Source organism: Ralstonia mannitolilytica (genome assembly GCF_905397375.1).
GTDB lineage: Bacteria > Pseudomonadota > Gammaproteobacteria > Burkholderiales > Burkholderiaceae > Ralstonia > Ralstonia mannitolilytica.
Window position 1 is genome coordinate 1 of record NZ_CAJPVG010000013.1, and the last position, 57,138, is coordinate 57,138.

Here is a 57,138-nt window from a genome sequence, read left to right on the forward strand (position 1 = left end):
CGTCCTCACGCGACTGCCGACCCACAAGGCGGCCGACATCGCCGAACTGCTCCCGCATCGCTGGACGCCCAGCGCCACCTAGCTGGCAAGACGGGTTCACCGGGTGCTTACGCATGACGCCGCAAAATCCGATCTTGATCGGAAATTCCCTTTTGAATCATCGCCTTAGGATCATTCTGGCGAGAAATACACGAATCCCGGCCAACCCTCTTGATGGAAAGCGTCTGTGCGTGCTCAGCCAGATAGCGTGCAACGCTGTCGGCGCTGGCCGGCAGGAAGCCACCCCACTCTTGCTCGAAATGACGGATGGCGGACTGATAGCTGCGCCGTGTGTGATCGCGGGTCGCTGCCTGCAGATACCTGTCGATATCCGCCATTGAACTCTCAAATCAAGGTAGCGACTACGCTTTGCTCGATGCCTTCTGCGATCGGAGGTTATACGCGAAGCTGAGCACAATGATCAGCAAGATCGCCACCTGTGCGATCACCGTCTGCATGGACGGGTAAATCCCCAGCACGTCAATACGCGGCATCGAAATCGGCGTGATGTGCAGAAAACCAACCTTCTGCAACGCCGCAACGCCCTTGCCGATCAGCACCACTGCCAGGACCGCGACCAGAGCCGAGCTGAAGGCAAAGAACTGGCGGATCGGCAGGCGCGCCGAGGAGCGCAGCAGCACGACGGCGATGATCGCCAGGATCGCAATCCCGGAGCCCAAGCCGGCCAGCAGGTAGATGCCGTTCCCTTCGCTCCACAGCGCGGCGTAGAACAGCACGGTCTCGAACACCTCGCGGTACACCGTCACGAATGACAGCACGAACAGCATGATCGCCGAGCGCTTGTTCAGCGCGGAGGACAGCTTCTGCTTCACATAGGCCTGCCAGCGACCGGCCAGGCTCTTCTGGTGCATCCACATGCCCACGCCGAGCAGGACCACGGCCGCAAAGATTGCCGAGAAGCCTTCGGTCATCTCGCGGCTGGCACCGCTCAAATCCACCAGGTAGGTAGCGACGGCCCACGTCAGTCCACCGGCGGCCAGCGCAACAATCCAGCCGGCATGGACGTATGGCAGCACGTCGGTGCGTTCGGCCTTCTTCAGGAAGGCCATCATGGCGACCACGACAAGCAGTGCCTCCAGGCCCTCGCGCAGCAGGATCGTCAAGGCGCCCAGGAACGTCGACAGCGGGTCGTTGGTGCCACCCAGTGCATCCTGGGCTTCAGTCAGCATCGTCTGCAGATGCTGCGCGATGTCCCGTACCTGCTCGGCCTGACCGGTAGTGATCGCGTTGCGATACAGGCCCATCATTTTTTCGATGTCCTGGAACAGCGACTGGTTCTTGGCGGCCAGGGCCGGTTCGACCGGCTCGAAGCCGTCGAGGTAGGCGGAGAGCGCCAGGCGCGAGGCAGTCGCTTTGTCGCCCTGGTCGAAGGCGGCTACGCTCTCTTTGAGCTTGTCCTTGGCGATTGCGAGACTGTCTGCGTTGGAGGCGTTCAGCACATCCGGCGCGCTTCTCAAATAGGCGGTCAATTGCCGCGCGGCATCCGGGCTGATCGTCTTGGCCAGCAACGCTTCTGGCGTCTGGCTGAGCTTGGCGAGCGTCGGCACCGCGCTATGCAGCTCCGGGCGGGATGCCCACAATTTGGCGCCGGCTTGCCGGTCCGCATCGGAATAGGACAAGGTCGACGCAAAATAGGCCAGTGCCCAGCGATCATCGTCAGTGAGCTGCGCGAAGCTCGGCATCGAGGTGCCCTCGACACCGCGCGTGATGATCTGCTGGAGGGCGAAGACGCTGCGCTCCTGGGCGCGCTGATGATCGGCCAGGGCTATGGGGGGCGGGCTCAGCTTGGCGGCCAGCGGACCATCGGCGTGTCCGGTGTTGCCATGGCAGGACGCGCACTGGCTTTGATACAGCGTAGCTCCATGCTTCAGGTCGGGCACCTTGCTGGGCGCCATCGGCACCGGGTAGGCGGCCAGCAAGCTGTCCGCGAGCTTATGCGCCTGTTCACCGACGACGGTGGGTGCGGCCTTGTCGGCGATGAGCGTGCGCAACGCGCCAGCATCCTTGAGCAAGGCTTGCGTCTGTGGCCCCGCCGGCAACTCGGCAATCTGGCGCTGCGCCGCATGCGCAAACTCCTGCATTTCGGCGTACTCATCGGCATTGGCCACCTGGCCGTCCTTGACGGAGCGACCGTAATCGACCGCCAGATAGTCGAGTAATTGCCAGACCTGCTTGGTCTTGTCTTGAGTGGACAGCGTGTCGGCGTACGCGCTTGAAACCGATGTCAGCAGGTAGAACAGGATGAGGGTGACGACGCGCTGCAGTTGCATGAAGAGCCTACCGGCGAAGCGGGAGAAATGGCTTTAAATGAGAATGATTGTAATTCATGTTTCGTGACGCAGATGTCGCGCTGGTCAAAAAACATGCGGCCGAAGGGGTCACATAGCGAACCCGTTCGGCCATTCCCCTTCGTGTCAGCGGTGCGTGCCGTCTCCAGTGCACGTGCCGCTACCTTCGGACAACCCCTGCAGGATTCCGCAAGCTTCTGCAGCTCGCCCGTCGGAACAGGTCTCGCGCAGCGCGCACAAATGGTGCTTTAACACCCCCAGTGCCTCGATACGCCGCTCGACTTCCTCGATGTGCTTGTCCAGGAGGGTGTTCACCGCGCCGCAATCCTCGTCCGGTCGCTCGCGGTAGCGCAGGAGTGTCCGCACGTCGTTCAGCGGCATGTCCAATGACCGGCAGTGGAGGATGAACTGCAGCCGCTCAATGTGCCGCTCGCTGTACAGCCGGAAGTTGCCCGAGCTGCGGTCCGGCGGCGGCAACAGGCCTTCGCGCTCGTAGTACCGGATGGTTTGAATCGGGCAGGCCGTGCGCTTGGCGAATTCACCGATCTGAATGTTCATGATGTCGGGCCGAAGTCCCTTGACTCTATAGTAGCTATAGAGTGTGTACTTGAGTCCAATCCATTTCAAGCGACAAAGGGAGGTGCTGTGAGTGATTGCGGCTCCAAGGGGTGCGGTTGTGCTGCCACCAACGTGGTGACGCCGGCGGACGGCGATGCGGCGGCTGTTGACCTGAAACGATCCCGCTACCGGATCGACAACATGGACTGCCCGACGGAAGAAACGCTCATTCGCAATAAGCTGGCGGCGCTGCCCGGCGTGGTCAACCTTGAGTTCAACCTGATGCAGCGTTCGCTGGCCGTCCAGCACCGGCTGCCATCCCCGGCGCCGATCGAGCAAGCCTTGGCAGCCGTTGGCATGCGAGCGGTTCGCGCCGATGAAAGCCCCGCCGGGCAGAGCACAGTCCTGACCATTCGTCAGATGGACTGCCCGACCGAAGAAACGCTGATTCGCGGCAAGCTGGCGGGCATGGCGGGCGTGTCAGACATGCAGTTCAATCTCGTCCAACGCACACTCGCCGTTCAACACGCTGCCGATGCGCTACCGCAAGTGCTGGCTGCCATTCAGTCGCTTGGCTTCGATGCCGAGGTGCGCGACCGCTCTGCCGCAGCACCGCTTCCCGAACAAGATGCCGCGCCCACCAAATGGTGGCCGCTTGCCATTGCCGGCGCGAACGCCGTCTTGGCGGAAGTGGTGTATTGGCTCAACGGTGGCAACCATTGGGTGGTGGTGATCCTGGCGCTGGCCGCGATCCTGACCGGCGGGCTGTCCACCTACAAGAAAGGCTGGATCGCGCTCAAGAACCGCAACCTGAACATGAACGCCCTCATGTCGATCGCAGTCACTGGGGCGATGGTGATCGGCCATTGGCCGGAAGCGGCGATGGTGATGGTCCTCTTCGCCTTGGCGGAGGTCATCGAAGCCCGTTCGCTGGACCGCGCCCGAGATGCGATCCGGGGGCTGATGGATCTCGCCCCGGAGACAGCCACGGTACAGCGCAGCGACGGCAGTTGGTCCGACGTCGATGCCAAGACCGTGGCCGTTGGCAGCCGTGTGCGGGTCAAGCCGGGCGAGCGCATCGCGCTCGATGGCACGATTCTGCAGGGGCGGTCATCCGTCAATCAGGCGCCGATCACGGGCGAGAGCCTGCCGGTCGAGAAGGCAGCGGGCGACTCCGTGTTCGCCGGCACCATCAACGAATCCGGGTCGTTCGAATATCGCGTCACCGCAGCGGCAAGCGACTCCACACTGGCACGGATCATTCACGCCGTCGAGGCCGCGCAAGGCAGTCGAGCGCCCACGCAGCGCTTCGTTGACCAGTTCGCCCGGCTGTACACGCCCATTGTGTTCGCGGTTGCGCTTGCGGTGGCCATCGTCCCTCCGCTGGTCTTCGGTGCGACTTGGCTGGACTGGATCTACAAGGCCCTAGTTCTTCTCGTGATTGCTTGCCCCTGCGCGCTCGTGATCTCGACGCCGGTGAGCATTGTGAGCGGCCTGGCGGCCGCCGCGAAGCGCGGCATCCTCATCAAGGGCGGCGTCTATCTGGAAGAGGGACGCAAGCTGAAATGGTTGGCGCTCGACAAGACCGGCACGATCACGCACGGCAAGCCAGCGCAGACGGACGTCGTGGCCTGGAACGGTGCGGACGCGTCCGCCGCCCAGATCCTGGCAGCTAGCCTGGCTGCCCGCTCCGACCATCCCGTCTCCCTGGCCGTGGCCCGCGCGGCGCAGGACCAAGGCCTAGCCCTGCGCGACGTCACCGATTTTGCGGCCTTGCCCGGACGCGGCGTCCGGGGCCATGTCAACGGTGCGCTCTATCACCTGGGCAATCATCGTCTGGTCGAGGAACTGGGCGTGTGTTCGCCGGCATTGGAAGCACAGCTTGCCGTGCTGGAAACCCAGGGCAAAACGGTCGTGATGCTGATCGGCCAGGACGGCGTACGCGCGTTGTTCGGTGTGGCGGACACCATCAAGGACAGCAGTCGCCAAGCGATCAAGGAATTGCACGCACTGGGCATCAAGACTTTGATGCTGAGCGGCGACAATCCGCACACCGCAGAGGCGATTGCGCAGCAGGTCGGTATCGACGAGGCTCGCGGTAATCTGCTGCCGGAAGACAAGCAGCGCGAAATCGAGCGCCGATCCGCACAAGGAACCATCGGCATGGTCGGCGATGGCATCAACGATGCGCCGGCGCTGGCACGGGCCGATATTGGATTCGCAATGGGCGCGGCCGGGACGGACACGGCGATCGAAACGGCCGACGTTGCGCTGATGGACGACGATCTGCGCAAGCTCCCGGCGTTTGTACGACTATCCCGGTCCACGGCCGGGGTGCTGAAGCAGAACATTGCGCTGGCGCTCGGCATCAAGGTCGTGTTCCTGGCACTGACCTTTACAGGCCAGGCCACCATGTGGATGGCGGTGTTTGCCGACATGGGCGCCAGCCTGCTGGTGGTCGGCAACGGGCTGAGGTTGCTGCGCAAATGAATTGGAAGTTCCTCGTGTACGACTGGGGCGGCTGGAACGTCGCGCTATTCCACGCCATCAACTCGGGGATGCCAAGCGCCCTGGACCCGGTGGCGTGGTGCTTTAGCCTGATTGGCAACTACTGGACTGCGCCGCTCTTGCTGCTGGGGCTCTGGCGGTGGTCGATATCAGCGTCGAATCCAGCGCGCGCGTGCGCTGTCAGGCAACGCCTCGTCACGTTTGGGTTGGCCTTCGCGCTTGCCCTGCTGGCCGCTTCCGCCTTGAAGTGGTGGCTGGATTTCCCACGGCCACCGGCGGTACTCGGCCACCTCGTGCACGTCATTGGTGAGCCGGAACTGCACTACAGCCTGCCGAGCGGGCACTCGACGTTCGCAGCGCTTGTGGTCGGGGCACTCTGGCCCTTGGTGGGTTTTCGGGGGCGTCTCGCGTTGGTGTTCTACGCCGCGTTGGTCGGGTGGTCGCGTGTTGCCGCCGGGATGCATTTCCCGGCGGATGTGGTCGCCGGCTGGATGCTCGGGGCTAGCAGCGTCGCTATAGCAGGGTTGTTGCGCTCAGCATTGATGTCACGACAAGGCGCCCTCGTGAAGGGACTTTCTGGCTGATTCCGCAGCATGCAGCGGCGCACGACCGATGGGCCGTGCGCCGCCGAGGGTTTACTTGCTCCGCAAATCGACGACGGTCGGCTGACCGTCGACCATATCAAAGACGGCCCACACCGCTTGGCCCTCCTTGAAGTGCTGCAGTGATGCCTTGTCCTTGACGGCAAACGTCATCGTCATGGCGCCCATGCCGAGATTGTCGATGGCGCCGTGCTTAAGCGTGACCTTGCCGGTGTCGAGGTAGATCTTGCGGACCTCTGCTGCCACGGGCTTGGGCGCCTGCTTGGTTTGACCAGCAGGCTTCATGTCCATACCTTCCATCGGCGTGGCCGCAAAGGCGGCTGGAGTCGACGCCAGCGTCAGGGCGAATACAACAGCGGAAACGTAGTTCATCGTGAGACCTTGTCATGAGAGGGTGGTTGGGGAATGGATTGCCCGCTGCCACGCCTGCGCAGCAGCAGGTAGACAGCAGGAACGACAAACAGGGACAGCAACGGCGCGGTGATCATGCCGCCGACCATCGGCGCGGCAATGCGCTGCATGACTTCGGAGCCTGTGCCGTCCGACCACATGATCGGGAGCAGGCCAGCCAGGATGACGGCCACCGTCATGGCCTTGGGGCGTACACGCAGCACGGCGCCTTCCTGAATCGCTTCCAGTAGCGCTTGGGTAGAAGTTTGACCGTTTTCCTGCCGCTCGGTCCAAGCGTGTTTGAGATAGAGCAGCATGATCACGCCGAATTCGGCCGCCACCCCGGCGAGCGCAATGAAGCCGACGACTCCGGCCACCGACAGGTTATAGCCGAGCAGATACAGCAGCCAGAACCCGCCGATCAGTGCGAGCGGCAGCGTGCCCATGATGAGCAGCGCCTCGTCGATACGGCCGAACACGAGGTACAGCAGCACGAAGATGATCAGCAAGGTGAATGGTACGACCACCTGCAGCTTGGCACTCGCACGCTCCAGGTACTCGAACTGCCCTGACCAGCTCAGCGCGTAGCCCGCCGGCATCGGCACCGCCTTGGTCACTGCTGCCTGCATGTCCTTCACCGCCGAGCGCAGGTCGCGCCCCCGGATATCGACATAGATCCAACCCGAGAGCCGGGCATTCTCGCTGCGCAGCATCGGCGGGCCCTGCACGACGCGGATGTCCGCGACGTCGGACAACACAATCTGCTGGCCCCGGTCAGTGACAATCGGCAAACGCCGCAACTGCTCCACGGAATCCCGATAATCGCGCGGATAGCGGAGGTTGATCGGGAAGCGGGCCAGGCCGTCAACCACCTCACCGACATTATCGCCACCGATGGCGGATGACACGATGCTTTGCACGTCGTCGATGTTCAGGCCGTATCGGCCGGCGGCCTGTCGGTTGATGTCCACGTCGATGTATCGTCCGCCGGACAACCGCTCCGCTAGCGCAGAGGTGACACCCGGCACGGTTTTGACGGTCTCCTCGATCCGAGTGGTCAGTCGATCGATCTCCTTCAAGTCCGTGCCCGCCACCTTGATGCCGACCGGGCTCTTGATGCCGGTGGCGAGCATGTCGATGCGGTTGCGGATCGGTGGCACCCAGATGTTGGACAGCCCCGGCACCTTGACCACGCGGTCGAGTTCTTCCACCAGTTTGTCGGTCGTCATACCGGGGCGCCACTGGTCGTGCGGCTTGAACTGGATGGTGGTCTCGAACATCTCGATCGGCGCCGGGTCCGTTGCGCTGTCCGCGCGCCCAGCCTTGCCGTACACGCTGGCCACTTCGGGAACCGTCTTGATGAGGCGGTCGGTCTGCTGCAGGAGCTGAGCCGCCTTGCCGGCCGACAACCCAGGCAATGCTGACGGCATATACAGCAGATCGCCCTCATCCAGCGGCGGCATGAATTCGCCGCCTGTGCGCAGGATCGGCCAGGCCGTTGCCCCCAGCAGCACAATGGCGATAGCGACCGTCGCCTTGGGATACGCCAGCACCTTGGACAGCATTGGCTGGTAGAGGCGGATCAGCCAGCGGCTGAGCGGGTTCGATTGCTCGCTCGGGATACGCCCGCGGATCAGGTAGCCCATCAGCACAGGCACCAGCGTGACCGACAACCCAGCCGCTGCCGCCATCGAATACGTCTTGGTGAACGCCAGCGGCGAGAACAGGCGGCCCTCCTGCGCCTCCAGCGTGAACACGGGGATGAACGACAGCGTGATGATCAGCAGCGAGAAGAACAGCGCCGGCCCCACTTCTGCCGCCGATTCCCCGATCACGTTCCAGCGCTCGTGGCCTGTGAGTTCGCGGCCGGGGTTGTCCTCGAGCCAATGCTCCAGATGTTTGTGCGCGTTCTCGATCATCACCACGGCCGCGTCGACCATGGCGCCGACGGCGATGGCGATGCCACCCAGCGACATGATGTTGGCGTTGACGCCCTGGTATCGCATCACCAGGAAGGCCGCCAGGACGCCCAGCGGCAGCGAGACGATTGCCACCAGTGCCGAGCGCAGATGGAACAGGAACACCAGGCACACGACAGCGACGACGATGAATTCCTCGATCAGCTTGTGCGTCAGGTTGTCCACCGCGCGCTTGATCAAACCGGACCGGTCGTAGACAGGAACGATCTCCACGCCTTCGGGCAGACTGGTGCGCAGCGTGGCGAGCTTGGCCTTGACGGCTTCGATCGTCTCCAGGGCATTCTTGCCTGAACGCAGGATGACGACGCCACCTGCCACCTCGCCCTGACCGTTCAGTTCCGCGATGCCACGGCGCATCTCGGGCCCGAGTTGGACGGTGGCGACATCGCCCAAATGCACGGCGATGCCCGCATCGTTCGTCATCAGGGGAATCTGCCGGAAGTCGTCGAGCGTCTTCAGGTAGCCGCTGGCGCGGACCATGTACTCGGCTTCGCCCAGTTCCAGCACGGAGCCACCGGTCTCCTGGTTGGCACCCTTGAGCGCTGCCAGCACCTTGGCCTGTGTCAGGTTGAACGCACGCAGCCGGTCCGGCTGCAACACCACCTGGAACTGCTTGACCATGCCGCCGACGGAAGCGACCTCCGCGACGTTCGGCAGGGCCTTCAACTCGAAGCGCAGGAACCAGTCCTGCAACGCCCGCAGTTGGGCCAAGTCGTGCCGGCCGGTCTTATCGACCAGCGCGTATTCGTAGATCCAGCCCACGCCGGTGGCATCCGGGCCCAGCGCCGGTTTGGCCGCCGCAGGCAGGCGGGACTGCACCTGGTTCAAGTACTCCAGCACGCGCGAGCGTGCCCAATACAGGTCAGTCCCGTCCTCGAACAGCACATAGACGAACGAATCGCCGAAGAACGAGTAGCCGCGCACCGTCTTGGCGCCCGGCACCGACAGCATGGTGGTGGTCAGCGGATACGTGACCTGGTTTTCCACGATCTGCGGCGCTTGGCCAGGGAACGGCGTGCGGATGATGACCTGTACGTCCGACAGGTCGGGCAGCGCATCGAGCGGCGTGCTGCGCGCGGCCCACAGACCCCAGGCCGTCAGCATGACGGTCGCTAGCAGCACCAGGAAGCGGTTGCGGATGGACGCGAGAATCAGCCGTGCGATCATGGCTTGCCCCCCTGATCCGCGCCGGCCGGCTCGACCGAGGACAGGACTGCCATGCCATCGTCATGCAGTTGGAACCGGAAGCGCACACGGTCCCCAGGCTTGAAGCGCTTTGGCAGGCCGGAGGGCGGTGCGGCAAAATCCATTGTCATCGCGCTCCAGTGCGCGGACGGAATCGCGCCATGTGAGATCGTCAGGCCTTCGCTGGTGACAGCCTCAATGCGGCCGACGCCTTCATGCTCGATGGCGGCCGCTGCGGGCGCGGAGGCCGCAGGTGGCGATGCCATGCGTTGGGCGGTGCCGCGCAGGCTAGCTTCCGAATCAATCAGGAACTGCCCGGAAACCACCACCTTCTGTCCCGCGCTCAAACCGTCGGTCACTTCGGTCTGCCCATTGGCTTCGGCTCCGGTCTTGACTTCGATGGGGTTGAAGCCGCCATTGCCGGCGTCCACCATGACGATCGTGCGCGTACCGGTGCGAATCAACGCCTCCGTGGGGACCAGCAGCTTGTCCGGGCCGGCTTGCGCGCCAAACCGCACGTTGGCGAACATGCCGGGCAAGAGGCGGCGGTCCCGGTTCTGGAGTTCGACGCGCACCTTGACGGTTCGCGTATTGGCATTGACGTCGGGCAGGATGGCATCCACCTTGCCGGTCAGCGCGTGTCCAGCGATTGCCGTCGCCGTGGCCGTCACCGCCTGGCCCGGGCGGATGGCCGATGCTTGGCTCTCGGGAATCTCCGCCAAGACCCACACGGTGGACAAGTCGGCAATCTTGAAGAGCGTCATGCCGGGTGCGACAGCCATGCCGTCCCGGACCCCGACCTCGGTGATGACGCCATCGATGTCGCTGGAAATCGCCAGCCGTGGCTGTGGCTTGCCGGTGGATTCGACCAGCCGGATCTGCGCCTCCGTCATGCCGGCCTGGCGCATGCGCAGCAACGCTGCGCTGCGCAGGTCCCCCTGCAGGGCGTTGGCCGTACGCGAAACGGCCAGGTACTCCTCTTGTGCGGCGACCCATTCCGGCGCGTAGACGACGATCAGCGGTTGCCCGCGCTTGACCGGGTCTAACGTGGTTTTCGCGTACGCCCGTTCGACAAAGCCGGCGGCGCGCGCTTGAATGATCTCGATGCCGCGCTCGTTGATGGCGATATTGCCGGGCACTTCCAGCATGGCGTCCAGCCGGCCGGTCTTGACCTCAGCCGTGCGCACAGCAAGATTCTGTGCCACACGGCCATCAACCGTGACGGCGGCGCTCCCGCCGGCGCCATTCTCGTAGACGGGGGCAAGCGGCATGTCCATGAAAGGTGATTTGCCTGGTTTGTCGAAACGCTGGCCAGGTGCCATGGGGTCTTGCCAATAGAGAATCCGCTTGCCCGTCTTGGGATCGATGTCGCCCGCTTTGAGCGGGGCATCGGCGGCTTGGGCAGATGCTGCCGCCTGCGTGGGCGCGCTCCGCTGTCCCTGCCTCACGCCAAGGTAGTAGGTGGCGCCCATGCCAAGGCTCGCCAACACCAGACTGGCTGCAATGCGCGCAAAGATGGTTCGGTTCATGGTTGAACTCCAACGTTGGAGGTCGGCTGGTTTGCCGTGGGGAGCGGTTTGAGGAAGGCGAGCTCGGCCCAGAGTTGGGCCGTCGACGCTTCGAGCTTGAGACGTTCCAGCGCAAGGTCGAGTGCCTTGCGGCTTGCCTCGGCGACCGCGGCGAGCGAACCGCTTCCAGTCCGGTAGGACGTTAGCGCTGCCTCGGTTTGCGCGCGCGCTAGCGGGACGGTCGTGGTTTGATAGCGATCCAGGCGGCGTTGGTTCAGTCGCAACGTCTCGCGCTTGCCCAGAATCTGGCCCACCATGTTGCGCCGCAAGACTTCTGCTTGAGCGCGCGCGGCATTGGCTTGCGCCAGCTTGGCCGAGACCTCGCGGTCCTGGCGGTTCTTCTGATCCCAGGGAATCGGCAGGGAGACGTTCAACGACACCATGTTGGCGTAAGCCGGTCCGCGCTGGCTATACATCAGCTCCACCGTCACGTCGGGTGTCTTGGCCGCACGAGAGACACGTCCTTCAGCGTCCGCCATGGCGGCTTGCGCGCTGGCAGCGGCCACATCGGGCAGGGTATCGATGGCCGCGTCGTCCAGCGCGTCGAGCCACTGCGGGACGTCGAACCTGGGGGGCGCGGCGGGCGGGCGGCTGGATGCGTCGCCTACCCAGCGCCGCAGCATGGCCTTGGCAGACGCTTCCGTCGCCCGGGCCTCGTCGGTCCGGTCTTGCAACTGCTGCCGTTCAAGGCGTGCAGCTACGATGTCGGCGCGTGAGCCGCGATTGCCGCGATAGGCCGCCTCGGCTGCCTCGACCTGCAAGGCGACAGAGGCTGTTTGTTCCGCCAGCAGTTGAACGGTACGTGCGGCATACCAGCGGTCAAGCCAGGCTTGCGCTGTGCTGCGCTGGACGGCTGCCAGCGCGGCGACACGCTGTGTTTCGGCCGCGGAGGCCTCGGCGTTGAAACGTTCCGCACGGGCACGGCGCTTCTCGGTCCGCGTGAGCTCTTGCATCACGCTGACCGAGCGCATGGTCATGAAATCGGTGCCGATGGAGAACCGGTCGCTGCCATCGGCGGGAACATTGTTCACGCCGAATTTGAGGACAGGGTCGGGCAGTTGGGCTGCCGCCACGGCCATGTCGAGCGCCGACTGTACACCGGCGCGGGAGGTTTCCGCGTCGGCGGAGCGGGACGATGCCAAGCCGATCGCTTCCTGCAAGGAGAGCGCATCGGTCTGGCTATACGCCAGATGACTGCTTAAAAGCAGCAGGACGGCGAGCGCGAGCAAGCGCCCACCGCGTGGGGGAAAACGCAAAAGCATAAAGCCTCCGGAAAGCAACGACCACCTTGCCGGTTAGGCGGCAAGGCGTGAGAGATACGTCGCTTCGGAGGCTACGTGCGGAAACAGCAGTTCAGGATGGGAATCGGGGGTGGTGGTGCACGGGGCGCCACATCGGCGAGCAAGACCGATTGGCCGTCCGCCATGATGACTGGCTCGGCCGTGATCATCCGGATCAGGACGGGCAGGAAGATGGGAATCTGCGGCGATACGTGATTGGCCGACTTGGTGCCGCTCTGGCAGTGCTCAAGACAGAGGCCGTCATGCTGGTGCACATCCTGCTGCGCCTGCATGGCCATCTCGGGGCACGACTGCACCATGGCACCGGCGTCGGTCGCATCGGCCATGGTGGGCATGACCTCCGCTGAGCCGCGGCTTGCCGCACAGGCGTATGCTGCCGCTGCCAGTTGAACTGTCAGGAAAGCGATGACTAGGAATCCGGCGAACCACGGCCGGCGAAGCGATGCGCGCACGTTCTGCAGATGATGTGATTGGATCGAATGGTAACAGCGGCTACGCGCGATGTGCACGCGGACGCGGCTTATGATCGAACGGGTTGATCTGCCGCAAACGTGCCATCGCGCGATGGGCGTCCTGCCGATAATGCAGAACGCCCCACCGTGTTATTTCGGCGCTTGAATCATGTCTTGGCAGGGCTGCGGCATCGCAGGCATGCCAGCGCTTTTCTGCGCTTGCGCTGCGCGGATCTGCGCAAGTTTCGCGTTGCGAGCTTTCTCGATGACCTGCCAGTCTGGCCCGGCAATGGCCGTCAACGATGTCAAAACAGCCGCCAAGCCGACAGCGGAAAGAATGACCTTCTTCATGGTGATGCTCCAGTGATTTCACGCGGGGCCGGCATGAATGCCGGCTTAGCAATTTGCGTGGCGTATTCGCTTACGCCGCTATACGGATGCCGCACTGCAAAAAGGCGCGATCCGTAAAGCTAAATGGAGCGGGCTCGGGGTGGCCGTTCGAGCGGCACAGGAACTGCGGAAATATAGACAGGCTCCTGGGCGGGAACCAGGATGTGCATCCCCTTGGCGCCGAGCGGCATCGCTGGGCTGGAAAGCGCCCCGATCACAGCGCAGAAAGACACGCAAGGAGCGGTGTCCGTGCAGTCGGAACCACTCTGGGCATGGCCGTCACCGGTGATATGGCAGGGGTGTCCTTTCTCGGCTTGTACGACATCATGCGCTGTCGACAGCCCTGGCAGACCCACAGCGCCGTGCATCTGCATTGATGCCATGGGGAGCCCGCGCGCAGGCAACGCCACGGCAAGCAGCACGATCATCAGCATGCGCCAAAGGGGATTCATCGCGCGCGGATTTTTGTCAGATGTTGCGTAGGTTCAAGCTAACGGTCAGCAGGTATGCGTCACGCACGCCTGTTGACCAATTCTGGGCAGTATTCACCTTCCCACAATGGCAACGTCAAGGTTTCTTTGATGGTTCCTGCTGTTTGAGCATCTGGTCCATCATCATCTGCATCATGTCCATGCGGTTTTCCATCATGTTCATGCGCTGCTCCATGGGCATGCCCGAGCCGCCCATCATCGGCGCCGCACCGCCGGCCCCCATCCCTTGACCGCCCATCATGTCCATCATCATCGGGCCGCCCATACCGTGCATTGTCTGCATCGTGTCCTGCATGGCCTGCATGTGCTCGGCCATCAGACGTTGCCGTTCCTTCGGGTCCTTGGTCTGATGGATCTTGTCCATCTGGGCCTGCATCTTCTTCATCTGCTGACGGGCTTGCTCGAAGCGCTTTTCCGTATCCGCAGAGTTTGCCGTGGCAGGGGCAGTCTTCGCTGGGGTTGCCGCACTAGGCTGGCTCGCTGCGGCGGGGTGGTGCTCGTCAACGGCCCAGACCGATGCACTGGCGATCAGCAGCGCGCCTGCTACAAGAAAGCCAACATGCTTGTTGTTCGTCATGGTGCTGCCTCCTGAAATGATGGGATTTCATTTTGATATGCGATCGGTGGTCGCCAGTTGACGTATCACAACGAATTGCTCTCGCTTGACCCGTATCAACCTCCCGTTCCGGGCGTGGAACACACTGCAATCGTAGTTGTGCCCAGACCTAATCAAGTTAAACAATCAGCACATCCGAGGTTGGCATGCCAAGCGATTCCATCGGACACCATCGTGGCGATCAAGTGGTCGGTCGGCAGAGCGCGCTGCGCATCGCTCAACCGGTCGTCGATGCCGGTCGCGTGCGCGATCCGGTTTGCGGTATGGAGATTTCCCCTGCGCAGGCAGCAGCCAGCACGGAAGTCGGGCATCAGCGCTATTGGTTCTGTTCTCGGCACTGTGAGAAGACTTTTCTCGCTGATCCGGCGCGATATCTCTCGCATGACGCGCATGACGCGCATGACCACGACGGCGCGGCCCATGATCACGCGCCAACCGGAGTTGCTGCGGTGTCCGCAAGCACGAAGCAACTGGCCAAGGACCCCATCTGCGGAATGATGGTTGACAAGGCCACTGCCTTGTCCGCAGAGCGAGGAGGGCGAAAGTACTACTTCTGCAGCGAGAGCTGTCTGCACACGTTTGAGTCGCCGGAGTCCGAACTGAAGGCGATGAAGACGCGCGTCACCATTGCCTTGACCGGTGTGCTGGCGTTGGCGGTGTTACGCGCCGGGGCGTTTCTGGCCTTGGCTGCAGGTGCGACCCTGCTGACTTGGGCGCCCATTCCGGCGCTGCCTTGGTTCACATGGGGAATATGGCTGTTCCTGCTGGTGACCCCCGTACAGTTCATTGGAGGTTGGAGCTTCTACAAAGGCGCGTGGAACGCGGTCCGCACGCGCAACATCAACATGGATTTCCTGATCGCGCTGGGTACGTCGGTAGCGTACTTCTACAGCGTGGTCGTGTTGTTCTTCCCATCCTGGTTGCCGGTGAAGGTGGCCGAACGCGATGTCTACTTCGAGGTGTCCGCGGTCATCATCGCTTTTGTGCTGCTGGGCAAGTACATGGAGGAGATCATCAAAAAGAAGTCCTCCGCCGCAGTCCGTCGCCTGCTTGACCTCAAGCCCGCTGTGGCGCACGTGATTCGCGATGGCAAGGAAGTCGAGATTCCCGCCGAAAGCATCATGGTCTCGGAGCTGGTAGTGGTCCGCCCCGGCGAGAAGATTCCAACCGATGGCAAGGTGACGGACGGGCAAACCAGCGTGGACGAATCGATGCTGACCGGGGAGTCGATGCCAGTTGACAAGAAGCCTGGGGCAACGGTGATCGGCGGTACGCTGAACCGGTCAGGCGCCTTTACGTTCCAGGCGACCCGCATCGGTGCGGATACGGCGCTGGCGCAGATCATCAAGATGGTAGAAGACGCGCAGGCAAGCTCGGCACAGATTCAGCGGCTGGCCGACCAGGTGACCGGCTATTTTGTGCCGGCGGTCGTGGGCGTTGCACTGCTGGCTGTCATCGGATGGACGCTCGCGGGGCATTTCCCGCAGGGGCTGCTCGCCTTTATTGCCGTGCTTATCATCTCCTGCCCGTGCGCTCTGGGTGTAGCGACGCCTGCCGCCTTGATGGTCGGCGTGGGAAAAGGCGCGGACGCCGGCATCCTGATCCGCGGCGGCGAAGTGCTCGAACGCGCTGAGAAATTGACCACCGTTGTCTTTGACAAGACGGGCACGATTACGCGCGGCGAACCGACCGTGACCGATATCCTGCCGCTTGGGACACACCAGGAAGCCGAGCTGCTCAGTATTGCTGCAGCGGTCGAGTCCGGCTCGGAGCATCCGCTGGGCGAAGCGATCGTCCGTGCCGCACAGCATCGTGAGCTGGCGACGCGTAAGGCGAACAACATCCAGGCGCTGTCGGGGATGGGTATTCAGGGGGCCATCGACGGCCAGCAGGCCTGGCTAGGAAACCGGCGCATGCTCGCGCAGCAGGCCATCTCAGTCGATACGATTGAAGCGACGCTGGCCGGGCTGGAGGCTGATGGCAAGACAGCGATGCTGGCGGGGATCGGGCATGAACTGCTTGGCATCATCGCCGTGGCCGATACGGTCAAGCCAGAGGCGTCAGAGGCCATTGCCATGCTCAAGTCGCGCGGCATCAAGGTGGTTCTGCTCAGTGGGGATAACCAGCGCACCGCGCAAGCTATCGGGCGGCAGGTCGGCATCGAGCGCGTAATCGCAGAGGTCATGCCGGAAGACAAGGTCAAGACCATCCAGGGCTTGCAGAAGGACGGCGAGGTGGTTGCCATGGTCGGCGATGGGGTCAACGACGCGCCCGCGCTCGCTGCGGCGGATATCGGCGTCGCTATCGGCTCGGGCTCGGATGTGGCCAAGGAGACCGGCAGCATCATCCTGATCCGCAATGACGTACGCGACGTGGCGGCTTCCATCGAGTTGTCCCGCGCCACGATGCGCAAGATCAAGCAGAACCTGTTTTGGGCCTTCTTCTACAACACCATCGGCATTCCGGTGGCGGCTTTCGGCCTGCTCAATCCCATCCTGGCGGCGGCGGCGATGTCGCTGTCCTCGCTTAGCGTGGTGGCGAATTCGGCCATGCTCAAGCGCGTGCGGCTGACAAGTAAGGCGCAGGAGGTGCCGGCATGAAACCCGCTGTCTGGTTCTGTGCCGCCGTGGCGACGGCGCTGGCCGCCGCCATCCTCTATTGGTACGGAATCTCACTGTTCTCGGTGCTGGTTGCGCTGATTCTCCTGGCCTGTCCGGTCTGGGTGATCTGGATGAGTTTGCGTCTTTCACGGCAAACCAGACGAGAGGTTGAGGCGGCAGTGGAGCGGGAACTGAAATCGCGTAGGAAGTCGTAAGACGGAGGTGGAAAATGACCTGGCTTTCGCAAAACCTGATCTGGATCGTGCTGGGCGGATTGGTGGTGGTGTTCCTTTGGCGCAGCCAAGCGATGCGCTCCAGAGGCGGCGAGGGTGCCGGCATGATGCACGGCGCTCCAGATGCAAACAGTGACCCAGTGACCGGAAACCGGGTTGACCCGACCCACGCCATCACGGCCAATTTTGAAGGGAAGACGTTCTACTTCGAGTCTGAGCAATCTCGCGCGGTCTTTCAGCAGAATCCTTCACGTTTCGTCCACCAACACCATCGCCATCACGGCGGGTGCTGCTAGCCAGCCTTTTTTCAAGCCGATTGCCTGTGGACGAGGAGGCTCGCATGAATGATCAAATGAACCCTGAAGATGGGCCGCACGCGGCGCACAGGACAGTCTTCAGGTCCAGGTGGGTTTTGATAGGCTTCCTGCTTGTGATCGCCTATTTCCTGTTCACGGAACATCGGGCACACGTGATCCCGTTCCTGCCCTTCCTGTTGCTCGCTACTTGCCCGTTGATGCACCTGTTCATGCACCACGGCCACCAAGACGAAGGGGGCGAGCCGTCAACGCACGTACATCCAAAGGGAGAGTAACGATGCAGCACGACACACAATCCGGCTACGGGCTCTGGTCGTTGGTCATCATCAACTCGGCCATCTTCATCATCTTCGCTTTCAGCTTCACCAAGCCAAAGACCTCGCGTGACTGGCGGTCCTTCGGGGCCTTCTCGGCGTTTCTCGTGGCGCTGTTTACGGAGATGTACGGGTTCCCACTGACGATCTACTTGTTGCTGCCCTGGTTGAGCAAGCATTTTCCCGGTATCGATTTCCTCTCTCACGACGCGGGGCATTTGCTGGAGGTGATGTTCGGCTGGCGCGCTAATCCGCATTTCGGGCCGTTCCACATCCTAAGCAACCTGCTGATCTTCGGTGGTTTCATCATGCTCGCTTCCGCCTGGCGGGTGCTGTATCTGGCGCAGCAGCAGCACCGTCTGGCCACCGGTGGACTCTATACCCGCATGCGCCATCCGCAATATGTGGCGTTTGTCCTGATCATGCTCGGCTTCCTGCTGCAGTGGCCGACGTTGCTCACGCTGATCATGTTTCCAGTGCTGGTCTGGATGTATGTTCATCTCGCGCTGACTGAGGAGCGAGATGCGCTGGCCGAGTTCGGCCGGGCATACGAAGCGTATTGTGAGCGCACACCACGTTTCATCCCCCGTTGGAGCAGTGGTGCGTCGAAGGCGTCGTCTCATTGATCACGACATCCTCGGCAGGAGGCAACCCTTCGCAGCCGCTGTAACAGAGTCCGCCACTCTGATCCTCTTCTCCACGTAATGCACGTTGGCTTGGCTGGCGGCGCCCGAACCTTTCGTGGATTTCATGGGCACGCTTTTCCATGGCGTAGATTTCAAGCATCTGCCGGCCAACTGCTCACGTGATGGTCCCTTCTGTATCCCGCCATCATGTTTGTAGTACGGTTCTTTGCGGCGGGCGCCTTCTTTTAGTCGCCGCACAACGGCCAGTTAGGTCAAAGAGAAAGCGCTGCCCGCTGAGGCTCGCGTTGCTAGTGCGCTTGGCCGGCAAATTCGAGCGCCCGTTGATTGGGCCATTGCCCATGTCTGGATCATCACAACCGCCCATTGGATATGCAGCTAAGAGTCGCCGGAAACCTCACCGCACGTCAGTGTCGCAAGCGCTGCAAGCTTGGCGAACCGTTGCTTCTCCAACGTCGCAGTCACGATGGTCTGATGCCGGAATATAAGACTGCGCAAACGAGTAGGGCCAAGATGGCCCGTAAAGCCACTGGAATGCCGTCTCGGCCACCAAGTCGCGCACTGACCGACCTGTCTCAAGTGTGTGTGTCAGCGTGGCGCTAAGCGCTTCTTCCGAAGCGCGCCAGATATTGTCTTCCCCGGCTTTTCGCCTGGAGGCCCTCACGCCCGCAGCCATGGCGGCTACGAGCAACAGCCATGGTTGGAACCGCTCGGACCATGCATAGCGCGTCCAGCGCATCGGATGGCTCCATTTCAGCCATTCAGCGCTCCACGGCGTTGCCAGCGCGCGCACGGTTGGGCTCCAGAACTGGTCATACAGCCGTTCGTTGATTTCCGAGACGGCGCGCACATGCTCGAACAGGGCACGCGGGTATGGGAATTGAATGTCTTCGACGCGACGCGGCTCAAACGTGACCCCGCGTTGGGAGTTGTTCTGTGGCGGCGCATCGGAGTGTTCCGACAGCTTCATCTCGTACAAGCCGGGCGGCAGCGCCTCAATCGCATCGAGGCTTTGCAGGATCGCGCGATGCTCGTGACGCGCCACGCTTGCGGAGACGAAAATGCCGAGGTGTCCGACATGCGGGTTGGTGAGATACACGATTCGCTGGCCGGCGGCGACCAGAGCTTCCGTACTTTCGTACACGACGGGAATCCAGCCGAGCGCCTGGTGCGGTGGCGTGATGTTGTCGCCGTACGAGGCAAAGATGACGATCGGTTTGCAAATGCGCCGTAAGTCGACCGTGCACTTACCGTCGACATGCACTTCGCCGGTTTCCAACTTGTTGCCGACAAAAAGATCCTGGATGGTTGCGACCAGTTCTTCCCGGCTGAGAAAGTAAAAGCCATTCCACCAGCGCTCGAATTCCAAAAACCGGTCACCTTCACCATCCGGATCGGCGAAGACAGTGTAGAGCTTGGTCCAGAGCGCGGACTCAGGCTTGAGTGCCTCGAAGTTCTGTACCAGCCATGCACCGTCAAAACGGCCGTTGCCCAGATCGGCAAGAAAGTTTGCTGACCACACGCCGCCGGTGAACGCCCCGAGCAGGCGCATCGGGTTGACGCCTGCTTCGCCGGACCAGTACGAGAGCGGGGAGCCGTTGAGCACCGCAGGGCAGGCGACGCGCTCGCAGCAGTGGGCAGACAGGAGCATCACTTCCCAGCCGGCCTGGCAGTTGCCGTAGAGCACCGGCGCCTGCCCGTCATGCCGTCGCGCGACCTCCTCGACGAAGGTACGAAGCGCGTTCAGGACGTCGCCAAGGGTCTGTCCGCGGCAGGGGGCCGGGAAGAAGCTGACAAAGTAGACAGGATGGCCTTCGGCGAGGGCCATGCCGACTTCCGAATCGCGCTTGAAGCCCCCAATGCCCGGTCCGTGACCGGCACGCGGGTCGATGACGATGACGGGGGTTGCATCCGCCCGAACCTGTCGCTCCAGGTGGTCGGTGCCACAGCGCGTGATACGGAGCAGGGCATAGTTGGCCGGGCGCTCGAAGGTTCGCGCATCCAGTAGCAATTCGTAGTCGAAATGCAGCGGTGGCGGCAGGCCGGCCTCCTCATGGGCCAACATATTGTTGGCGCGTTGCCGCAGGATATCGATGAACAGAATCCACCGCTGCGTGACATCCACCCAGTAGTCCCACCCTTGCTCAAGAGGGGGCTCGGCAGGTGCCGGCTGTGGCTCGGCCTGGTGGTCCGGTTCGCTAACCAACCGCAGCGCCGGGGCTGCTACACCCGGCGCCGATCGGGCCGGACGTCGTTTGCGCTGTACCGTACGGTCTGTCATCACACCACCTCATCACTTCCTGTGAAAGTCGTGATGTCCGTCACCAGACAGTGCGGACACGGGCTGCAAATCATGCGGTGCAACTGCATGGGCCTTGTAGGCCAGCTTAGCCGCATCGGGCCGAACTTCGTTGTCGCAGGTCAGGTGAATTGAAGCGCGGGCTCTTTTCTGAGCCCGCGCGCAGACTTACTTGGTATCGGGATGGAAATGCTTGGACTTGTCCCTGCCCTTGGTGTCCTCGGCGGGGGCGGCCGCCGGCGCGCTGGCGGCGGAAGCGCCAGCTTTCTCGGCGACGTGCGAATGCGGTTTCATTTTGTGCGCGCCGGAGGCTTCGGATGCCATGGGCATGTCGTTGTCCGTGGCAAATACGCCGGCCGACATGGATGCGGCGGTTGCAAGCAGCAGTGCGGAAAGGATGGTTTTGCGGTTCACGTTGTGTCTCCTAGCGATAAAAGTTGGCGGTTCAGTTTTGCAGTCCATTCTGGGTGATGAGGGGCCACTATTGCACTGACTCCTGCTGGATAGCGACCGTGGCTTGATCCATGTCAAGCCGGATCGGCGCTCCATGTCTCATTTCACCCAGCCAATAGCAGGATGTTTGGTCTCGTACGCCATGCCCCAATGCTCTTGGGCAGGGGCGGTGGGTGCGGGGATGGTTTCCATGAGCGGGGTATCGGCAGTCTGCCAACTGCTTCCCGATGGGAAGCTGACCGGAAGGTGACTTTTCTGTCATGCATTCCAGTTGCTTGATCTTCAGGTGCATGTTTCTGGCACATGGGGGCTGAAATGGCGACGGGTAAGCTATTACCTGCTACGCAATTGGATCGAATATGCCTTGATCCAGGTAAAGCGATGCCGCCCATAAAGGTGTAACGTGAATTGTGCTTGGGGTTACACCTTGGGTTTCACGAGGAGGTGCACGATGATGGTTCACGGGTTCGACATGGCCGGCTATGGTCTCGCTCACTGGATCACGTTTGCCGTCATGGCGGTGGTATTGCTGTATCCCATCGGCCGAATCCTGATGCGGATCGGGTTGTCGCCTTTTTGGGCCATTCTGGTGCTGGTGCCATTCTTCAACCTGATCGGGCTTTGGGTGCTGGCATTTGTCGAATGGCCACGGCAAGGGTCTGGCCGTCCTGGCTAGTCGGATGCCATGAAATCGTTCAGCTGCCCGGATGGCACCATGGTTCGCAAGGCCATTCCCTCTCTGGTGTCCGCGTGCCTTGTGGCGTTTGCTGCCGCATGCATGGTGGGTGGGGCTTGGGCTGAGGAACCAGACGGCCGCACGCTCGTCGATCGCGTCGATACCCTGCTGTGGGGCAAGACGCTGCAAGGCGAGTTCCAGATGACGATCACCACACCGCGCTGGCAGCGCGCGCTTGACCTGCGCGCCTGGATGGAGCGGCCGCGGCGCTCGTTCATCCGCGTTCTGGCGCCGGCCAAGGAGGCCGGTATTGGGTCGCTGCGTATCGGCTCGGAGATGTGGAACTACCTGCCCAACATCGAGCGCACCATCAAGATTCCGCCGTCGATGATGCTGCAGCCCTGGATGGGCTCCGACTTCACCAACGACGACTTGGTCAAGCAAAGCAGCGCCGTGGATGACTACACGCATCGGGTTCTCCGCACGGAGGTGCTGAACGGCGCCGCGTCTTACGTGATTGAATCGATTCCCAAGCCGGATGCCGCCGTCGTGTGGGGAAAGATTCTCTACTGGATTCGGCAAGCGGATACGATTCCGCTCAAGCAGTATTACTACAACGAGCGCAACGAACTGGTGCGGGTCCTGACGTTCTCCGACGTTGGCCCGATGGGTGGCCGCACCATTCCGACCAAATGGGAAATGCGCCCCGTGAATGATCCAGGCCACGCAACCGTGATCGTCGTCAAGGCCGCGCGCTACGACCAGCCGATTGACGACGAACGCTTTACGCAGCGCAATCTGCAAAAGCCATGAATGCTGCAGCCGATACAGTCGTCAAGCTCGTAGGTGTCTCCAGGCTGTATCGGCAAGGTGCCAGCGTCGTGCATGCGCTGCAGCATATCAATCTGGAAATCCGCAAAGGCGACTTTGCGGTGCTGGTAGGGCCGTCCGGCTCGGGCAAGACAACGCTCCTGAACGTGATCGGTGGCTTGGACTCACCCACCGAAGGCCATGTCTGGGTCGACGGCAGCGAGATCGGGACACTGGGTAAAGCCGCGCTTTCGGACATCCGCTTGCGCAAGATCGGCTTCGTCTTCCAGGAGTTCAATCTGATTCCCGTTCTTTCCGCGCTAGAAAACGTGGAATTCGTGATGCTGTTGCAGGGGGTGCCAGAGATGCAGCGCCGGGACCGCGCCATGACGCTGCTCAAGGAACTGGGATTGGAAGGGATGGAGCACAGGCGTCCGCAGCAACTCTCCGGTGGGCAGCAGCAGCGCGTGGCGGTGGCGCGCGCCATCGCGGCCGAGCCGATCATCGTGCTGCCCGATGAGCCGACCGCCAATCTGGATTCCAAAGCCGGCGCCGCGCTCATGGACATGATGAAGGCCATGAATGAACGGCGCGGCGTGACGTTCGTGTTCTCCACCCACGACCCGATGGTGGTCGAACGCGCGCGGCGGGTCATTCGCCTGCGTGACGGCCGGATCGAAGCCGATGAGCGCCGACCGCCATGATGCTGCTGCCACTCGCCGTGCGCAATGTGCTGCGCAACCGCAGGCGTTCCGCCATCACCATCTCGTCGATCGCCATCGGCCTAGCGGCGATGATCTTCAACTGGGGATTCACCGCTGGCATGAACCGCGAGATGGTCGAGAACACCACGCGGTATTTCGCCGGCGATGCGCAGGTGCATCTCAAGGGCTACCACGACGATCCGATCCTTGATCTCGCCATGCCAGACTCGGCCCCCATCCTGCATGCCGTGCGCAACGAGGCTGGGGTGGCAGCCGCCAGCATCCGCCTGGAAACCAAAGCGCTGGCCAGCCGGGGCGACAAGTCGCGCGGCCTCATGCTCGTCGGCGTCGAGCCGGCAGACGAGGCGCAGGTGACGATGCTCTCGGACGCCATCGTGGCCGGGCAGCCGCTGACGACCGGCGCGCCCGGCGTGCTGATCGGGGAGATGCTTGCTGAAGCGCTCGCGGTGCGGCCCGGGCAGAACATCGTGTTCGTGGGGCAGGGCTACGACGGCTCGATATCGAGCGGAAAGTATCCGGTGCGCGGCATCTTCCGCAGCAAGATCGACGATCTCGACGGCTACGTCGCCGTGATGCCGCTGCCTGTTGTGCGGGAGTTTCTCTCCGCGCCCGGTGGCGCCACCGCCATCGCCCTGCGGCTGCGCGAGCGCTCGCGCCTGGAGCCGGTCAGCGCGGGGCTCGCCGAGCGCCTGGGAGATCGTTACGAAGTCGTGGGGTGGCCACGGCTGCTACCGATGGTAGCGGTCAGTTCGCGCTTTCACGAGGTCACGACCTACGTGGTGCTGTTGGTGTTCTTCGTGGTGGTCGTCTTCGCGGTGGCGAATCCTGTGCTGATGTCCGTGATGGAGCGCACGCGCGAATTCGGCATCATGCTTGCCGTCGGCATGAGCCGCACGCGCGTGCTTCGGCTGGTCCTGTATGAATCGATCCTTCTGGGCATCGTTGGCCTGATCGTCGGCAACGCCGTCGGCTGGACAGTGACGGCGTATTTCGCGCGCGCGGGTATCCATCTGCACGGTTTTGAAGCCGGGCTGCGCACGATGCCCGGGCTGTCCGACGTCGTCTATCCGGTGGTGAGCGCCGAGCGTGGCGTCGTGCTGTCAGTGGCGGTCTTCGTCATTGCCGGGCTGGCGGCACTGTATCCCGCTGCCAAGGCCGTGCAGTTGCGGCCCATCGAGGCGATTCGCGGGCTACCCGCTGCCATGCGGGTGTCGTCACGAAACACGGGCGATTCCCGCTTGCCGGTGTTCGTGCTGCTCGCACTGCGCAACCTGCTGCGCAATCCACGCCGCACGGCCCTCATGGCCGCAGGCGCTGCCTTCGGCATCGTGGGCTTTGTCTTCATCCTGGGGTTTTTCGACGGATTCTTCGACCAGACGATCGAGAACTCCACGCGTTATCTGACGGGGCACATCCAGGTCGAACGCAAGGGCTTTCGCAAGGATTATGCCCCCGAGCTTGCCATCGACGATGCCGTCTCGCTGCTGCAAGCCGTCCGGGGCACGCCTGGCGTGATTGCGGCTGCGCCGCGCACCCAGGTCCAGGCGTTGGCCAGCACGGCCTCGAAATCCGAAGGCATCATGCTCATCGGCATCGATCCGGTGGCGGAGGCTAAGGTCACGTTCATTTCCCGCACGGTTGTCCAGGGACGGGCGCTCATACCTGGCGCCGATCGCGAAGTCATGATTGGCCGCAGGCTCGCCGACAAGCTCGGTGTCCGCCTGGGCGAGAAGATCGTCGTCATGGCCCAGGCCGCCAACGGCGAGCTCGGCACGGCAGCCTACGGGGTGGGGGGCATTTTCTCGACGGAAAGTGCCAGTTTCGATGGCGCATTTGCTTTTGTCACGCTGCCAGCGGCGCAGTCGTTGCTTGCGCTCGGTTCACGCGTTTCCACCATCAATGTCCGGCTGGAGGATCGCGCGCACGTGTCCGCTGCCGTTGCCCTGCTACGCGCGCGTATCGGTGGCACCGACGTGACGCTGATACCGTGGCAGGAACTCTTGCCGCAGCTCGAAGACATGGTCCGGCTCCTGCGCGTGGTGAGCAGTATCATCCTGGCGGTGCTGCTTCTGGTGATTACCACGTCGGTCATCAATACCGTGTTCATGGCCGTCACCGAGCGCACGCGCGAGTTTGGCGTGATGCTGGCGCTTGGCACGTCGCCCGCCGCCTTGAGGCGCATGGTCGTATATGAGTCCATCGCCTTGCTGTTGATCGCGTCTGCCGTCGGGTATGGCGCCGGCATTGCGCTGGTGCTGTATCTTGGGCATGCCGGTATGGACCTGTCGAGCTTCTTCGCCGGATATTCCGCCATCCCCGGGTTGACCGGCATCGTTTATCCGCGCATTTTCGGTGCGACGGTGGTCCCGCCGGGTATTGCGCTGTTGATTGCCGGCGTGCTGGTTTCGCTCTATCCCGCGGCCAAGGCGGCGCGGCTCGATCCAGTGCAAGCGATACGCCATGTTTAAGCAAGCCGTGCCGTTCGGACTTCTGGCGGCTCTGGCCTTCGGAGCCTCGGCGCAGGAGACGTCGCAGTCCGGGTTGAAATTTTCCGGTTACTACAAGAGCTTGCTGGAGGAATCGGAAACCATCGTGCCCGGCGGGCAACGCTATCTGCTCGATCTCAATCGCCTGCGGCTGCAGTTGCAGGGCAAGCTCTCCGAGCACGTCGCCGTGGATCTGCAGTACGACAACGAATTGCTGTTCGGCAGCTACCTGCACACCGCACAGTTCGCAAGCCAGAGCAGTCTCGCGCCGGATCAGTACCTGGATCTCGACGGCAATTACCTGCGTGGCGGCTCGTACTACGGCCAGCACCGGCTGTATCGCGGCAACGTCACCCTGTCATCGGGCGACACCGATGTGCGCATCGGGCGGCAGCGCATCGCATGGGGAACGGGCCGTTTCTGGAGCCCGCTCGACCTGCTGAACCCCCTGAACCCGACTGCCATCGAGCGCGAGGAGCGCGTGGGTGTCGACGCGGTGCTGGCCGAGCACAAGCTGGGGCCCATCTCCCGCATCAGCGCTGTGTACGCGCCGGGGCACGGTGGCGCGGACTCCAGCGCGGCATTCAATTGGCACGCCAACACGCATGGCGTGGACTATTCCATTGTCGGCGGGCGCTTCGGCAATGAGCAGGTCGCCGGCTTCGATCTCGCGGGGCAGATCGGCACGGCGGGCATTCGTGGTGAGTTCACGCAAGTGCGTGCCAAGACTGGCTCGACCTATCAACGTGCCGTTCTCGCGCTCGATTATGCGTTTGCGAACACGCTCACGCTTAGCGCCGAGCTCTACTACAACGGCGCCGGCACGACCAATGCCGCCGCGTACGATTTCACGTCGCTGTTGACCGGCAAGATTCGCAGCGTTGCCAAGCACTATGCTGGTGGCTACATGAGCTACGAAATCACGCCGCTGCTCAAGTGGGAGGGCTATGTGGTGGTCAATTTGGACGACCATAGCCGTTTCGTTTCGCCCCTGCTGACCTATTCGATCAAGACGAATCTCGACTGGCAGATCGGCGCCCAGTTCTTTATGGGCAGCAGTGGCAGTGAGTTTGGACATTTCCATCACATCTACTACACGCAGATACAGTGGTTCTTCTAAAACGATAGTGCTTGCCGGCTGTCGACGTCCGGAAAGCTGGGCTCGGATGCGTGCATGGCGCGGCAATGGGGAAGGTGGGCAACGAGGAGAAGGAACATGGGCGTCATAACGCATGCGAATCCCGAACCAGCGGTGCGCGAGCGGGTGCCCGCTGAACTGCCACGGCTCTTGTACATCCTGCGCGCATTGGCCGGGGCAGGGTGGGCGCATTATGTGGAGCGGCTACGGATTGGCCGTGACGCACTCGAAGCTTCAGTTGAGGCGGTGCAAGCGACCGATCAGGATGCAAAGCGGCTGAGAGCTACGCTCGAAGGGCTGGGGCCCGCGTTCGTCAAGTTTGGCCAGCTTCTGAGCCTGCGGCGCGATATGTTGCCGGAGGTCTATATCGAGGAGCTGCAACGGCTCCAGGATGATGTCGCTGTTTTCCCTGGCGAGCAGGCGCGTGAGATTGTCGAGCGTGAACTGGGCAAATCCGTTCACGCGTTGTTCACCAGTTTCGATGAGACGCCCCTGGCTGCCGCGTCGATCGGCCAGGTCCATACGGCGCAGTTGATTGACGGCACCAGCGTGGTGGTCAAGGTGCAGCGCCCCGGCATCGAGCCCATCATTCATGCCGATGTCAGGATCATGCGCTTCTTGGCCCGTCAACTGGAGCGGTATGTGCCGGAGAGTCGCCGATTTGGCCCGGGCGATCTGGTGGAAGAGTTTGCCCGGCTCATCAACGAAGAATTGGACTATCAAGTCGAGGCGCGCAACGGCGATCTCCTGAGGGAGAATTTGCAGGATGATAAGCACGTCTTCGTGCCCCGCATCTTTTGGGAGCAGACCAGCCGACGTGTCTTGACCATGGAGCGCAGTTTCGGCAAGAAGCTTACGCATATTCCGTCGTCCGAACAGGAGAGCCGACGGCGCGTGGCGCAGGCGCTGATGGCATCGTTCTTGAAGCAGGTCTTCGAGGACGGCTTCTTTCACGGCGACCCGCATCCGGGCAACGTATTTTTGCTGGAGGACGGCCGGCTTTGCTTTCATGACTTTGGCATCATGGGACGGCTGTCCGCCTATGATCAGGAAGCCTTGGCCCAGTTGATTCTCGCCGTCAGTTCCGGCGAGGTGTCATGGATGGTGGATGCCTATTTCGAGATGGGGGTGGCGACCGAGGGGGTGGATCGTGAGGCATTTACCCGCGATGCTTCGCAGGCACTTGACGCATACTACGAAGCCGCCGGGAAAGGCTATTCGTTCGGCGAAATTGTCCGCCAGTTTGCGCTGCTCAGCCAGCGCCATCGGATCAAACTGCCGCGCCAGTTTCTGCTGGTCTCGAAAGCGTTCATGCTGGTCGAATCGCAAGCGTTGACGCTCGCCCCGGACTTCAACGCACTCGCGTCCTTGCGGGAATATGCGCCGCATTTGCTCGGCCGCAAACTATTGCAGGGGGCGAATGTACAGACCGAGTTCAGCAGGGGATTCCGCACCTTGCGCGCGCTGCATCACGCCGCCGCCTTGCTGCCCGACATTCTGAACCGCACGGTGGAGGCGCTCAGCAGCGGTAAGGCGACGCTGCATATCAAACACGACCAGTTGCAAGGATTGGAAGCGCATATCGACCGTGCAAGCAACCGGCTGAGCTTGAGCTTGATTATTGCGAGCGTCGTGATTGGCTCCTCAATCGTCATGGCGTTCCACAGCGGTCCGCACTATGCGGGCATTCCAGTGCTGGGGCTTCTGGGTTTCGTCGTCGCCAGCGTGATGGGCCTCGCTTGGGCGGTTGCGATCCTGCGATCAGGAAAGTTCTAGAGGCGCCGCTACAAGCAATGGGGCCTCGAAAGCAACGATGCAGCGCTCCGCTAAAAGACGGCGATGGCACCCGTGGCCAACTCCCGTATCAGCGCTGGAAGCGCCGCCAAATGCTGCGCGGTCAGCTCGCGAACTTGCCGCTGCCGCGCAGCGGAGAACCCACCCGCCGCTGCAAGGTCGATCGCCACCAACTGAGGCTGGTCGACCGGGTGGCCGATTGCCGAGAGCAGCCTGACCGTCACTTCATCCACGCCTTCGATGTCGGCATGAATGCTCGCCGCCAATCGATGTGCCAGCACGTTGTAGAGCTTGCCGACATGCGCGGCCGGATTCTTTCCCGCTGCCGCTTCCAATGACATCGGGCGGTACGGCGTGATCAAGCCGTTGACGCGATTGCCGCGGCCGACCTCGCCATCGTCGCCGTGCTCCGCACTTAACCCGGTCACGGTCAGGTAAATTCCGCTCTCGTCAAGCGTAGCTGGGTCATCCAGGGTGTTGATCCCGATATGGCACGCCGTCGGCAGACACCCAGCCAGGTACGCTGCCAATCGGCCCTTGAGTGTGAAATAGTCTTCAATACTTCCCACGTCTCGGTCGACGAGTGCGAGCGCCACGGTAAGGCCGAAGTGCGCGCCCAGCCGGTGCCCCATGATCTTAAAATCCGCCCCAGCCGCATCAAAGGCGCTGCGAAATTCGTTGGAGCGCAGGACGCGCGCAGCGCAAAGGACCGTGTCTTCGAGTCGGGAGCGGGGTGCGTACCCGACGCCGAAGGAGGTGTCGTTGGCCAGCGGAAGCGCCGCCTGCTGGATAACACGCTGAAGATTCGGCGCCGAAGGCCTCAAAACAAGCTCGATGCCGATGTCATTGCCTGCCTTTCCCAAGGTTGCCACCAGGTATTCGCGGATGGATTGCTCGACGAGTGACGTGGCCGAAGCCGACGGCAACTCGGTCACGGGGCCGCAGACGATCAGCCGCGCGGGACGCAGAACTTTGCCGCCGCCGAACCGTGGCTGGCTGATGCCTCCGATTAACAGCGCCTTATCCAGGTTGAAGTGCTGAATCGCTCCGTATGCTTGCAGATAGGCTCGGGATAGGGCGCAGGCTGCCGCCTCGACGGCGCCATCGCACAGGCTGTCCGGATGGCCGAAGCCCTTGTGCTCGGCAATTTCGGTTTGTGTGGCTTCCAGCGTCGACGTGGTCGAGATGGAGAGTGCAATTTCGCCGACAGTCCGCATGATAAGACGCTCCTGCCCAAATCCGATTGGGTCATTCTATTCACTGGCAGTCCAGTTTGGTATTAAGACCGTCCCCTCGGGGGTCGCGATTGTGGGCCTTGAGCGACATCAACAAATTCGCCGCCCGAGTGACTAGCATGGAAACAGGACACCCGGAGCGGCATGGGCTCTTGTGTGGCAGGAACGGCATGGTTGGCCCATGCGCGGTGTTCCCATGCCTCCGGGGCTAAGAATCTCGAAAATGGAGGTGTCTGATGCGAGCAGCATGGTCAGTCGTTGTTGCGGTAATTTTGGCAATCAGCCTCTCGGGGTGCGGCTATAACACCATTCAAGCGCAGGATGAACAGGTCAAGGCAGGCTGGTCTGAAGTCGTGAACCAATACCAGCGGCGCGCCGACCTGGTACCGAACCTGGTCAACACGGTCAAGGGTTACGCAAGTCATGAGAAAGAGGTGTTGACGGAGGTGACTGAGGCTCGCGCGCGTGTCGGCGCCATCCAAGCCTCGCCTGCGTTGCTCAATGATCCGCAGGCGTTTGCCCGATTCCAGTCGGCGCAGCAGCAGTTGACCGGATCGCTGTCCCGACTCCTTGCCGTGTCGGAGAACTACCCGCAGTTGAAGGCAGATGCTGGGTTTCGCGATCTGCAAGCACAGCTTGAGGGGACCGAGAACCGGATCACCATTGCACGAAATCGGTACATCCAATCGGTACAGAGCTACAACGTGACCGTGCGCTCATTTCCATCGAATCTGACCGCGAAGGCCTTCGGCTATCAGGAGAAGCCCAATTTCACCGTTGCCAACGAGACGGCCATTGCCAAGCCGCCCCAGGTGGAATTCGGTTCGCCGTCCGCCAGTGCGCCGGGGAGCTCCAAGTGAACCTCCTCAAAATCGCGCGTGGCTTGCTTGTGGCAGCGGCTGCGCTCGTCTCTTTTGGGGCGGTTGCCGAAGTTGCCGTGCCACCCTTGACGGCGCGGGTGACTGACCAGACCGGCACACTCACGCCTGGGCAACTAGCAGAGCTAGAACAGACGCTGCAAGCCTTCGAAAACAAAAAGGGCGTGCAGATCGCTGTACTGATCGTGCCCAGCACACTGCCCGAAGCCATCGAACAGTATTCGCTGCGCGTGGTCGAGCAATGGAAGTTGGGGCGAAAGCGCGTCGACGACGGCGCACTGCTGATCATCGCTAAAGACGACCGCACACTTCGCATTGAAGTCGGGTACGGGTTGGAAGGTGTCCTAACCGATGCGACAAGCAAGCGCATCATTAGCGAAGTCATCTCGCCGCGGTTCAAGACTGGCGATTTTTATGGCGGCGTGAAAGACGGTGTTCAGAGTATGCAAGCCGTGATTGAGGGTGAAGCACTGCCGCCCCCCTCACGGTCGACGCGCGACGGAGGCGTATCCGTTCGGTCCTATATGCCTGTCATTCTGGTGTTGACGTTGGTGTTTGGCGGCGCGCTGCGAGACTTCCTTGGCCGTTTTCCGGGGGCGGTTGCAGCGGGCGGCGCCGTCGCCCTAGTCGCTTGGTTGCTTTCGGGCGCCATTTTTGTCGCGTTTACGGCGGGAGTGATCGCGCTCATCTATACGCTATTGGGTCCGGGCATGGTTGGGCACGGAGGCTCTTGGTCTACAGGCTCACGCTCGGGCCGCGGGGGATTCGGCGGTGGCAGCGGCGGTTTCGGCGGTGGCAGCGGCGGTTTCGGTGGAGGCGGCGGTGGTTTCGGTGGTGGTGGTGCCTCGGGAAAATGGTGATGGAAAACATCAAGCGAATTCTTTCCCATCTACTGACGACGCACTGGCGCGTCAGGCGAGCGTTCCCGCGCAAGGCGATGCGGGCCATCGGGCAAGCGATCGCTCAAAGCGAGTCGTCCCATGTCGGGCATCTGTGCTTTGCCGTGGAAGGCGCGTTGAGCTTCTCTGCGCTATGGAAGGGGGTGACGGCGCGGGAACGGGCTCTTGAAGTCTTTTCGCAACTGCGTGTGTGGGACACAGAGCAGAACAACGGCGTCCTGATTTATCTATTGCTGGCGGACCGCAGTGTCGAGATCGTTGCCGACCGTGGCATTCACGCGCGGGTTGGTGCTCAAGGATGGCAGGCGATCTGCAGCCAGATGGAAGCCGCGTGTCGGCGCGCCGAATATGAGCGCGGTGTGATCGACGGGATACGATCCATCACGCTGCGCCTGACGCAGCATTTCCCGGCGCGCGACCGGCGCGAGCAGAGGTTGCCCGGCAAGCCGGTCATCCTGTGAAGACGCAGAAATCTCTGTTTGATATTTGCGAAGTCGCGGTAGGAGGTGAATATGTTGTCTCTGCGCTCATTTGTTCCCTACGCTGCGGTGATTTGTGTCTTGGCGCTGCCGTCGGTGGAAACGCTCGCGCAAGCGCGGCTCGAACGTGAGGGCGTCGTCCTCTACTGGGGGTTGATTCCCGCCGCCATCGCCTCGGAAAGGCTCGACTTGGAGGAGTCGCATGGCGCACCTTCACCGGGAGGCGGCCGCCCTCACCACTTGCTAGTGGCGTTGTTTCGTGCCGACGGCTCCCGTATCACAGATGCCGTGGTGCGTGCGCAACTCAAGGAAGTCGGGATCGTTGATTCGCCGCCGAAGTATCTGACGCCCATGGTTATCAACGGCCAGGTTTCCTACGGCCAGGTGTTCACCTCGGTGCTGAGTGGGCGCGTGTATTTCCGCGTACTGGTGAAACTTGTTGACCGAACGAATGACATCGAATATCGGATTTCGGTCTCGCCTCCGCACATCGGCGGAAGTGAACCTTGATACCGGATGGAGCATGGCCGATACTGTGCCGACCAATGCATCTCGGCGGATTCGCCAAGCCTGTAAGACGATGATTGGACGTCGAAAAGGTCAGCAGCGACCAAGACCTGTCAACTCAGGTTGAGGGCCATGATCGCGTAGACATTTCGTAATGCCTCAACTCGACGAGCCACCGGTGGCCGGATAGCGCGTGTCGCCCGTCCATGCGCCGTCCGAGTAGATCTCAAACTTTCCAGCCTTGGCGCCATCAGTGTACGGATCGCGCGCGTCAGCAGCCCGCGCCCCGTCGGTGTAGACGTCGCGCTGAGCGAGGGCCCCGTTGCTGGAGGTTGCTGCGCTGGAAATGTTCGCGCCGAGAGAAATCAGCGCGGCTGCGATCAAGACGGTCTTCTTGGTGTGGTTCATTGCATTCTCCTGAAGTGGTTGGACTCAAAGGACTTGCTATGGGAGCCACTATAAGAATCCGCCCCTGACCGAGCGATGACGACCACATTACGAGAGCGTCATTCGGGCAAAGGATCGCGCAATAGTCGCGCTGATCCATGTCCTCCTGAATTCGACCATACATCGGAGGGCGCTTGACTCACATCAACCGCGCAAAATTGGCAGGTGCTTAAGCTTGTTCACCCGTTCGTAGGTTCAAAATGTGGTTGTCTGCCCATTTGAGCGTTTCGTAACAACGAAACCGCCATACGGCTGATGACGCTCTGGAGCGTTACTCCCGTTTCCATAGCCAACGCCGGAGGTGCGCATATGGCAAAAGGCAAGTCGAAGAAAAAGACCACTTCATCGGACGCCGAACACGTAACTGGCTTATCGTCCAGCCAGGCGCGAGTCGATGCTGCCAAAGGAGTCCAGGGTCGCGAGGACTACGAGGCGCAACTGCACCTGCTGCAAATTGAATTGGTCAAGCTTCAACGGCATTTCATCGGGTGTGGTGACCGCATCCTTGTCCTGCTGGAGGGGCGGGATGCGGCAGGCAAAGACGGCAGCATCAAACGCATTATCGAATTTCTCAGCCCCCGCGAGACGAGGGTGGTAGCGCTGGGTAAGCCGTCAGATCGCGAGCGCACCGGCTGGTATTTCCAGCGCTACGTGCCCCATCTTCCTCTCGCCGAAGAGTTTGTCCTCTTCAACCGCAGCTGGTACAACCGGGCAGGCGTTGAGAGCGTGATGGGCTTCTGCACTGCTGAGCAGTATGACGAGTTCATGTACTCCGTGCCCCACTTCGAGGAAATGCTCGTCAATTCCGGTATCAAGCTGCTTAAGTACTACCTCGACATCAGCAAAGCCGAGCAAGCTCGCCGACTTGCCGAGCGGCGCCGCGATCCGCTCAAGCAGTGGAAGACGAGCCCGGTCGACGCCGTGGCGTTGAAGCATTGGGATGCCTATACGACGGCACGCAACGCCATGCTGATGCATACGCACACGGCTGCCGCGCCATGGCACATCGTGCTCGCCGACGACAAGCGCACGGCCAGGCTCAACTTGATTCGTCACATCCTGTCGCGGCTGCACTACGCGGGCAAGAAGAACAAGCTGGTCGCTCCCGATCCTGAGGTCGTGTTCGAATTTTCGAAGGAGTGCCTCGATGCGAAACGTCTCGCATCCTGATGCTATCCAGCAGACGCAATCGATAAGGAGGAGACGCTTGAAGGTCGTCTGCGTGAGCGATGAAGGCAACTGAGCAATGCTACGCCTGAGCCTGCAGTCCGGTCTGCTCCGTGCCCTAACCCGGCGGGCCGACTCGCGCGCGTTCCCACTGGTGGTTGCCGGGGCAGCACTGGCGGCGGAACTGTCGATGTCGGTTCCATTTGCCAGCCTGCTGATGGCCGCAGTCCTGTTGGCGCCGCGCCGCTGGGTGTCCATCGCGACTTTGGCCAGCCTGGGGGCCGCTGTTGGCGCTCTCGTGCTGTACCTCGTCTTTCATCACCTGGGGTGGAACCGGTTGTTCGCTGCCTACCCGGACGTGGTGCGATCCACCGCGTGGCGTGATGCGACCCACTGGCTCGAACACTACGGCGTCGTATCGCTTTCGGTCATTGCCGCATTACCGGTGCCTCTCACCCCCGCTCTCATGTTTGCGGCGATCTCGCGACTTCCGGTCGCAGAGGTCATCGCCGCACTGTGGCTCGGCAAGTTGGCGAAATACCATGTTTACGCCTGGCTCGCCTCGCGATTTCCGGATCGGCTTGTGCGCCACGGCCGGCGCCATGTCGATACGTTGCGGGCAGTGCTCGGCAACGGCACGAAGGCTGACGGTGGCACAACCCCCACGCGGGGAGGGCGTCGGTAGCTCAATACACCATCGGGGCGCCTGTCTCACGTGGTGAACGCATTGATTGCCGGCAGCCGGCCGCGCTTTGGCGTGGTTGCGTTCTTGGCATGCCATGGCATCAATCTTCGCTCTATGTGCCTTGCGTTTTTTGGTCCGGTTTCCCCGTTGCAGTTGACTCCTCGATATTCGCGACGGGCTTGGGCGGAGGCATTGGCGTCACCTTCGCTGACAAAAACATGTCCAGGTCTTGGCGGTCAACCACTTCCTTCTCGAGAAGTAATTGGGCCAGAGCATCGAGCTTGGTCCGCTGTCCTTCCAGCGTCGCTTGTACGCGATGACTTGCTTCTGCCAATAGCTTACGGACTTCAGCATCAATCATCTGTGCGGTGCTCTCGCTGTATTCATTGCGTTCGCGCTGCATTAGCCCCGTCCCAGCAAAGAGCGGGTTCGGCATATTCTCGTACGTGGCCAGGCCCAGCTGGTCGCTCATGCCAAACTGGGTAATCATCTGCCGAGCCATGTCGGTTGCGCGCTGCAGGTCGTTCTGTGCGCCCGTGGATACGTCGCCGAAAATGAGCTGTTCCGCAATACGGCCACCGAGCAAGACATCGAGCCGGTCAAGCAGTTCGCTGCGCTTGAGCAGGTAGCGGTCCTCGGTTGGGGTCTGTTGCGTGTAACCCAACGCCGCAACGCCCCGCGGAATGATGGAAACTTTGGAGACACGGTCAGCCAGCGGCCGATGCTCCGCGACGATGGCATGTCCTGCCTCGTGGAATGCGATAGTTTCCTTCTCCTTCGGATTCATCACGCGGTTCTTTTTTTCCAGGCCGCCGACGATCCGGTCAAGCGCCTCGTCGAAATCTGCCATCTCGACCATTTGCTTGCTCTTGCGCGCGGCAAGGAGCGCGGCTTCGTTAACCAAGTTGGCAAGATCGGCACCTGCGAACCCCGGGGTCCGTCCGGCGAGTTTAGTCAGGTCGACCTCAGGAGCGAGGACAACGCCCTTGACGTGAACTTTGAGAATCTGCTCCCGTCCCTTGAGGTCAGGCCGGTCCAGTGCGACGTGGCGGTCAAAGCGACCGGGGCGAAGCAGGGCGGGGTCCAGTATCTCGGGTCGGTTTGTGGCGGCCATGATGATGACGCCTTTGTTGCTATCAAAACCGTCCATCTCGACCAGAAGCTGGTTCAGTGTTTGTTCGCGCTCCTCGTTGCCGCCGACCGCATTCAGTGCTCGCGTCTTTCCGAGTGCGTCAAGCTCATCAATGAAGATGATGCAGGGGGCTTTGGTTTCGGCTTGCTTAAAGAGATCGCGGACCCGTGCTGCACCCACACCAACGAACATCTCGACGAAGTCGGAGCCGCTCATGCTGAAGAATGGCACGCCGGCTTCGCCTGCCACGGCCTTTGCCAATAAGGTCTTGCCAGTGCCCGGGGCCCCAACCAGCAGCACGCCCTTGGGAATTTTTCCGCCCAGGCGCTGGTACCGCTGAGGATCTTTCAGGAAGCTAACAATCTCCGACAGCTCCTCCTTGGCTTCGTCGATTCCAGCCACGTCGGCAAAAGTCACGCCGGTCTCCTTTTGCATGTAGACCTTTGCCTTGCTCTTGCCAATTTCCATCATGCTGCCGGCGGCGCCGCCCACGCGCTTGATGAGAAAGCTCCAGATACCGAAAAAGATGACGGCCGGCACAACCCACGAGAGGATCGTGCTCAGCCATTTGTTGTCGGGCTGCCCGACGAAGCGCACCTTTGCCGCTTCGAGCTCCTGCACCAGCTCAGGATCGGCCACTCGAAGCGTGGAGAAGGCGTGGTCGCCCTTTGCCTCTCGGCGGATTTCCTCGATCTGCTGCTTGGCAAGGAGATTGTCGATACCTTCTGTCGAGAAGGTTCCGCTGATAGCCTGCTCACCAATAGCCACGTCCTTGAGCTTGCCAGCCTTCAGTAGGACCTTGAAATCGCTGTATGGGATCGTCTCGACATGCCCCGACACGAAGAGCGTCTGGATTGCAAGCATGGCCAGTATGGTCACGAGCACGTACCAGAGGGAGAACTGTTGCTGTCGCGGTTCCATGGGATTCTTCTCCAAGTCGACCTTATTGAAAGTGAGTCTGGTCTCCAATGCTGGGAAGGTTGGTGGGCGGCCTGGGTAGGCGCCGGACAACCGCGCATTGGTATGCGTTCCCAGTATTGACGCTTGGAAATCGCCGAGGTTGACCTTCATCAACCCGCGACATTGGGGCCGCGCGCGCGGGCGCAAGCGCCGTGGCTTCTCCATGGTTGTGCCCAGCCGATAGGGGATGTGTCGCGGAAAGCAAACATGACAAATCCATTACGGCGGCATGAGACTCAACAGCAACTTGCGCTGGCGCAAAGTATCGATCGCATACCCACCTAAAGTATTCCCAAGTCGCGTTGCTCATTGAGCATCCACACAGAATCAGAGGATTCCATGGCTGAGGTAACGAAGAACGAGCACCGTAGCGCATACCTGGTTGGCAGCGGCATTGCGTCATTGTCGGCTGCCGTGCTGCTGATTCGCGACGCAGGCTTCAAGGGGGAGAACATCCACATCTTGGAGGAACAGCAGGTGGCCGGTGGTGCGCTCGATGGCTCCGGTGATCCGCACAAAGGCTATGTAACTCGGGGCGGTCGCATGTTCACCGAAGAGACTTATGTCTGTCTGTGGAACGTGCTCGACAGCATTCCGTCGCTGGATGATCCGAAAATCAGTGTCAAGCAGCAGGCCTGGGCCTTCAACGCCGAATGGCGCTCGGATTCACACGCCCGGCTGATCGACGGGCAACGCCGTATCCTCGACGCTGCCGATCTGGGTTTCAACCTCCATGACCGGTTGGAGATCATGCGATTGCTGGCCACGCCAGAAGGGCTGCTGCATACGCTTCGCATTGAGGACTGTTTCTCGCCGCACTTCTTCGAGACCAACTTCTGGGCCATGTGGCGTACGACCTTCGCCTTCCAGAACTGGCACAGCGCGATCGAACTCAAACGCTATATGTTGCGCTTCTTGCAGGAGTTCCCGCGTATCCACACGTTGGCCGGCGTACGGCGCACGCCGCTGAACCAGTATGACGCGATCGTGCGGCCGATGGAGCAATGGCTGAAACAGCAGGGTGTGGTGTTCGAATATGGCACAAAGGTGGAGGATGTCGACTTTGTTGAAACCGGTGACGGCCGGCGAATTGGACTGCTGCGCGTGGTGCGCGGCGGACAGCCGATGGCCTATGACGTGCGGCAAGAGGATCTGGTGCTCATCACCATCGGCTCGATGACCGCCGACGCGTCTTATGGGGACGACCACCATGCACCGGAACTGGTGCGCGACAAACGCGATGGCGCCTGGACTCTGTGGGAGACCATGGCCCGTAAGGAACCTGGGCTCGGGCGGCCGAATGCGTTCTGTGGCAACGTCGACGAAAGCAAGTGGGAGTCGTTCACCTTGACGATGCGCAGCCCGGCGCTTGTGCACCGGATTGAGACCTTTACCGGCAATGCGCCAGGCACCGGCGGTCTGATGACGTTCAAGGATTCGAGTTGGCTGATGTCGATCGTCGTGCCTCACGCGCCGCACTTCGCCGGACAGCCGAAAGACATGTACACCCTGTGGGGCTACGGGCTCTTCGTGGACAACAAGGGCGATTACATCGACAAGACGATGGCCCAGGCAACCGGCCAGGAAATCCTCACCGAGCTGCTGCACCATTTGCATTGCGAGGACATTCTTGACGAGGTCTGTCGTACCACCACTGTGATCCCGGTGATGATGCCGTACATCACCAGCGAATTTGAGCGCCGCGAGCCTTCGGATCGGCCGCCAGTGATCCCGCACGGAGCGAAGAACTTCGCGCTGCTTGGGCAGTATGTTGAGATCCCTCAGGACGTAGTGTTCACCGTCGAATATTCGGTTCGCGGCGCGATGCACGCGGTTTATGGGCTGCTGGGCTTGAAGAACGAGATCCCGGCCATTTACCACGGGATTGCTGACCCAGGCGCTGCGTTTGCGGGCCTGAAGACGTTGTTGAGTTGAACCGTCGGACGGTTTACGGTTGATTTGTATCAACCGGAGGTTGGACATCCGCGCCTAGGCTGACTCTGTGTGACCGTTCCTCTCTTTGGGCAGAAATCATGTTCTTCCACTCCCGACATCTACGCCGCTGGGCAGCTCAAATGCTACTGGTGTGGCTGTTGGGTCTGGCCGTCGGCATCGCAAACGCGTGCGCTGTCGCGGATGCAGGTAAGGCCGCAGCGCCGGCATCTGGCCACGTGTCAGCCCACAGTCATGGACACCATGCGGATGCCGACGATGATGGCTGTGACGATAGCGGCAAGATTGCCTGCCACAGCTTCTGCGAAAAGTCCTCAACCAGCATTCCCCGTGTGCTGTCGGATCATGACAAGCCTCTCATTCCGGTGGCCGTGCCATTACCGATGAGCATGGCATCCACGCCGGAGGTGGACCGCTGCAGTGTGCACCGTCAGTCCAATCCCCGGCCAGCGGACAAGTTCGCGTCTATACCAATCGTCTTCCTCCGGTTGACGCTATAGCGCTCTGTCGCTGTTTGGCAGTGCGCGGCTTTGTCTTACGTATCGCCTTGACGCGCATCCAGTGCGGACACCGCCAAAGGTGCGTTGCAACACGCCGTTCCATCGTCAATGCACTGAACAAAAGCGGCCTTGGTCGGCATTCGCCCCGAGCGTCTCGATTGCGTTCTTTCTCTACTGCCGGAAAGTGTCTGGCGCTGTGTTGAACGCAGTCGCAGTGAGATTTTCAACGTCACCTCCTAAAAGGATTTCTTCCATGGACACTATCGAACTGAAGATCAAGGGCATGAGCTGCGGCTCTTGCGTCTCGTCGGTTACTCATGCACTGCAGCGAGTGCCTGGTGTGGATGCCGTCGACGTGGATCTGGCGCGCGGTATCGCGCGCGTCAGCGGTAACGCCCAGGCCGCGCCCGCAATGCTGGCCGCGCTGGCAGCAGCCGGTTACGAAGCCGAGTCGCTTAGCACTGGCGCCGGAGCGAAGACGGAGCATGCCCACCATGGTGACGTCCCAACCGGCACTGCTCACAAGAGCGGTGGATGCTGCCACTGATAGACCGCTAGGAGGGGCGGCCGGGCAGTGCACCGATCGGCGTCCCTAACCTTGACCTTGCGAAGGAGTTCTCATGTCGTCGCTTCGATCTCTCTCCAGGCACCGCCAGTCGGGCCGCATCGGTTCAGGGGCCATCTTCATTGCGTTTGCGTTGATTGCCCTGTTCTTCCTGTTCACCGAGCACCGGGCACATCTGTTCGGCTGGTTGCCGTTTCTTCTACTGCTGGCTTGTCCGCTGCTGCACCTCTTCCACGGGCACGGTGGCCATGGAGGGCACGCAGGTCACGAGGACCAGCCGCGCGGTTCCGATTCCGGAAGTAGCCGCCCATCGGGGTCGACGGCCAGCGAACAACCGCCCGTTCAGGGCGCTCAGCATCACCACCACTAAGTTCTTCTCAGAGGAGCGCCATCATGGACCAATCGACACCTCCCGCCTATGGCTTATGGTCGCTGGTAATCATCAATTCCCTCGTTTTCATCATCTTCGCGTTCAGCTTCGCCAAGCCACAAAGCCCGCGCGACTGGCGTTCGTTTGGCGCGTTCTCTGCGTTCCTGGTGGCGCTATTCACCGAGATGTACGGCTTCCCGCTGACGATCTACCTCCTGTCGGGTTGGCTGAGCGCGAAGTTCCCCGGCGTGAATTTCATGTCGCATGACGCTGGCCACCTGCTGGAGGTGATGTTCGGCTGGCGCGCCAATCCGCATTTCGGGCCGTTCCATCTGCTGAGCGCTATCTTCATCGGCGGTGGCTTTTGGCTATTGTCGGCCGCTTGGGCGGTGCTTTACCACAACCAGCGGAGCCATACGCTGGCGACCACCGGCGCCTACTCCCGTATCCGGCATCCGCAGTATGTGGGCTTCGTTTTGATCATGTTCGGTTTTCTACTGCAGTGGCCGACCATCCTGACACTGCTGATGTTCCCAGTGCTGGTGGTCATGTACGTGCGTTTGGCCATTACGGAAGAGAAGTGGGCGGAGCGCGAATTTGGGGAGGAGTGGGCGCACTATGCGTCGCACACCCCGCGGTTCATCCCGAATTTTGGCGACAAGCAAGCGGATCGCCACCACCACGCATGACAAAAAGGGGGAGGCGATGAAGCTCAGTTTTCACGGTGCGGCCGGCACAGTGACCGGCTCAAAGTATTTGGTGGAGCATCAGGGGCAGCGCCTGCTGGTTGATTGCGGGTTGTTCCAGGGCTACAAGCAGTTGCGATTGCTGAACTGGGAGCCGTTGCCGTTCAGCGCCGCCGACATCGATGCGGTGGTGCTGACACACTCCCATCTGGACCATGCCGGTGCGTTACCGTTGCTCGTGAAACAGGGCTTCCGGGGCCGGATTCTGGCGACGCCCTCGACAATCGAACTATGCGGTCTGCTGTTGCCCGACAGCGGGAGAATCCAGGAGGAGGACGCCGCCTATGCGAACCGGCATCACACCTCCAAGCACGCCACGGCTTTGCCGCTGTACACGGAGGACGACGCACGTCGCGCAATGGAACAGTTGCACCGATTGCCTTTCGACCAGTGTGTGGACGTCGTCCCCGACGTTACGGTGACCTTGCGCCCGGCTGGGCATATTCTCGGCGCGGCCTCGGCCGAACTGACAGCGGGGCAGACGACAGTGCTGTTCTCCGGAGACGTTGGCCGCCCCGACGACCCGGTGATGCGTGCGCCTGCGCCGGCTCCCAAGGCAGACTACATCGTTGTCGAATCGACTTATGGGGACCGGCTACACGAACCGGTACCCAATGCGCAGGCCGTGCTCGGTGAGGCGATTGCTCGCACAGCACACCGTGGCGGCATGGTCGTGATTCCGGCGTTTGCGGTGGGGCGTGCACAGTTGCTGCTGCATTTGATCCACAAGCTGAAGCAACAGGGCGCGATTCCAGACCTGCCTGTTTTTCTCGACAGCCCGATGGCAATAGATGCAACCGAGATCTATCACCGCCATCACGCCGAACATAAGCTGTCGCTCGAAGATTGCCTCGGGATGTACAAAGCTGCGCGCATGATCAGGACCCCGGAGGAATCGCGGGCGCTGGCTGGGCTGGCCCTCCCGGCTGTGATCATCTCGGCCAGCGGCATGGCCACCGGCGGCCGCGTGCTGCACCATCTGAAGCATCTGGCGCCGGACCGGCGCAACACCATCATCCTGGCCGGTTATCAGGCTGGGGGGACACGCGGCGCGCGGCTGCAGGCTGGTGAGCGAAGCCTGCGCATTCACGGTGAGGACGTCGCCGTGCGTGCCGAAGTGATTTCACTGCAGGGCATGTCGGCGCATGCCGATGCAAGCCAATTGATCGAGTGGCTGGGCAGTGCGCCAGCGGCGCCGCGCTCGGTGTTCGTCACCCATGGCGAGCCGGGGCCGGCTGATGCGATGCGCCAGCGCATCGAGCGGGAACTTGGGTGGTCCGCCAGCGTTCCGTTGTTGGGACAGCACGTGGAGTTCGATGTATGAGGAACCCTCGCCACAGGGCAAGTCTTGCCGTGCGTCGGATGGGCATCGAGACGCAGCAGGAATATGTCGTCTACATGCATCGAGACTGCCATGTTTGCCGCTCCGAGGGTTTCGAGGCGCAGACGCGAGTACTGATTAGCCTGAACGGACGCTCGATCATCGCCACGCTGAACGTTGTCGATCCGACCTTGCTGGAGTTGGGGGAGGCGGCGCTTTCGAACAGCGCGTGGCGAGCGCTGGCGCCCGCGCCGGGCGACCGGATCACGATCTCGCATGCCCCGACGCTGGACTCAATGAGCCAGGTGCGGGCGAAGATCTACGGCCACAGGCTCGACGCGTCGGCTCTGGACTCGATCATTAGTGACGTCGCCGCTGGCAGCTACCCTGGGACACATATCGCCGCTTTTCTAAGCGCCTGCGCCGGCGGGCGGATGGATTTGCAGGAGACGATCGATCTGACGCGAGCGATGCTGGCCGCGGGCAAGCGGCTCGACTGGGGGCATGCACCGATCGCGGACAAGCACTGTGTGGGTGGATTGCCGGGAAACCGCACGACGCCGATTGTCGTGTCGATCATCACCGCGGCCGGGCTCACGATGCCGAAGACGTCGTCAAGGGCCATTACCTCGCCGGCTGGCACCGCCGACGTGATCGAAACGATGACGCCGGTGGCGCTCGATTTGGAGCAGATGCGCCGCGTTGTCCAACGCGAGGGCGGCTGCTTTGTCTGGGGAGGCTCGCTGGCGCTCAGCCCGGCCGACGACATGTTGATCCGCGTCGAGCGCCCGCTGGACCTCGACAGCGACGCGCAGCTCGTGGCATCTGTGCTGTCGAAGAAGATCGCTGCCGGCGCTACCCACTCCGTGATCGATGTGCCGGTCGGGCCGACCGCCAAGGTGCGCAGTGACGCAGACTACGAGTGCCTGAAGCAAATGCTGGAGCAGGTAGCGCAGGCCTTTGATTTGCACTTGCAGGTAGTGCGTACGGACGGGACGCAGCCGGTGGGCCGTGGCATTGGTCCCTCACTGGAGGCGCACGACGTGCTGGCAGTCCTTCAGCGTGCCGAGCGCGCGCCCGAGGATCTGAGCGTGCGCGCTGTCGCATTGGCTGGACAACTGTTGGAATTTTGCGGTCACAGCGAGCCGGGTACTGGCGTCTTGGTCGCTCAGCGGTTGCTTGATAGCGGCGCCGCGTGGGCCAAATTCCAGGCGATCTGCAAAGCGCAAGGGGGCTTACGCGAGCCGCAGCGGGCGCGGCTACGCGAGCCTGTGCTGGCCGAACGTGACGGGATGGTACGTGAGATCGACAGCCGGCGGTTGGCTCGCGTGGCCAAGCTCGCCGGGGCACCGAAGGCACCCGCTGCCGGGCTCGAACTGCATGTCAAGCTGGGGGATCGCGTCGAGCGAGGTATGCCGCTGTTCACCGTGCATGCCGAAGCGCTCGGCGAGTTGGACTACGCGTTCGACTACCTGGAGGCTCACCCGCTGATCGATGTGGGAGATTCGAGATGACGCCACTGATTTTTGCCATGCCGGGCAATGAAGCGATGGCAGAGAAGCTGGCTTCGGCGTTGGGCGCAGAGCGCGGGACTACGACGGTGCGGCGCTTTCCGGATGGAGAGTCGTATGTGCGGGTGGAGTCTGCCGTGGAGGGGCGGCGGGTCGCCATCGTCTGCACGCTAGACCGGCCGGACGACAAGCTGATTCCGTTGCTGCTGTTGGCGGCGGCCGCCCGGGAGAACGGTGCGACCGACGTTGGTCTGGTCGCACCTTACCTCGCCTACATGCGACAGGATAGTTGCTTCCAGCCGGGTGAGACGGTGAGTGCACGGCATTTTGCAGCCTGGTTGTCGCGTGGATTTGATTGGCTGGCAACAGTCGATCCCCACTTGCACCGCATCACCAAGTTGTCGCAGGTCTATGTAATCCCAACGCGTCACGTCCACGCGGCGCCGGCTGTGGCGGCATGGCTGCGCGCCCATGTGACACGCCCGGCGCTTGTGGGCCCTGACGAGGAGAGCAACCAATGGGTGGCCGATGTCGCAAGCAGGGCGGACGCGCCCATGGTGGTGCTGCACAAGGTCCGCAAAGGTGACCGGGATGTCGAGGTTTCGGTGCCGGATGTGGAGCGCTGGCGCGACCACACGCCGGTGCTGGTCGATGACATTGTCTCCACCGGTCGCACGATGGCCGAGACCATTGGTCATCTGCGGCGCGCGGGCTTGGCCGCGCCTGTGTGCATCGCGATTCACGCGGTGTTTTCAGGCAACGCGGTTCAGGATTTGGAGTCCACTGGGGCCGGGCTGGTGGTGAGCTGCGACACGGTTGTCCATCCCACCAATGGAATCTCCGTTGCCCCGGACCTAGCGTCCGCGGTTCGTGAACTCATGCAAGACCCCGGGGGTGCCACATGAGTGCCAAGACTCCGCACGTTCACTTCGAGATAGATCTGGCCGGATTTTGCAAAGCCGCGATTCCGATGTCGGGTTGGCGCTTCATCGTGTCAATTGGCGGAGAGGACCGCGACGAGCCATCAACCCAACGGGAGGGCAAGAGATGAACAGCACCAAGGCATTTATTGGCAGCGTTCCTTCGACCGACACCGAGCCGGCGCTACGCATCCTGCGTCGGTTGCTCGCTGGGATGGAGAAGCCGCCCGCACTGCGGCTGTGGAACGACACGCTGCACGGGCACGATACGGCGGTCGATTTCACGTTGGTGGTGCGGGACCCCAGCCTGTTGCGTCAGTTGGTGGTGGCGCGCAGTCCCCTTTTATTGGCTGACGCGTACTTTCGGGGCGTGCTCGACATCGAGGGAGACCTGTACGGCGCGCTCCGGTTGAAGAACCATTTCGAGTCGATCCAGTTGTCGTGGCGCGACAAGCTCGCGCTGTTAAAGGACGCGTTAATGCTGCCCGCTCCGGACCTGGGTGAGATCAAACCGGATGCGGGCTTCGCATCCCGGGTCGCCCGGCGCTTCGCGCACCGGCATTCGCGCCACAGCGATCGCGCCGCGATCTCGTTCCACTATGACGTGTCCAACAAGTTCTATGGGTTGTGGCTGGACGAGGAGCGGGTGTACTCCTGCGCCTACTTCGAGCAGCCCTCCGATTCGCTGGACACGGCGCAGCGCAACAAGCTTGAGCACGTTTGCCGCAAGCTGCGCCTGCGGCCCGGCGAACGGCTGCTGGATATCGGCTGCGGCTGGGGGGCGCTCGTATGTTGGGCCGCGCGCGAGCACGGTGTGCACGCCCACGGCATCACCCTAAGCGAGCGACAGCTCGAATACGCCCGCGAGCGCATTCGGATCGAAGGGTTACAGGATCGCGTCACGGTGGAGTTGCGCGATTACCGTGATCTGGAAGGCGAGGGTGTCTACGACAAGGTTTCCAGCATCGGGATGTTCGAGCACGTCGGCCTGCGCAACCTGCCGGCCTACTATGCGGTGGTGCGTCGGATGCTCAAGCCGGGCGGCCTATTCTTGAACCACGGCATCACGCACGACGAGGAAGGGTGGAACAAGACAGCTGCCACCGAGTTCATCAATCGCTATGTATTTCCCGACGGCGAGCTTGATTGCATCAGCAACATCCAACTCGGCATGGAGCGCGCGGGCTTTGAGATCCATGACGTCGAGGGACTGCGCCCGCACTACGCGATGACCTTACGGCACTGGGTGCATCGCCTGGAGGCTCAGCGCGATGCGGCGATCGCTGAAGTTGGAGAAGCCGCCTATCGCGTCTGGCGCCTGTACATGGCGGCCTGCGCGTTGGAGTTCGAGGCCGGTGGCTCCGGCATCTATCAAATCCTGGCGTCCAATCGCCACCCGGGTAAATGGCCTGTGCCGATGACACGGCGTGATCTGTACCGCAGTCGACCGCATTGGGATTGGGGGAACTAGCGCTATGTGCTTTTCCGCGACGGCCAGCTTTGGCTCCGGCACGCTACTGCTGGCAATCGGCACCGTGACGCTGCGTATGGCGCGCTGCCCGGCGGAGCGCCCTTATGCCGCCATCCCATTGCTGTTTGCGATCCAGCAGCTTGTCGAGGGGGTGGTCTGGCTCAGTTTTGGTGGCCCCGCTTGGCTTAACTTTGTTGCTACGCAGGTGTACTCATTTTTCTCCCACGTACTGTGGCCGGTGTACGTCCCCTTAGCGGCATGGCTGCTAGAGCCCCGGGGTCCGCGCCGCCGAGGGTTGTTGGCCTTTGTGGTTATGGGTCTGGCTGTGGGTGCATACCTGTTGTACAGCCTGGTGGTCAACCCGATTCAGGCGCGCCCGATGGCAGGCCATGTGGACTACCAGTCCCCGCATTTCTACATTGTCGCGTCGATGACGCTGTACCTGCTTTCCACGACGGTGAGCCTGTTGCTCTCCAGCCATGTTTGGGTCAAGGTGTTCGGGGCGCTCACGCTGGCCGCTTCGTTCACCGCCTACGTTTTCTATGCCCATTGGTTCATTTCGGTGTGGTGCTTCTTCGCCGCGCTGCTGAGTGGCGCTGTCGCACTGCACTTCATCGCACTGCGTTCGATTCCCCAACAACGGATTCCCTCATGAGCACAACCAACACATTCGAGGTGGCAGGGCTACTATCGCCGCTGGCAGCGCGCGGCGTCGAAAAGCACCTAGCGCAGATGCCGGGCATTGAGCATGTCTCGGTCAACGCGGTGGCCGGATCGGCCACGGTGACGTACGACCAGGGGCGCATTGATCCGGAACGCATCCGGGCGGCAATCCAGGACTGCGGGTACCACTGTGCGGGCGAAATGTTGCCCCGGCACATGTGCGGGCCGATGGAGCATGCTGTGGCGCCGGCACACGCGCACGGCCATATTCAGCACGAGCATCCTGAGCGGCACGTACATGCCGCTGGTGGGCCGGCCACAGCGGAGGCGCCCGTCGCGCACGACCACGCCGCGATGGCTCACGGTGGCATGGATGCAATGGCCCACGAGATGGGCCATGGCCCCGGTATGGATGCCAAGGGGATGGCGCGCGACATGCGCAACCGTTTCTGGGTCTGCCTGGCGTTTACGGTGCCGATCTTCCTGTATGCCCCGATGGGCATGGATTTCATCAAGCTGAAGCCACCGTTCGGCCTGGATTTGGGGCTGTGGCTGTTCCTGCTCGCCACCGCTGCGGTGATCTACCCCGCGTGGCCGTTCTTCGTCGCCGCCGCGCGTGCGTTGCGCAATGGCGTGCTCAACATGGCGGTGTTGGTGGTGCTGAGCGTCGGCACCGGCTACGTCTTCAGTGTCGGCAGCACCTTCATTTTCGGCGGTGCGCAGTTCTATGAGGCTGTGTCGGTGTTGCTGGTGTTCATTCTGCTGGGCCACTGGCTGGAGATGCGCGCGCGCGCAGGAGCGTCGGAAGCCATCCGCGCGCTGATGGATTTGGCCCCGCCAAAGGCCACTGTCTTGCGCGCCGGCAAGGAAGTGACTGTGGCGACCGCCGAAGTGCTGCTCGACGACATCGTCCTGGTGCGTCCTGGCGACAAGATTCCGGTTGACGGCGAGGTGCTCGAGGGCGGTTCTCAGGTGGACGAATCGATGCTCACCGGCGAGTCGATGCCGGTGAAGAAGATGGTGGGCGACAAGGTGATTGGCGCGACGATCAACAAGAGCGGCAGCTTCCGTTATCGTGCGACCAAGGTGGGTGCCGACACCGCGTTGGCGCAGATCGTCAAACTGGTGCAGGAGGCGCAGAATTCCAAAGCGCCAGCGCAGTTGCTGGCCGACCAGGCCTCACAATGGCTGGTCGTGATCGCCTTCCTGATCGGTGTGGCCACTTTCGCTGTCTGGTACTTCGTGCTCGGGCAGCCGGTACTGCTGGCACTGACACTCACGATCACGGTGTTTGTGATTGCCTGCCCAGATGCACTGGGGTTGGCGACGCCGATGGCGGTGATGGTGGGTACCGGCCTGGGCGCGATGAACGGCATCTTGTTCAAGAATGCTGCGGCGCTGGAGGACGCGACACGGCTAAATGTGGTGATCTTCGACAAGACCGGCACCCTGACGCTTGGCGAGCCGGAAGTGGTCGATATAGCGGTGGCCCGGGACGTAACGCCAGACGACCTGCTGCGCGTTTCAGGCTCGGTCGAAAAGCTCTCCGAACACCCGCTTGCGGTCGCGATCCTCAAGCGTGCCGGCGCACTGGCCTCCGAAGCGGTGACGGATTTCACCAACATCGATGGGCAGGGCACGCAGGCGGTGGTGGCCGGTCGGCTGGCCCTGCTCGGTAATCGGCGGTTGATGGAGGCCAATGGCGTTGACCTTGGCGCGCTCAAGGCAGATGCCGACCGTCTGCAGGGCCAAGGCCGCACCGTGGTGCACGTCGCACACGGCGGTCGCCTGATCGGTTTGATCGCGATCGCCGACGCAGTGAGGCCGTCTTCGGCCGAGACGATCAAGGCACTGCATGGCCGCGGGGTGCAGGTCGCAATGCTAACCGGTGACAACCGTTCGACCGCTGAGCGCATTGCGAAGGAATTGGGCATCGACATCGTGCTGGCCGACGTGCTGCCGGGCGACAAGGCCGCAAAGGTCAAGGAACTGCAGGGGCAGGGCAAGAAGGTCGGCATGGTGGGCGATGGCGTCAATGATGCTCCGGCGCTGACGCAAGCCGACGTGGGCTTCGCGATCGGTGCGGGCACCGATGTCGCGATGGAGAGTGCCGATGTGGTCCTGATGAAAAGCGATCCGCTGGATGTGGTCGGTGCGATTGAACTGTCCCGCGCGACCTTGCGAAAGATGCATCAGAACCTGTGGTGGGCGGTCGCCTATAACGTAGTGGCGTTCCCGTTGGCGGCCGGCGTACTCTACCCATTCACGATCAGCCCCGAGGTGGCGGCGATTACCATGTCGGGCAGCTCTGCGCTAGTGGCGATTAACGCGCTAATGCTCAAGCGAACCCGGCTGACTGGAATCCGACGCGCAAGCGCGGCGACGGTCCACAACGGCGTGACCGCTCCGGTGGCCGCTCACGGCGCGGGCTGAAGGCATCATGCTTAATCAATCGTCCGCCACTCCCGCACCCCTCGATGCGCGGGCCGTCAGGCCAGCGTTGGTCGTGCTGCTTGCTCTGGTATTTGTTGTCTCTCTCGGCTATGGAGTCGGGCTGCCGTTGCTGCAGTTGTATCTGGCGCAGTACCTGCCTGGTGCGACGCGGCAAACGCTGGCGTGGCACGTTGGCATGCTGGGAGGAATCTACACGCTCGCGCTGTTCATCTTTGCGCCGTGGTGGGGCCGCCAGTCGGATCATCGTGGGCGGGCGGCGGCGCTGACTACCGGCTTCGCTATGTTTGTGCTGGGAACCGCGATGGTCGCGCTAATACCCAGTCTCATGGCGATCTATGGCGGTCGATTGATCGCCGGGGCGGGGGCAGCGGCTATCGTGCCCGGTGCCCAGGCCTATGTGACCGACATCAGCAATACCGAGGACAGGAGTCGGCGCTTTGTGCTGATCGGTAGTGCATCGTTCGTTGGCTTTCTCGCGGGCCCCGCGTTCGGTAGTTGGCTTGCCGGGCCGCTGATGGGCATGCCTGCAGGCCAGATGCCCAGTATGGTCAACTGGCCCGCGTTGGTGGTCGCATCGGTCGGACTGCCACTTCTGTTGGCGGTTCGCCGCTGCCTGAGCACGACCAAGCCGATCTTGCTCGACAGCGGCTCGGTGCAGATGACCCGGCAGCGCAAGCGCTTCGTTGCTGTATCGATGCTGTTAGCCCTGCTGGCGTCCTTTGCCGCAGGTACCTTCGAAGTCGGCTTCAGCCTGTTTGGTGGCCAGACACTGCGCCTACCCAACTCGATGATTGCGGTGATGTTTGTCACGTGCAGCCTGGCGATGCTCGCCGCGCAGGCTTTGCTGCTGCTTCCGGCAGTGCGCAAGCATATCGACCATCGCTGGGTTGCCGGCGCATTTGCCGGCTCAGCGGTGGCACTGGGCTTTGCCGCACTGGTGCCCGATGCCGCCGCGCTTGGGCTGCTAATCGCCGTGGTGGCTACCGGCGTCGGCATGATTGGACCGGTGCTGTCTTATGAGTTGCTGGAAGGTGACCGTAGTTTCGCTGGGTCGCTGTTGGCAAGGCAGGCAGCCGCAGGCAACCTGGGGCAGGCACTAGGTTCGGTGAGTGCCGGTACCCTGTTTGGATGGAATACGTTCGCTCCATTTTGGGCAGCGGCGGCTGTGTTGCTGCTTGGTAGTGTGGCTGCACTGCGTTGGTGGGGCGCGGCGCGGCAGGCTGAACGTCAGCCAGAGCAGCGCAGCTTTCAAGCAGAAGGAGAAAGGCAGACGAGGGAAGGGCGGGGCGCATGAACAACAATGAAAATTCCTCGTGCTATGTGCGCGCATTGTGCTTTTGAGGCCGCTTTCCAATGGCAGCGCACCGAACCGGCAATTCGTGGATGGTGTAACACGTGACGGCGGATGTGACCTATCAGCGCCATTTGCTCCTTCCAATTGAACTGGGGTTCAAAGCCGTTATTGCATAGCTCGACAGGCTTGCGCGCATTCCTCACACGCACGTGCGCAAGTTTGACAGTGGTCGTGTGCATGCTTCGCGCACTCTGCGCCGCATTTCTGACAGATGGTTGCGCATAATACGCAAACGGCTTTGGCTTGGCTGCTGCCGCGTGCCATATAACCAACGGCAGTCTGGCACAACTCCGCGCAATCGAGATCCAGGCGAATACAGTCGGCAAGTTCCGCCGGGCTTGGCTCGTTGAGGCAAGCCACAGCACAGTGCAAGCATGTGACCTGACACGCGTTACAGGCGTCGAGACATTCTTGATAGGTTTGGTGAGACATCGTCGTTCTCCTGGGTGGTTGGCGTACCGACATGGCATGCGCACCCACGAGAAAGCAAGGACGGCGCCTTGTGCCAAAGAGGCGGGGCACGTTGAGTCGCAAATGGCCAGATCTGTCCGAACCGTAATCGGACCGCCATGTGGCGGTCATGTGCGCTTTCCGCCAGTGGCCCATGGTGAACCGAAGTGTTCGCGCTCTCGGCGGAATGCGGTCGGCACGTGGAGACGCGCGTGCGCCACGACGACCACAAGGCCATGTCGCGGGGGTGTGCCGGATCGCATTGGGCAGCAAATCACCAACGTAGCAGCGCCACAGCAAAGTGGTCTAGAACTAGCCTCTGGTGGACGGTGTCGAGCCGGTGCCGAACCCGTACACCTCTATGCGTCGTGACATCACCCAGCGGGCGCTACCGCGCGCACCAACAACTTCGGTACGCATTGCCATATCGTGCTGTTTTGGGACACCGATTACCATCTCATCGCACGCTAGTTGCTCGTGGGTGGTCTGACCTGCATCAACAGGCTCCGTGTGCAACGACTTAAGCTAAATGCACATTCCCAAGAAACGGAGGTGCGCCATGTCCGCAAGTCGCCGCGCATTGCGAGGCTCAGTCACCGTCCTGTTCGCGATTCTGAGCGAGATCGCTCTCGGCCATCCAAAGCTGGTTTCATCGAGACCAGCGAACAATTCTGAAGTGGCCGCCCCAAAGCGAATCGAATTGAGATTTTCAGAGGAACTTGTATTCCCGCCTTCGGGAGGTAATCTAGTTATGGCGTGGCTGCCGGGCCGGGCGCTTCACGGGCCGATGAAGATTCCGGCTGAAGTATCGCGTGGCGGAGACGCCAAGACGGTCGTTATTCAGCCGACTCAACCTCTCATGGCTGGTTCCTATCGCGTTGACTGGCAAGCGGTCTCATCCGATGGGCATCCTGTCAATGGCAGGATCGTATTCCGAGTACGATGAAGCGCCGATCCTCATCGTTTGAGTCCATCGGAGTGGCGCGCGAAACCGGCGGCTGTTTCGGTTTGCGACCCAAAATGCCCGCCAAGCCCGGCTTGGCAGTAGTCGCCGCAGTGTGCAAAGAACTATACAGACAATATTGCGGCATCGATGCAACGCGGTAGGCGGATAGAGAACCGTGTGCGCCCGTCAATGCGCGCAACGGTGATGGTGCCGCCGTGCGCCGCAACGATCGCTTTGGTGATGGCCAAGCCAAGGCCGGCACTTTCCGACTCGGGCCGCGCGCGCGATTTGTCCGCCCGGAAAAAGCGCTCGAAGATAAATGGCAGCAGCTGCGGCGCGATCTCGCTGCCGTCGTTGTCTACCGAAACCGTCATGCCGTCGCGATCATCACTGACCGAGACGACCACGCGGCCATGTCGCGGGGTGTGCCGGATGGCGTTGGAGAGCAGGTTGCTCAACGCACGGCGCAGCATGAGCCGGTCTCCTGTGACGTGTCCATCGCCCCGCGTTTCGAGCAGGACAGCCTTGTCTTCTGCAAGCGCGTCATAGAAATCGAACAACGCGCGGATTTCGTCAGCGATGCGGATGTCTTCGGCGCTTGGCAGCGTCAGGCTGTGCTCCATCTTGGCGAGGTACAGCATGTCGGACACCATGCGTGCCAGGCGCTGCAGTTCCTCCGCATTGGAGGTCAGCACATCGCGATACTTCGTGCCCTCGCGCGGCTGGGATAGCACGACCTCCGTCTGCGTGAGCAGGTTCGTGATAGGCGTACGCAGTTCATGGGCGATGTCGGTCGAGAAGTCCGACAAGCGGCGGAAATCGTTCTGCAGGCGCTCCAACATGCCGTTCAGGGTCGCGGCAAGGTCCGCCACTTCGACTGGCACGGTATCAACAGGCATGCGTTCATCGAGCTTGTCGGCAGTCACCGTGCGCGCCCGCGAGGCCATGGTGCGCAAAGGCGCCAGGCCTCGGCGTGCAGCCCACCAGCCGAATAGGCCCGTGGCCAGCGCTGCGACGGCGATATAGAAAGCGAGCGTCCCGCGGAAGGTGTGGAGGAAGTGGGCGTGAATGTCCGTGTTGATCCCCAGCAGGACATCAAGCTCGCCCGATGATCCATCTCGCAGTGGGATGGCCGCGTGCATGCCCCGATATTGCTGACCGCCTTGCGCCCAAACGAGGGTTTCGCTGGTATGCCGCAACTGCGCCAGCGCTTGCGTTGCCGCTTGAAAATCGAAATCCTGGGTTACGTACAGCATGTGCCCGTCCGAACCCTGGATACGAGCTACGAGATCGGTGCGATGTTGGATTGCCTCGCGGATGCGTTCGGGGACCTGTTCGGCGGGACTCGATTCGACAATCTTTTCAATGACGCTGACGTTCTCGCGCAGCGCGGTGTAGTCCTCCACCGCAAAGTGCTGATCCATGGCCAGCGCAATCACCACGCCCAGGCCCAGCAAGACGGCTGCCGAACACAGCGAGAAATACGCGGTGAGCCGAGTGGTCAGGGAGAACTGCCCCATCAGGCCGCGTCCTCGGGCGCTTCCAGTACATAACCCATGCCGCGTACCGTTTGGATCAGCTTCGGCTCGAAGTGGTCGTCGATCTTGGCGCGCAACCGGCGAATGGCGACGTCGATCACATTGGTATCACTGTCGAAGTTCATGTCCCAGACCTGCGAGGCGATCAGGGAGCGAGGCAAGACCTCGCCACGGCGGCGGACCAGCAGCTCCAGCAGGGAGAACTCCTTGCTCGTCAGCGGGATCTTCTGGCCTCCGCGTGAGGCACGACGGCGAGCCAAATCCAGCACAAGGTCGGCCACTTGGATTCGGTCGGACGAGACGGCACCGGTTCCCCGGCGCAGCAGCGTGCGGACCCGGGCTAGCAACTCAGCAAACGCGAATGGCTTCACCAAGTAGTCGTCGGCGCCCATTTCAAGGCCTTTGACGCGGTCGGCCACGCTGTCGCGGGCGGTCAAGAACAACACCGGCACCGCCTGTTCCGCAGCGCGCAACGATTGGACGATCTGCCAGCCATCCACGTCAGGCAGCATCACGTCCAGCAACAGCAAGTCGTAGTCGCCCGACATGGCCAGATGGCGGCCGTCAGTACCGTTGCGTGCCAGATCGACCACAAAGCCGGCTTCGGTCAGGCCTTGCTGCAGATACTCTCCGGTTTTGGGCTCGTCCTCGACGACCAACAGTTTCATATCGCGCCTGAATCACTTCCTATGATTTATGGGCTGTAGAGTACCGCGCTGCAGGCGGCATCACACCAAGATGACGGATTTGTAATGTTTCAGTCAGGTCGGGGTAGCCTGGCGCTGGGTAGCCTGCACCCACCTTTCAGAGTCGGACATTTTGTTAAGGAAATCTCGATCATGCGCAGCAATCGTGCATCCGGCCTCGTGCTACCGAACCTGCCGCGGCGGCGGTTTGTGCAAGGTTTGGCTGCCGGCGGTGTCATCGCCGGTTTGGGCCTGGGTGGTTTCACTTCGGCGGCATCCGCTGCGTCCACCGCGCTGGGGACCGCACCAGTGCTGCGCGGCACCGAATTCGACTTGGTGATCGACGAGACGCCGGTCAACTTCACGGGCAAGCCGGCTATGGCCACGACCATCAATGGCATGCTCCCGGGGCCCACGCTGCGCTGGCGCGAGGGTGACACCGTCACCTTGCGCGTGACCAATCGCCTGCGCGAGCCGACGTCAATCCACTGGCACGGCATTGTCCTGCCGTTCGAGATGGATGGCGTACCGGGCATCAGCTTCCACGGCATTCCGCCCGGCGAGACCTTTACCTACCGCTTCAAGGTGCGACAAAGCGGCAGCTACTGGTACCACTCGCATTCGGGCTTCCAGGAGATGACCGGGGTCTATGGCGCCCTCATCATCGATGCCGCCGGCGGTGACGCGATCCGGGCCGACCGCGATTACAGCGTGCTGCTGTCGGACTGGACCGACGAAGATCCGATGCGCGTCCTCTCCAAGCTCAAGACGCAGGGCGACTACTACAACTACCACCAGCCTACGGTGGTGGACTTCTTCCGCGACGTTTCCAACGATGGCTGGAAGGCGGCCATGGAAAAGCGGGCCATGTGGAACCAGATGCGCATGAACCCGACCGATCTGGCCGATCTCTCCAGTGCAACGCTCACCTATCTGACCAACGGCGTCACGCCGGCCGGCAATTGGACGGGCCTGTTTACGCCGGGCGAGACTGTGCGGTTGCGCTTCATTAACGGCTCCGGCAACACGTTCTACGACGTGCGCATCCCGGGGCTGAAACTCAAGGTGGTTCAGGTCGATGGGCAGAACATCGAGCCGGTCACGGTGGACGAATTCCGCTTCGGCCCCGGCGAGACTTGCGATGTGCTGGTCGCGCCCAAGGACGACGCCTACACCATCTTCTCGCAGTCGATGGACCGTACTGGTTATGCACGTGGCACGCTGGCTGTCTGCCGGGGCTTGCAGGCTGCAGTGCCTGCGCTCGACAAGGTGGAATGGCTGTCCATGGCTGACATGATGGGTGACATGGGCGGTATGGGTGGCATGAGCCACGGTGGCATGTCGGGCATGGACCATGGTGCGATGTCCGGTATGAACCACGGCGGCATGCCCGGTATGGATCATGGCGACATGCAGATGATGGACGACACTGGCATGACCATGATGGACTCCGGCGGCATGCAGATGATGGACCACAGCCAGCATGCGGAATCCGGCGGAGCGGCTAACAGCTTGAAGGTGCCGAGCAAGACAGCACGGCACGCGCGCACGGAATACGGTCCGAGCACCGATATGCACGTCGACATGGCGCGCACCAACCTGGACGATCCCGGCGTCGGTCTGCGCAACAACGGGCGCCGCGTTCTGGTGCTCGCCGACATGCATACCATCGGCGGTCCGATGGATAAGCGCGGTCCGGAGCGCGAGGTGGAACTGCACCTCACCGGCAACATGGAGCGCTACACGTGGTCGTTCGACGGCGTGGAGTTCGGCAAATCGACACCTGTGCACTTCCGTTATGGCGAACGGCTGCGCGTCATCCTCCACAACGACACGATGATGACGCACCCCATGCACCTGCATGGTATGTGGAGCGAACTGGAAGCGCCGGACGGTACGTTCCTCGCGCGCCGGCATACCATCCCCGTCCAGCCCGCCCAACGGATCAGCTTTCTCGTCACAGCGGACGCGCTGGGTCGCTGGGCCTGGCATTGCCACCTGATGTTGCACATGGATGCGGGTATGTTCCGCGAAGTGGTGGTGGTCTGATGCTCGACTTTCACAGCGGATTGATCATGCACAAGCACGTAAGAACACTGTTGACTGTGGCGCTGGCTGCCGCCGGCATCGGCGTTGCCTCGGCCCAGGAAATCCAACTGATGAACGGGGAGACAACCCCGGCGTCCCAATCTGGCGCTCAGAATACTGGCAGCTCAATGCAGGGGATGGACCACGGCTCGATGCAAGGCATGGACCACGGCAGCATGAAGATGCAGGATGGTTCGGCGCCGCCCGACGCACGCGATCCCGATGCTTACTCGGGCGGATACCAGCTCGGCACCGGCAAATACGCACTGGGCGATCCCCGCCACATGATGATGATGGCGGACGCGCACAACTTTGGCTCAGTGCTGGTTGACCGGC

General features: G+C 61.9%; 51 protein-coding genes (1 of these 51 only partly in view). 33 read left to right on the forward strand and 18 right to left on the reverse strand.

All coding sequences use genetic code 11. From position 1 onward, the window contains the following. Window positions 1-107: 107 nt before the first annotated feature. From KHN96_RS22850 to cadR, 3 genes are all read right to left on the reverse strand, one after another. Complete coding sequence (locus tag KHN96_RS22850; RefSeq protein WP_244855912.1) at window positions 108-377, reverse strand: hypothetical protein; 270 nt, start codon at window positions 375-377, stop codon at window positions 108-110. Between the two features lie 24 nt (window positions 378-401). Continuing rightward, entirely contained in the window at window positions 402-2,330 is a 1,929-nt protein-coding gene (locus KHN96_RS19575; protein ID WP_012435721.1) for an FTR1 family protein, read from the reverse strand. A gap of 144 nt (window positions 2,331-2,474) precedes the next feature. Then, window positions 2,475-2,906, reverse strand: coding sequence for a Cd(II)/Pb(II)-responsive transcriptional regulator (gene cadR, locus KHN96_RS19580; protein WP_009277754.1), 432 nt, complete (start codon window positions 2,904-2,906; stop codon window positions 2,475-2,477). 87 nt (window positions 2,907-2,993) lie between these two features. Between cadR and KHN96_RS19585 the strand changes: the two genes are divergently transcribed. Further along, complete coding sequence (locus tag KHN96_RS19585; RefSeq protein ID WP_012435722.1) at window positions 2,994-5,396, forward strand: heavy metal translocating P-type ATPase; 2,403 nt, start codon at window positions 2,994-2,996, stop codon at window positions 5,394-5,396. Continuing rightward, the gene (locus tag KHN96_RS19590) at window positions 5,393-5,998 is read left to right on the forward strand and encodes a phosphatase PAP2 family protein (protein WP_009241695.1); all 606 of its coding nucleotides are present in this window, start codon (window positions 5,393-5,395) and stop codon (window positions 5,996-5,998) included. Before KHN96_RS19585 ends, KHN96_RS19590 begins: the two co-directional genes overlap by 4 nt. Window positions 5,999-6,049: 51 nt before the next feature. Here the strand turns inward: KHN96_RS19590 and KHN96_RS19595 are convergent, their stop codons facing one another. The 7 genes from KHN96_RS19595 to KHN96_RS19625 all read right to left on the reverse strand — a co-directional run bounded on the left by KHN96_RS19595 (window position 6,050) and on the right by KHN96_RS19625 (window position 14,349). Further along, on the reverse strand, window positions 6,050-6,388 hold the full coding sequence (locus tag KHN96_RS19595; RefSeq protein WP_004635229.1) for a copper-binding protein: 339 nt from the start codon (window positions 6,386-6,388) through the stop codon (window positions 6,050-6,052). Beyond that, window positions 6,385-9,552 (reverse strand): efflux RND transporter permease subunit, encoded by a 3,168-nt coding sequence (locus KHN96_RS19600; RefSeq protein WP_004635226.1) that lies wholly within the window; start codon window positions 9,550-9,552, stop codon window positions 6,385-6,387. The genes KHN96_RS19595 and KHN96_RS19600 overlap by 4 nt, the downstream gene beginning before the upstream one ends. Then, a complete protein-coding gene (locus KHN96_RS19605; protein WP_004635224.1) occupies window positions 9,549-11,099 on the reverse strand; it encodes an efflux RND transporter periplasmic adaptor subunit in 1,551 nt (516 codons plus the stop codon). The genes KHN96_RS19600 and KHN96_RS19605 overlap by 4 nt, the downstream gene beginning before the upstream one ends. Beyond that, window positions 11,096-12,400, reverse strand: a complete 1,305-nt coding sequence (locus tag KHN96_RS19610; protein ID WP_004635223.1) for a TolC family protein — start codon at window positions 12,398-12,400, stop codon at window positions 11,096-11,098. Before KHN96_RS19610 ends, KHN96_RS19605 begins: the two co-directional genes overlap by 4 nt. A 71-nt stretch (window positions 12,401-12,471) precedes the next feature. Then, on the reverse strand, window positions 12,472-12,891 hold the full coding sequence (locus KHN96_RS19615; RefSeq protein ID WP_009277756.1) for a hypothetical protein: 420 nt from the start codon (window positions 12,889-12,891) through the stop codon (window positions 12,472-12,474). Between the two features lie 150 nt (window positions 12,892-13,041). Then, complete coding sequence (locus KHN96_RS19620) at window positions 13,042-13,242, reverse strand: hypothetical protein (RefSeq protein WP_004635218.1); 201 nt, start codon at window positions 13,240-13,242, stop codon at window positions 13,042-13,044. 606 nt (window positions 13,243-13,848) lie between these two features. After that, the gene (locus KHN96_RS19625; RefSeq protein ID WP_004635214.1) at window positions 13,849-14,349 is read right to left on the reverse strand and encodes a hypothetical protein; all 501 of its coding nucleotides are present in this window, start codon (window positions 14,347-14,349) and stop codon (window positions 13,849-13,851) included. A 185-nt stretch (window positions 14,350-14,534) separates the two neighbouring features. Between KHN96_RS19625 and KHN96_RS19630 the strand changes: the two genes are divergently transcribed. Genes KHN96_RS19630 through KHN96_RS19650 form a run of 5 tightly spaced genes read left to right on the forward strand, consistent with a single transcriptional unit; the run spans window position 14,535 to window position 18,478 of the window. After that, on the forward strand, window positions 14,535-16,988 hold the full coding sequence (locus KHN96_RS19630) for a heavy metal translocating P-type ATPase (protein WP_004635213.1): 2,454 nt from the start codon (window positions 14,535-14,537) through the stop codon (window positions 16,986-16,988). Beyond that, window positions 16,985-17,203, forward strand: coding sequence for a hypothetical protein (locus KHN96_RS19635; protein WP_004635211.1), 219 nt, complete (start codon window positions 16,985-16,987; stop codon window positions 17,201-17,203). Before KHN96_RS19630 ends, KHN96_RS19635 begins: the two co-directional genes overlap by 4 nt. Window positions 17,204-17,217: 14 nt before the next feature. After that, window positions 17,218-17,517: a YHS domain-containing protein gene (locus tag KHN96_RS19640; RefSeq protein WP_004635209.1), complete on the forward strand. Its 300-nt coding sequence runs from the start codon at window positions 17,218-17,220 to the stop codon at window positions 17,515-17,517. 44 nt (window positions 17,518-17,561) lie between these two features. Continuing rightward, a complete protein-coding gene (locus KHN96_RS19645) occupies window positions 17,562-17,813 on the forward strand; it encodes a DUF2933 domain-containing protein (protein ID WP_004635207.1) in 252 nt (83 codons plus the stop codon). Between the two features lie 2 nt (window positions 17,814-17,815). Continuing rightward, window positions 17,816-18,478, forward strand: a complete 663-nt coding sequence (locus tag KHN96_RS19650) for a methyltransferase family protein (protein ID WP_004635205.1) — start codon at window positions 17,816-17,818, stop codon at window positions 18,476-18,478. A gap of 415 nt (window positions 18,479-18,893) precedes the next feature. On the opposite strand, the gene KHN96_RS19655 is transcribed toward KHN96_RS19650, so the two are convergent. Both KHN96_RS19655 and KHN96_RS19660 read right to left on the reverse strand, forming a co-directional pair. Further along, on the reverse strand, window positions 18,894-20,777 hold the full coding sequence (locus KHN96_RS19655) for a DUF3141 domain-containing protein (RefSeq protein WP_004635203.1): 1,884 nt from the start codon (window positions 20,775-20,777) through the stop codon (window positions 18,894-18,896). Window positions 20,778-20,963: 186 nt separating this feature from the next. After that, the gene (locus KHN96_RS19660; protein ID WP_004635201.1) at window positions 20,964-21,209 is read right to left on the reverse strand and encodes a hypothetical protein; all 246 of its coding nucleotides are present in this window, start codon (window positions 21,207-21,209) and stop codon (window positions 20,964-20,966) included. A gap of 490 nt (window positions 21,210-21,699) precedes the next feature. On the opposite strand from KHN96_RS19660, the gene KHN96_RS19665 reads away from it, so the two are divergent. The 6 genes from KHN96_RS19665 (at window position 21,700) to KHN96_RS19690 (ending at window position 28,859) form a co-directional block, all read left to right on the forward strand. After that, a complete protein-coding gene (locus tag KHN96_RS19665; RefSeq protein WP_004635200.1) occupies window positions 21,700-21,924 on the forward strand; it encodes a hypothetical protein in 225 nt (74 codons plus the stop codon). 39 nt (window positions 21,925-21,963) lie between these two features. Beyond that, entirely contained in the window at window positions 21,964-22,737 is a 774-nt protein-coding gene (locus tag KHN96_RS19670) for an outer membrane lipoprotein-sorting protein (protein WP_004635198.1), read from the forward strand. Next, window positions 22,734-23,438, forward strand: coding sequence for an ABC transporter ATP-binding protein (locus KHN96_RS19675; RefSeq protein WP_004635197.1), 705 nt, complete (start codon window positions 22,734-22,736; stop codon window positions 23,436-23,438). The genes KHN96_RS19670 and KHN96_RS19675 overlap by 4 nt, the downstream gene beginning before the upstream one ends. Beyond that, complete coding sequence (locus KHN96_RS19680; RefSeq protein ID WP_004635192.1) at window positions 23,435-25,927, forward strand: ABC transporter permease; 2,493 nt, start codon at window positions 23,435-23,437, stop codon at window positions 25,925-25,927. The genes KHN96_RS19675 and KHN96_RS19680 overlap by 4 nt, the downstream gene beginning before the upstream one ends. Next, the gene (locus tag KHN96_RS19685) at window positions 25,920-27,065 is read left to right on the forward strand and encodes a hypothetical protein (protein WP_004635189.1); all 1,146 of its coding nucleotides are present in this window, start codon (window positions 25,920-25,922) and stop codon (window positions 27,063-27,065) included. Before KHN96_RS19680 ends, KHN96_RS19685 begins: the two co-directional genes overlap by 8 nt. Window positions 27,066-27,161: 96 nt before the next feature. Next, window positions 27,162-28,859: an ABC1 kinase family protein gene (locus tag KHN96_RS19690; RefSeq protein ID WP_004635187.1), complete on the forward strand. Its 1,698-nt coding sequence runs from the start codon at window positions 27,162-27,164 to the stop codon at window positions 28,857-28,859. Between the two features lie 50 nt (window positions 28,860-28,909). Here KHN96_RS19690 and KHN96_RS19695 read toward each other — a convergent pair whose 3' ends face one another. Continuing rightward, entirely contained in the window at window positions 28,910-30,094 is a 1,185-nt protein-coding gene (locus tag KHN96_RS19695) for a methionine adenosyltransferase (RefSeq protein WP_004635185.1), read from the reverse strand. Window positions 30,095-30,348: 254 nt separating this feature from the next. On the opposite strand from KHN96_RS19695, the gene KHN96_RS19700 reads away from it, so the two are divergent. Genes KHN96_RS19700 through KHN96_RS19715 form a run of 4 tightly spaced genes read left to right on the forward strand, consistent with a single transcriptional unit; the run spans window position 30,349 to window position 32,878 of the window. Then, window positions 30,349-30,972, forward strand: coding sequence for a LemA family protein (locus tag KHN96_RS19700; RefSeq protein WP_004635183.1), 624 nt, complete (start codon window positions 30,349-30,351; stop codon window positions 30,970-30,972). After that, a complete protein-coding gene (locus tag KHN96_RS19705; protein WP_004635180.1) occupies window positions 30,969-31,850 on the forward strand; it encodes a TPM domain-containing protein in 882 nt (293 codons plus the stop codon). Before KHN96_RS19700 ends, KHN96_RS19705 begins: the two co-directional genes overlap by 4 nt. Beyond that, window positions 31,850-32,350, forward strand: a complete 501-nt coding sequence (locus KHN96_RS19710; protein WP_004635178.1) for a TPM domain-containing protein — start codon at window positions 31,850-31,852, stop codon at window positions 32,348-32,350. The genes KHN96_RS19705 and KHN96_RS19710 overlap by 1 nt, the downstream gene beginning before the upstream one ends. Window positions 32,351-32,401: 51 nt before the next feature. Further along, window positions 32,402-32,878, forward strand: a complete 477-nt coding sequence (locus KHN96_RS19715) for a hypothetical protein (protein ID WP_009241694.1) — start codon at window positions 32,402-32,404, stop codon at window positions 32,876-32,878. A gap of 156 nt (window positions 32,879-33,034) precedes the next feature. On the opposite strand, the gene KHN96_RS19720 is transcribed toward KHN96_RS19715, so the two are convergent. After that, window positions 33,035-33,283, reverse strand: coding sequence for a hypothetical protein (locus KHN96_RS19720; protein ID WP_004635173.1), 249 nt, complete (start codon window positions 33,281-33,283; stop codon window positions 33,035-33,037). Between the two features lie 348 nt (window positions 33,284-33,631). Here KHN96_RS19720 and ppk2 point away from each other — a divergent pair, with 348 nt between their 5' ends. After that, the gene (ppk2, locus tag KHN96_RS19725; RefSeq protein ID WP_004635170.1) at window positions 33,632-34,492 is read left to right on the forward strand and encodes a polyphosphate kinase 2; all 861 of its coding nucleotides are present in this window, start codon (window positions 33,632-33,634) and stop codon (window positions 34,490-34,492) included. A gap of 76 nt (window positions 34,493-34,568) precedes the next feature. Further along, window positions 34,569-35,174 (forward strand): YqaA family protein, encoded by a 606-nt coding sequence (locus tag KHN96_RS19730; RefSeq protein WP_009241693.1) that lies wholly within the window; start codon window positions 34,569-34,571, stop codon window positions 35,172-35,174. Window positions 35,175-35,286: 112 nt separating this feature from the next. Here the strand turns inward: KHN96_RS19730 and ftsH are convergent, their stop codons facing one another. Then, window positions 35,287-37,227 (reverse strand): ATP-dependent zinc metalloprotease FtsH, encoded by a 1,941-nt coding sequence (ftsH, locus tag KHN96_RS19735; protein ID WP_009241692.1) that lies wholly within the window; start codon window positions 37,225-37,227, stop codon window positions 35,287-35,289. A 378-nt stretch (window positions 37,228-37,605) separates the two neighbouring features. Between ftsH and KHN96_RS19740 the strand changes: the two genes are divergently transcribed. The 11 genes from KHN96_RS19740 to KHN96_RS19790 all read left to right on the forward strand — a co-directional run bounded on the left by KHN96_RS19740 (window position 37,606) and on the right by KHN96_RS19790 (window position 51,034). Then, window positions 37,606-39,201 (forward strand): oleate hydratase, encoded by a 1,596-nt coding sequence (locus KHN96_RS19740; protein WP_004635167.1) that lies wholly within the window; start codon window positions 37,606-37,608, stop codon window positions 39,199-39,201. Window positions 39,202-39,972: 771 nt separating this feature from the next. After that, window positions 39,973-40,266 carry a heavy-metal-associated domain-containing protein gene (locus tag KHN96_RS19745; RefSeq protein ID WP_004635162.1) on the forward strand — a complete coding sequence of 98 codons (294 nt, stop codon included), beginning with the start codon at window positions 39,973-39,975 and terminating at the stop codon, window positions 40,264-40,266. 73 nt (window positions 40,267-40,339) lie between these two features. Beyond that, window positions 40,340-40,654 carry a DUF2933 domain-containing protein gene (locus tag KHN96_RS19750; RefSeq protein ID WP_004635160.1) on the forward strand — a complete coding sequence of 105 codons (315 nt, stop codon included), beginning with the start codon at window positions 40,340-40,342 and terminating at the stop codon, window positions 40,652-40,654. A 23-nt stretch (window positions 40,655-40,677) separates the two neighbouring features. Further along, window positions 40,678-41,343: a methyltransferase family protein gene (locus KHN96_RS19755; protein ID WP_004635159.1), complete on the forward strand. Its 666-nt coding sequence runs from the start codon at window positions 40,678-40,680 to the stop codon at window positions 41,341-41,343. A gap of 16 nt (window positions 41,344-41,359) precedes the next feature. Continuing rightward, window positions 41,360-42,724 carry an MBL fold metallo-hydrolase gene (locus KHN96_RS19760; protein ID WP_004635157.1) on the forward strand — a complete coding sequence of 455 codons (1,365 nt, stop codon included), beginning with the start codon at window positions 41,360-41,362 and terminating at the stop codon, window positions 42,722-42,724. Further along, a complete protein-coding gene (locus tag KHN96_RS19765) occupies window positions 42,721-44,235 on the forward strand; it encodes a thymidine phosphorylase family protein (protein ID WP_004635154.1) in 1,515 nt (504 codons plus the stop codon). Before KHN96_RS19760 ends, KHN96_RS19765 begins: the two co-directional genes overlap by 4 nt. Continuing rightward, on the forward strand, window positions 44,232-45,137 hold the full coding sequence (locus tag KHN96_RS19770) for a ribose-phosphate pyrophosphokinase (protein ID WP_004635153.1): 906 nt from the start codon (window positions 44,232-44,234) through the stop codon (window positions 45,135-45,137). The genes KHN96_RS19765 and KHN96_RS19770 overlap by 4 nt, the downstream gene beginning before the upstream one ends. 142 nt (window positions 45,138-45,279) lie before the next feature. After that, the gene (locus KHN96_RS19775) at window positions 45,280-46,623 is read left to right on the forward strand and encodes an SAM-dependent methyltransferase (RefSeq protein WP_009241691.1); all 1,344 of its coding nucleotides are present in this window, start codon (window positions 45,280-45,282) and stop codon (window positions 46,621-46,623) included. Between the two features lie 4 nt (window positions 46,624-46,627). Then, window positions 46,628-47,278 carry a DUF6629 family protein gene (locus KHN96_RS19780; RefSeq protein WP_004635145.1) on the forward strand — a complete coding sequence of 217 codons (651 nt, stop codon included), beginning with the start codon at window positions 46,628-46,630 and terminating at the stop codon, window positions 47,276-47,278. Further along, entirely contained in the window at window positions 47,275-49,719 is a 2,445-nt protein-coding gene (locus KHN96_RS19785) for a heavy metal translocating P-type ATPase (protein WP_004635142.1), read from the forward strand. Before KHN96_RS19780 ends, KHN96_RS19785 begins: the two co-directional genes overlap by 4 nt. Before the next feature lie 7 nt (window positions 49,720-49,726). Next, the gene (locus KHN96_RS19790) at window positions 49,727-51,034 is read left to right on the forward strand and encodes an MFS transporter (protein WP_004635140.1); all 1,308 of its coding nucleotides are present in this window, start codon (window positions 49,727-49,729) and stop codon (window positions 51,032-51,034) included. Window positions 51,035-51,199: 165 nt separating this feature from the next. Here KHN96_RS19790 and KHN96_RS19795 read toward each other — a convergent pair whose 3' ends face one another. Further along, window positions 51,200-51,526 carry a four-helix bundle copper-binding protein gene (locus tag KHN96_RS19795; protein WP_012435756.1) on the reverse strand — a complete coding sequence of 109 codons (327 nt, stop codon included), beginning with the start codon at window positions 51,524-51,526 and terminating at the stop codon, window positions 51,200-51,202. Window positions 51,527-52,103: 577 nt separating this feature from the next. Here KHN96_RS19795 and copC point away from each other — a divergent pair. Further along, window positions 52,104-52,490, forward strand: coding sequence for a copper homeostasis periplasmic binding protein CopC (gene copC / locus KHN96_RS19800; RefSeq protein ID WP_009277764.1), 387 nt, complete (start codon window positions 52,104-52,106; stop codon window positions 52,488-52,490). Between the two features lie 122 nt (window positions 52,491-52,612). Here the strand turns inward: copC and KHN96_RS19805 are convergent, their stop codons facing one another. Together KHN96_RS19805 and KHN96_RS19810 are read right to left on the reverse strand one after the other, a co-directional pair. Then, the gene (locus KHN96_RS19805; protein WP_009241690.1) at window positions 52,613-54,010 is read right to left on the reverse strand and encodes a heavy metal sensor histidine kinase; all 1,398 of its coding nucleotides are present in this window, start codon (window positions 54,008-54,010) and stop codon (window positions 52,613-52,615) included. Next, window positions 54,010-54,696, reverse strand: a complete 687-nt coding sequence (locus KHN96_RS19810) for a heavy metal response regulator transcription factor (protein WP_012435757.1) — start codon at window positions 54,694-54,696, stop codon at window positions 54,010-54,012. The genes KHN96_RS19805 and KHN96_RS19810 overlap by 1 nt, the downstream gene beginning before the upstream one ends. A 171-nt stretch (window positions 54,697-54,867) precedes the next feature. On the opposite strand from KHN96_RS19810, the gene KHN96_RS19815 reads away from it, so the two are divergent. After that, complete coding sequence (locus tag KHN96_RS19815) at window positions 54,868-56,763, forward strand: copper resistance system multicopper oxidase (protein WP_009241688.1); 1,896 nt, start codon at window positions 54,868-54,870, stop codon at window positions 56,761-56,763. Beyond that, window positions 56,763-57,138, forward strand: partial view of a copper resistance protein B gene (locus KHN96_RS19820; protein ID WP_009241687.1) — the start only. 599 nt of this gene lie beyond the right edge of the window; the window shows 376 of its 975 coding nt (coding positions 1-376); its start codon is at window positions 56,763-56,765; the stop codon falls past the right edge of the window. The genes KHN96_RS19815 and KHN96_RS19820 overlap by 1 nt, the downstream gene beginning before the upstream one ends.

Bases quoted from the DNA above. Each gene is read 5' to 3' on its own strand.
- KHN96_RS19805 (WP_009241690.1), bottom strand. From the start codon at position 54,010: ATGGGGCAGTTCTCCCTGACCACTCGGCTCACCGCGTATTTCTCGCTG.
- KHN96_RS19620 (WP_004635218.1), bottom strand. From the start codon at position 13,242: ATGAAGAAGGTCATTCTTTCCGCTGTCGGCTTGGCGGCTGTTTTGACA.
- KHN96_RS19695 (WP_004635185.1), bottom strand. From the start codon at position 30,094: ATGCGGACTGTCGGCGAAATTGCACTCTCCATCTCGACCACGTCGACG.
- cadR (WP_009277754.1), bottom strand. From the start codon at position 2,906: ATGAACATTCAGATCGGTGAATTCGCCAAGCGCACGGCCTGCCCGATT.
- KHN96_RS19760 (WP_004635157.1), top strand. From the start codon at position 41,360: ATGAAGCTCAGTTTTCACGGTGCGGCCGGCACAGTGACCGGCTCAAAG.
- KHN96_RS19675 (WP_004635197.1), top strand. From the start codon at position 22,734: ATGAATGCTGCAGCCGATACAGTCGTCAAGCTCGTAGGTGTCTCCAGG.
- KHN96_RS19650 (WP_004635205.1), top strand. From the start codon at position 17,816: ATGCAGCACGACACACAATCCGGCTACGGGCTCTGGTCGTTGGTCATC.
- KHN96_RS19655 (WP_004635203.1), bottom strand. From the start codon at position 20,777: ATGACAGACCGTACGGTACAGCGCAAACGACGTCCGGCCCGATCGGCG.
- KHN96_RS19575 (WP_012435721.1), bottom strand. From the start codon at position 2,330: ATGCAACTGCAGCGCGTCGTCACCCTCATCCTGTTCTACCTGCTGACA.
- KHN96_RS19740 (WP_004635167.1), top strand. From the start codon at position 37,606: ATGGCTGAGGTAACGAAGAACGAGCACCGTAGCGCATACCTGGTTGGC.
- KHN96_RS19745 (WP_004635162.1), top strand. From the start codon at position 39,973: ATGGACACTATCGAACTGAAGATCAAGGGCATGAGCTGCGGCTCTTGC.
- KHN96_RS19625 (WP_004635214.1), bottom strand. From the start codon at position 14,349: ATGACGAACAACAAGCATGTTGGCTTTCTTGTAGCAGGCGCGCTGCTG.
- ppk2 (WP_004635170.1), top strand. From the start codon at position 33,632: ATGGCAAAAGGCAAGTCGAAGAAAAAGACCACTTCATCGGACGCCGAA.
- KHN96_RS19790 (WP_004635140.1), top strand. From the start codon at position 49,727: ATGCTTAATCAATCGTCCGCCACTCCCGCACCCCTCGATGCGCGGGCC.
- KHN96_RS19665 (WP_004635200.1), top strand. From the start codon at position 21,700: ATGATGGTTCACGGGTTCGACATGGCCGGCTATGGTCTCGCTCACTGG.
- KHN96_RS19770 (WP_004635153.1), top strand. From the start codon at position 44,232: ATGACGCCACTGATTTTTGCCATGCCGGGCAATGAAGCGATGGCAGAG.
- KHN96_RS19815 (WP_009241688.1), top strand. From the start codon at position 54,868: ATGCGCAGCAATCGTGCATCCGGCCTCGTGCTACCGAACCTGCCGCGG.
- KHN96_RS19775 (WP_009241691.1), top strand. From the start codon at position 45,280: ATGAACAGCACCAAGGCATTTATTGGCAGCGTTCCTTCGACCGACACC.
- KHN96_RS19715 (WP_009241694.1), top strand. From the start codon at position 32,402: ATGTTGTCTCTGCGCTCATTTGTTCCCTACGCTGCGGTGATTTGTGTC.
- KHN96_RS19610 (WP_004635223.1), bottom strand. From the start codon at position 12,400: ATGCTTTTGCGTTTTCCCCCACGCGGTGGGCGCTTGCTCGCGCTCGCC.
- KHN96_RS22850 (WP_244855912.1), bottom strand. From the start codon at position 377: ATGGCGGATATCGACAGGTATCTGCAGGCAGCGACCCGCGATCACACA.
- KHN96_RS19645 (WP_004635207.1), top strand. From the start codon at position 17,562: ATGAATGATCAAATGAACCCTGAAGATGGGCCGCACGCGGCGCACAGG.
- KHN96_RS19710 (WP_004635178.1), top strand. From the start codon at position 31,850: ATGGAAAACATCAAGCGAATTCTTTCCCATCTACTGACGACGCACTGG.
- KHN96_RS19785 (WP_004635142.1), top strand. From the start codon at position 47,275: ATGAGCACAACCAACACATTCGAGGTGGCAGGGCTACTATCGCCGCTG.
- KHN96_RS19685 (WP_004635189.1), top strand. From the start codon at position 25,920: ATGTTTAAGCAAGCCGTGCCGTTCGGACTTCTGGCGGCTCTGGCCTTC.
- KHN96_RS19590 (WP_009241695.1), top strand. From the start codon at position 5,393: ATGAATTGGAAGTTCCTCGTGTACGACTGGGGCGGCTGGAACGTCGCG.
- copC (WP_009277764.1), top strand. From the start codon at position 52,104: ATGTCCGCAAGTCGCCGCGCATTGCGAGGCTCAGTCACCGTCCTGTTC.
- KHN96_RS19640 (WP_004635209.1), top strand. From the start codon at position 17,218: ATGACCTGGCTTTCGCAAAACCTGATCTGGATCGTGCTGGGCGGATTG.
- KHN96_RS19605 (WP_004635224.1), bottom strand. From the start codon at position 11,099: ATGAACCGAACCATCTTTGCGCGCATTGCAGCCAGTCTGGTGTTGGCG.
- KHN96_RS19765 (WP_004635154.1), top strand. From the start codon at position 42,721: ATGAGGAACCCTCGCCACAGGGCAAGTCTTGCCGTGCGTCGGATGGGC.
- KHN96_RS19595 (WP_004635229.1), bottom strand. From the start codon at position 6,388: ATGAACTACGTTTCCGCTGTTGTATTCGCCCTGACGCTGGCGTCGACT.
- ftsH (WP_009241692.1), bottom strand. From the start codon at position 37,227: ATGGAACCGCGACAGCAACAGTTCTCCCTCTGGTACGTGCTCGTGACC.
- KHN96_RS19810 (WP_012435757.1), bottom strand. From the start codon at position 54,696: ATGAAACTGTTGGTCGTCGAGGACGAGCCCAAAACCGGAGAGTATCTG.
- KHN96_RS19630 (WP_004635213.1), top strand. From the start codon at position 14,535: ATGCCAAGCGATTCCATCGGACACCATCGTGGCGATCAAGTGGTCGGT.
- KHN96_RS19670 (WP_004635198.1), top strand. From the start codon at position 21,964: ATGGTTCGCAAGGCCATTCCCTCTCTGGTGTCCGCGTGCCTTGTGGCG.
- KHN96_RS19700 (WP_004635183.1), top strand. From the start codon at position 30,349: ATGCGAGCAGCATGGTCAGTCGTTGTTGCGGTAATTTTGGCAATCAGC.
- KHN96_RS19730 (WP_009241693.1), top strand. From the start codon at position 34,569: ATGCTACGCCTGAGCCTGCAGTCCGGTCTGCTCCGTGCCCTAACCCGG.
- KHN96_RS19750 (WP_004635160.1), top strand. From the start codon at position 40,340: ATGTCGTCGCTTCGATCTCTCTCCAGGCACCGCCAGTCGGGCCGCATC.
- KHN96_RS19635 (WP_004635211.1), top strand. From the start codon at position 16,985: ATGAAACCCGCTGTCTGGTTCTGTGCCGCCGTGGCGACGGCGCTGGCC.
- KHN96_RS19690 (WP_004635187.1), top strand. From the start codon at position 27,162: ATGGGCGTCATAACGCATGCGAATCCCGAACCAGCGGTGCGCGAGCGG.
- KHN96_RS19795 (WP_012435756.1), bottom strand. From the start codon at position 51,526: ATGTCTCACCAAACCTATCAAGAATGTCTCGACGCCTGTAACGCGTGT.
- KHN96_RS19780 (WP_004635145.1), top strand. From the start codon at position 46,628: ATGTGCTTTTCCGCGACGGCCAGCTTTGGCTCCGGCACGCTACTGCTG.
- KHN96_RS19720 (WP_004635173.1), bottom strand. From the start codon at position 33,283: ATGAACCACACCAAGAAGACCGTCTTGATCGCAGCCGCGCTGATTTCT.
- KHN96_RS19755 (WP_004635159.1), top strand. From the start codon at position 40,678: ATGGACCAATCGACACCTCCCGCCTATGGCTTATGGTCGCTGGTAATC.
- KHN96_RS19600 (WP_004635226.1), bottom strand. From the start codon at position 9,552: ATGATCGCACGGCTGATTCTCGCGTCCATCCGCAACCGCTTCCTGGTG.
- KHN96_RS19680 (WP_004635192.1), top strand. From the start codon at position 23,435: ATGATGCTGCTGCCACTCGCCGTGCGCAATGTGCTGCGCAACCGCAGG.